The sequence below is a fragment of the Acinetobacter sp. SFB genome (assembly GCF_001647545.1).
Lineage (GTDB): Bacteria > Pseudomonadota > Gammaproteobacteria > Pseudomonadales > Moraxellaceae > Acinetobacter.
Genome location: NZ_LSZH01000015.1, coordinates 173,015 through 222,007 on the forward strand (window position 1 = coordinate 173,015; position 48,993 = coordinate 222,007).

Sequence of the window (48,993 nt, forward strand, 5' to 3'; positions counted from 1 at the left end):
GGAAATTTCCGTTAAGTTTAAATAGCTATCTAATAAATGCTTCGATTTATCATATCCAACTTCAAAATGATCCCATTGATCATCGGGAATATTTTTATAGTCTTGAAACTTTTCTTTATGCTGTTTAAAACTGAATTTTGAGCCATTTTCTACACTTCTTCGAATTGTGAGAAACGTTCCAGTTTGTAATTCAATTTCAAGAAAAAAAATAAACGATTCAAATTGTTTATTAGCAAACAAGAAGAAGTCTTTATCCTTTTTTGAAACTAAGCAAAAATTAATTAGGTCTCTAAGTGTCGATTTTCCTAAATTATGAGTATCTTTTTCAGTATTTGTTAATAGTCGAATTTCAGCTAAGACAACATTCAATCCACTATTAAAGTTAATGTCATCAAAATACTTTTGTTGATTACTGTATAATTTAGATAATTTCATGAATCAATGAACTCAATTGAGTCTGTTTTGATATGGTATTTAATTTTACCTAATAAAAACAAAATGCTAAGTGCTGGTATGAATAAAAATTCGCCGCCTTCAATGTTTTTCTCTATAAAAGATTTCAACTCATTAAAGTTACAAATTCTATTCTTTGCTAAATATTTAAGCATTAAAGTAGCTGCATAAATTGCAGTTTGGTCTGGGTTTGTGTGTTTAGTTGGTAATACATAGCTCATGATTCAACCAATCCGATATCACAATTCCAATACATATAAAATACTACAATATGAGTTAAAGACTGTGCTTCTTTTTGACGTAAAAATTTACTTCTGCTTTTAATAATATCTAAAAGTAAGTTGTATAGATCATCAAAGCGTTCGTACTGAGCAATTTTTGCGAGTACTTTAACTTGGAAGTCTTCAACTAAATTGGTATACATTTCCCTAATTTCATTATTAGCTGGGTTCTGTAAAAATTTATCAATTACAGAGGTATAACTTAAATACTTACCTAGTAAATAATTTGATGTAGCCTCTGAAAAATTATTTAGTTCATTCTTCTTTTTAAAAGTTGTTCTTTTTGTAGGATGGTCTTCTGGAATTTTTCCTGCTAATTCTTTACTTAGTTCTTCACATCCTTGGTGTAGATGTTGAATAAACTCACTCAAAGCAGATGGATTAATGTTGATTGGGAAATTTGATGGTTTTAAATCAACTTTGTCTGGGATATCAGAAAAATCTTCTAAGCAACTCTCTATATATTCTATTCCTGCTAAAAATATGTTCTCGCAAGGAATTCCTGTATGGATATTTATTAGGGCTCTAATTTTTTCTTCTGCAATTCCGCCTAGCTTTCTATTTGCAAAAAGCATGTAGTTCTGGAGTTCACCACGTTCAAATAATTTTTTTACTTTATCTAATTCTTTATAAATTGTGCATGATTCTACACCTTCCTTAAAGAAATCAGGGTCACTAAATGACGTATTATATCCTGCAGTAAACTTTGCTTGGATTACAGTTATACCTTCCCAGGGATTTGCGGTACTCGGAAATAGAGTTGCTTTTCCGTGAAATTTTGCATCCCTTCCACCATCTTTACCTGGTGCAAAACCCTGAATGCCAATCCCAAAAAGTTTTTTACAAATCTGGACAACCAACCTTTCAAAATTGTCATCACCAATTTCTTCATATCGATAATTTAAATACATAAGTTCTCTGGTCGCAAAATTTTTAAATGTTTACTGAGTGGTTTGGAGAAGACAAAAATAATTAGATCTAATTTTACTAGTTTTCTAATCAATCAGTAACTGTGTAGCTGGAGTGACTTCTATTTTTAGTGTAATTCATAGCAAAAAAATGTCGGAAAATCTATATTTTATAAAATACGTGTTAAAAAAATGGAGATAAAAGGGAAGTATATTTTATTAAAAAATTAGAGATTCCTCCTCAACTCATCAATAAAATCAGCCCAGTCCTGCATCATCTTTGTTCTGTATTCTAAGTGTTGAGCATGGTTATACGCTTGTGACACGGCGTTACCTACTCGATGCGCTAACTGAATTTCAATTGCATCATGCATGTAGCCTTTTTCATGCAACGTTGTTGATGCAAGCCCACGGAAGCCATGTCCAGTCATCTTGCCGTTATAGCCCATTGTACGAATCACACAGAGTAGGGCATTGCTGCTCATGGGTTTTGCCGTGCTGTGGTTATAAAAGACATGCTGCTTATTGCCTGTGAGAGGCCGTAGCCCTTCAATGAGTTCTATAGCCTGCCTAGATAATGGAACAATATGAGGCTGCGCCATTTTCATTTTATGTGCTGGAATTCTCCATAAATGATTATCAAAATCAATCTCATTCCACGCCATCATTCTCAGCTCAGCTGTACGTACAAAAGTTAACGTCATCAGCTGTATAGCTGTCTTAATCATTGGGTTGCCATGATAGCGATCCATACGCTCAAGGAAGGGCGGAAACTCAGAAATATCTAAGCGGGCCATATGCTTTGTTTTTCTCGGTTTTAAGGCTTCTCCTAAGTGCGGAGTCGGGTCATTCTCAATCAGGCCTTTACGGATAGCAAAACGAAATATACGACCAGTGAGAGGTATAGACCGCTTAGCCATTTCTAGTGCGCCGCGAGCTTCGATTTTTTTGGCGCAGGCGAGCACATCTTTGCCTTTGATTTGATCAATGGGCATATTGCCTAAGGCGGGGAACAGGTCTTTTTCAAATACAGAGAGATCACGTAAGTACGTGGTTTCTTTAATGACAGGTTTGCGGTCTTCCATCCACTCTGTTGCAAGCGCTTTAAAAAGCGTGTTTTCATCGGCATGCAATTTTTTTTGCTTCTTGGCCTCATTGGGATTGATCCCATCTTTAAGCCTTAAGCGCGCTTCGTCTCTGGCGCGGCGGGCTTGCGCAAGCGTGGTTTCTGGATATGAACCAATACTGAAGATATTTTCTTTACCATTGAAGCGAAACTTCATCCGCCAATGCATACCGCCAGAAGGTGTGACTTCCAAGTACATGCCTTTTTCATCAGCATATTTAGTTTTCTTTTCCGCTGGTTTGATTTTTCTAACAAAAGCATCTGTAAGCATTGCAATGGTTTCCGTAGAAATCTGGGGGTATAAAAATAGGGGTAAATTATTATACCCCCAGTTATACCCCCGACTAGATCGGGATTGCAACAGATAAAGTTGATACTATCAGACACAAAAAAAGCCTAAACCCTTTAGATTTAAGCTTTTTAAGACCTCGTGAATCATCATGAGAGTAAAATGTGGCGGTGAGAGAGGGATTCGAACCCTCGATACGCGCAAACGTATACACACTTTCCAGGCGTGCTCCTTAAGCCACTCGGACACCTCACCATTGCGCCGCGATAATAACGAAAAAAAGCCACGCTGCCAAGCTGAAACAATTGATTTAAAGCAAAAGTTTTATCTCGGTGATATCATGGCGAAAAAATAGTGGCACAAAACGAAGACAAAATATGCAAAGTACTGCAAAGAAAGCCGCCTTGCCTGTGATTACCCTCGCAGCGCTTGGGGTTGTATTCGGAGACATTGGTACCAGTCCACTGTATGCCCTTAGGCAATGTTTCCTCACCGCCCATCTCGCTATTAGTGAAGCATCGGTCCTTGGGATTTTATCGCTGATCTTCTGGTGCATGATGCTGACGATTAGTTTCAAATACGTGACCATCATTATGCGTGCCGACAATAATGGTGAAGGCGGGATTATGTCGTTATTGGCATTGAACCTGCGGACCTCACGTATTGCCGAGAACAAGAAGATTTACCTGATTGCTTTAGGGTTTATTGGCGCATCACTGTTTTTTGGTGACGGCATTATTACTCCGGCAATTTCCGTCTTGTCCGCTATTGAAGGCTTGAGTATTGCGACACCCATGTTTAACCAGTGGTTAATGCCTTTAGCCATTGGTATTTTGGCTGGATTATTTCTGGTACAGCGGCATGGCACCGCGACCATGGGAAAATTCTTTGGTCCGTTAACTCTGGTTTGGTTTTTATCCATTGGTGCGCTGGGGGTGTGGAGTATTATCCAAACCCCGTTCGTGTTGACCATGGTAAGTCCACATTGGGCTTTTAAATTTATTGTCCATCAACCCTATGTGGCATTCCTGACCATGGGGGCAGTTATTCTGACCATAACCGGTGGCGAAGCTCTATATGCCGATATGGGGCATTTTGGTCGCTTACCGATTCGTCTGGCTTGGTTCATTATTGTTTTACCATGTCTACTGTTTAACTATGCAGGACAGGGAGCTTTGTTACTGCGTAACCCAGATGCCATTGCCAATCCATTCTATATGCTGGTTCCAGATTGGGCTTTATTTCCCATGATTGGCCTGGCGACTGCTGCGGCAGTCATTGCATCACAAGCAGTGATTACTGGCGTATTCTCCATGACCAATCAGGCGATTCAACTACGCTATTTGCCGCGCTTAACCGTACATCACACTTCGGATGTGGAGCAAGGGCAAATCTATTTGCCGTTCATCAACTGGGTGTTATTCATTTCGGTAGTTATCCTGATTTTGCTGTTTGAAAGTAGTGCCAGTTTAGCCAGTGCTTATGGTGTAGCGGTCACTATGACCATGCTCTGCGGTACGATTTTAATTTCATTTCTTGCTTACGGTTTTTGGCGTTGGCCAGTCTGGAAAGTTATGTTATTTGCCGTACCATTCTTATTGATTGATTTAGTTTTTGTGGCCTCAACCTCATTAAAAATCATTTCTGGAGGATGGGTGCCAATTCTGATCGGCGCTGCGGTGTATACCCTTTTAATGACCTGGAAAGCGGGACGAGAAATTGTACTGGCACGTTTAGAAAAAGATGCTCTACCGATAGATCTGTTTATTAAAAGTATTAGCATGAGCGCGGAAACTCAATTTGTTCCTGGCTCAGCGGTCTTTCTAACCGGTACACCCAATATCGTGCCGCATGCCATGTTGCACAATATCAAGCATAACAAGGTACTGCATGAATTGAATATTATGGTGACAGTCATCACCCGTGATATTCCTTATGTATCCAAAGAAGAGCGCACCCAAGTTGAAAAACTGGACAATCGTTTTTATCGTATTTCACTATATTACGGTTTTAAAGATATACCCAATATTCCTGAGGCACTGGAACAGGCATATCAACACTTAGGTTTTGACTTCGACATGATGCAAATAAGCTTCTTTATTTCGCGTGACCGCCTGATTCATACAGTTGGAGAAGGTTTGTCTCCTTGGCGTGAAAAACTGTTTATTTCCATGCAGCGTAATACCAGTCCAGTCAGCGATTTTTATCAAATCCCCCCTAATCGGGTGGTTGAGCTGGGCAGTCAAATCGAAATCTGATGATTAGAAATGACAGACAATAAAAAAACCAAGGTGGAAAATCCTTGGTTTTTTTATCTGGAGGAGAGAAGCCCTGAAAAAGAGAGCGATTAGTTCTCTGTTTGTTCTACAGCAGGCGCTTCTGGAGAAGCATTTATTGGTGCATCGGTAAGATCAGTCTCTGGTGTAGCTTGTACTGCGTCATTATCAGTTTGCGCAGCTTCAGGTGTAGCGGCGAAAGCTTCATTTGTTTCTGCTGTATTCACTGGTGCTGCAGAAACAGCTTCATTGGTCACATCTGTTTGCGACATATCAGCCGCATTGACTGGTGTATCTGTAGAAGATGAAAGCATCGATGCAGCAGCCACATTTTCATTAGTTTCATTCACGGGCGCTTGAGCAGCAGCTTCTTGACTCATGACTTGTTCAGCTTGTTGTGCAGCCAATTCAGCATTCGGTTGCATTGGGTCTGCATTTTCAGATGCAGCTTGAGCTGTTTGCTCAACAGCAGGAGCATTTGCTTGTTCTGGAGATACTTCAGCAGCTTGAGCCGTAGTATTCATATCTTGTGTAGTTTGTGCTGCAGTTTGATCTGTAGTGACCATACTTTGAGATTCAGTCTCAGATCCAGCTTGAGCAGGTTCAGCAGTGATTTGACTTGCATCAACAAGACGGATTTGACCGCTTGCCACTAAGTCTTGAATTGAACCTGCTTGACCATTCACGGTAGTAGTCACTTTAACTTTAGATAAACTTTCTAAAGAATCGCCAGGTTGGATTGCGGGTTCTGCGAATGCAGTTGCACTCATTAATCCTGTTATGAGACTTAAACCTAAAAGCTTCGAATGCATAAAATACTCCGTAGAAATGATAATTCCGAATCTTGCATGCTTTCACCTTGTCATAATCAGGATCGGTTTTTCAATCAAACATACGTAAAGTCATTAAGAGTCTTTATAAAAACCTTAGAAAATAAGACATATTGTTACAACAACAGTGCTTTTGTTGAGCAGGTTTTGCCTAAATGTTAAACAAACAACTTTTGCTACATATACTTCATTTTCGCGGCTTGTTAAGCTCGTTAAAAATGAGTGTTTATCTAGAAATGGCCATTAGAAAACGTAAAACCAGTAAATCTTGGGTTCAACTTTTAAATCAAAATAGCTTAAAAATTATTTTGGGTTTGGTCGCGACCAGTAGTTTTGCGATTGCGTTTGGACAGGAAAAAATCCAGCAATTTGTTTCATTGCCATCTTCATCCAGTTCGGCGTGTTTAGATCAATTTTATCGTGATATTCCACCTTATTTAGTAAAAGAAAGCCTTAATAAAAATACTTATCCGCTGTGTTTTAATGGCTTTAATGTGATGTATTCAGGCGTATCGAAAACCCCTTTGTGGGTTGCTGAAGCCTTGACTCCGCAACGTTTAAGTCAAAAAATTCCGCGTGAAGACAGTTTTCATGAAGAATCCAAAGTCAAAGTAGAACATCAGGCGACATTATCGGATTATAAAGCGTCCGGTTATGATCGTGGACATATGGCACCCAATGCAGATATGCCTACCAAAGCTGCGCAAAATGACAGTTTTTCTTTAGCCAATATGGTGCCGCAAGCACCTAAAAATAATCAGCAAGTCTGGCGTGAGTTAGAGGAAGCGACGCGCGCGATTGTGACCAAGCAGAAACAAGAGGTTTATGTCGTTACTGGCCCCGTATTTACTGCTAAAAAACTCAAAACCATTGGTAAGGGGGTCATTGTTCCCACAGCGACCTATAAAGCCGTTTATATGCCAAAAACAGGGGCGGCAGGTGTGTATTATGCCGACAATACCCTAAAAAGTACTGCCCCAAAAGTGCAGGTGATTAGCATATGTGCTTTGGAGGATCTTACTGGAATCAATATTTTTCCTCAGCTAACAGAAGACCAAAAGCGTAATACTTACAATTTGCCATTAAGGGCAAGTGCGGTCAAAGCGACTCAGAAAATTGCCTATTCACATTGGGATGCAGAAAGTCAATGTGCCGAAGAAGTGAGTGCAGATGCACTGACTGCTTTGCAGAAACAGTTTAAATCATCCTCGGTAAAATCGTCTTCAATCGCGAAGACTGCACCATCGGGTGAGAACCAGAATGCAGCTCCAGCGCTTGATCCAAATACCCAAGATACGATTGTTAAACAATTGATTGAAGGACTTTTACAGTATATTTTACAGTTGTTGAAATAAGCAGTTTTTAGGTAGGATAAGAGGAGTTGTCCTACTTTTTAAATAACAACAAAGACAAGTGAGAATATAATGTTTAAGCCCTTTGAAAATGGTACCGAATCACATGCGATTCACGACCTCACTTTGGAAAACCAAGAAGATTGCGTCAGTATTTATGGCAACTTGCAGTTGACTAAAGATCGGGCTGGCTTACAGGCTGCCAAAGCTTTACAGGCATTTTTAAATGATGTCGTCAGTGCTCTAGAGAGTGAACCGAATTTGCCTGAAAAAATTGATCGGCAAGATGAACAGGAAATTGAAAATCCATTTTTATAAAATATAATCCCTCATTATGTTCCATGTGGAACATAAAAAAGCTCACATAATGTGAGCTTTTTTTATGGAGCTTGTTTTAGTCTTTTTCAGGAGTCACTACTTTATCAATAAACATTTCTCAATCACAACAGCATGAATAGAAATGACACTTGTATGACTGAAATCAGCTTTTATCAGTATTGCTGTTGTCGCCATTGTTGTGGTGTAAAGCCAGTCCATTGTTTGAAGGCACGCTGGAAGGCACTTTGTTCAGAATAGCTCAGCAATAAAGCAATTTCTTGCAGGCTCAAATGTGGATCTTTTAAATATTGTTCTGCCAATAGATGTCGAACTTCTTGCATGCGTTGCTGATAAGTAGTGCCTTGTTGTTGTAAATGACGTTGCAGCTGGCGTACCGACATGTTTAATTGCTGCGCAATAGCTTCGATTTGATACAGGTTTTTTTGTATGCCGGTTAGAATTGCCTGTTGTAGCCGTTGATCCATTTGGGTGGAATGAGGAAGCTTGTCTAAAAGAGACCGAGCTTGCTGCATCAGTAAATTTTGCAGAGTTTGATCACCCAGACGAAATGATTTGGCAAGCTCAGACACAGGTAAAATAATTTGTGCGACGGGTTGTGAAAAGCGAACTTTGCAATGGAAATATTGCTCATATAATGCAATATTTTTGGGTGCTGGATGGACAAAATGAACTTCATGTACGTGAATATCATCAAAGTCCATAAAGTATTTTAGAAACTGTAACATCAACGCGATCGCAAGTTCATGCGTGACTTGGGTGGTAAGATGAAAGGGAATATCTCCCCAGCCAATTGCTAAGTAGTCTCCAAGTATGTTGGCATGTAGGGGGCTGCCATCATAAATCAGGCGATGAAAATCATAATAACGTTGTAAAGCCTCAGCTAGGGTATTACAGGATAGGGCAATATAAGCAATGATGCCCAAATGTTTCGGTTGCACAGAGTCGGCAATATCTAAGCCCAGTGCCGGCATTTGAGTATGCTGTTGCATGTCTGTCAGCAAGTCACGAAAAATACTGAAGTCAAAGCGTTCCAGGTTTTGAACCTGTTGCAGTTTTTCAGAAATCACTAAGCCTTTGGCTTGGCTATAGGCATAAAGTAAATGCCCAAGTCCACCATAAACAGAGCCGGTATAATCTTTAAATTGCTGCATTATGATCTTTTTATTGTCGTAATTTATCAATGAATTTTTATGTTAAGGTCAATATTTAGCACAGTTCATTGTCTATATTCAATACAATTGATGGAGAAATGATATGTGGAAAGGTTTTTTATTTGGATTGGTTGTGGCCAATGGCTTTGAATGGGTGGCGCACAAATATATTTTGCATGGTACCCATCGTCATGGAAAGCCACGGTATAGTCCTGTACCTGAAAGCATGAAATCACATTGGGAACATCATCGTGAAGTTCGAAAAACGGCATTTCATGACTATGGCTATGTCGAAGGCATTTCAAACTGGCGCACCAAAAATGAAATCCTTTCTCTGGCAGTGGTGGCGACAACTACCAGTTTAATGTTTTATCCTGTCTCGAAAGGCATGGCTGTGGCCGCGGTCTACAGTGCCTGCAATTATTACTATATTCATCGTCGTGCCCATTTAGAGCCAGACTGGGCAATGAAAAAAATCCCCTGGCATTATGATCATCATATGAACTCAAATCAGGATGCCAACTGGTGTGTGACCAAACCCTGGTTTGATTATGTGCTCGGAACCCGGGTGATTTCATCAAAAGATTTGCAAGAACAGAATCCGCTGGGTATTACATTAGCGCAACCTATCTCAAAGGTATTGAATTTTATCTCGGCCACTTACTTTCCTGCAAAATGGATAGAAAAGTGATGCAATGATCAGTGGAGATATAAAAATATAGCGCTTAGACGTTTTTAGTTTTATTGAGTTTAAATTAATTTTTTGATTTTAAATAGACTATTGCTGTTGGTCTATTAAAGTAATGTCGTAAATTGTCAACGTTATTGGCATTAATGGTCAATATTCCAAGGCTTTTTTATTCTATATTTGCCGCATCGTTAAGTTGTAAGCAAACTTGACCTAGTTAGTGTATCTAGTCTGGTGTTTTATCTTGCAAGAAACCACGCGCTGTAGTTTTCTTGGGTTTATAGGGAGTCTCTAAGACTCCCTTTTTTTATCTAAAATTTTTATTAATACTTCATTAAAATAAAAAAGAGTATTTTAAAAACACTCTTTTTGATAAGAAGGTATTAAAGTTTTACAGGCGCATTTCGATGCCTTGTGCAGCTAGATATTGTTTTGCTTCAGGAATGGTATGTTGACCAAAGTGGAAAATAGAAGCGGCCAGAACTGCATCTGCTCCACCTTGCAAAATACCATCTGCTAAATGTTGTAAACAGCCGACACCGCCCGAAGCAATGGTCGGAATGTTCACGCGATTATTGATTTGACGCATGAGTTTGAGGTCATAACCAGATTTGGTGCCATCAGCATCCATAGAGGTAATCAGCAGTTCTCCGGCACCATATTCTGCCATTTTGACGGCCCATTCCAAGGCATCAATCCCGGTTGCTTTACGGCCACCATGGGTGAAGATTTCCCATTTATTGTGAGCCGTTTTTTTCGCATCAATGGCAACCACAATACACTGTGCGCCAAAGCGTTGTGATGCTTCTTGGACAAATTCCGGATTAAACACCGCAGCCGAGTTAATGCTGACTTTATCTGCGCCGGCATTGAGTAATGAGCGAATATCCTCAACTTTACGCACACCGCCACCTACGGTTAATGGAACGAATACACTTTCGGCCATACGTTCAACAGTACGGTAAGTGGTGTCACGGCCGCTCGAGGTTGCAGTAATGTCTAGGAAGGTAATTTCATCGGCACCTTGTTCGTTATAGCGACGTGCCACTTCAACCGGGTCGCCTGCGTCACGAATATCAAGGAATTGCACACCTTTCACCACTCGACCATTATCTACGTCAAGGCAAGGAATAATACGTTTAGCAAGCATAATTTTTTCCAAAAATAACAGCCGATTATGAAACTTCGCCACGAAGGTGCTACACCTTGGTAGTGGGAGCAGGTATTCTATCAAAATTATGTAAGTTTTTTTGCAGGTTTTCTATGTCGGTTTATACCCCTTTGACTTTACAGGAAGTTCAGGCTTTTGCAGCACCTTATGGATTAGACGTGGTTGACCTGATTCCCATTCAAGGAGGTATTCAAAACACAAACTATTTTTTAGTTTGTGAAAACGCCAAACATTATGTGCTGACTATATTCGAAGAGATGGATGAGCAAGGTGCAGGAGAATTGGTTCCGGTACTTGAGCATTTGGGTAAACAGGGTTTAGCGGTACCAGTGCCCTTAAATTATGCGGGTAAAGCTATTCATACGCTAAAAAATAAGCCTGCTCAAATTGCGCCGCGCATGATGGGTCAACATCCGATACCATCGACTGTGGAACAAGCACAAGCGATTGCCATTGCACAGGCGAAGATGCATATCGCATTACAAGATTTTCCTTTAGAACGGGCAGAATATCGTAATCATGATTATTGGTTACAAGTCGCCAAAGAATTAAAACCGACTTTAAATCCTGCGGATGCTATTTTATTGAGTGAAGTTCTGGGGCTATATGAGGCTTTAACCGCAGTCTATCCTGACCGCCCTAAAGGCTTTATTCATTCAGATTTGTTCCGTGACAACACCTTGTTTGAAGGGAATGAATTGAAGGGTATTCTAGATTTTTACGAACTGAATAAAGATGAATTCCTGTTTGATCTCGCGATAACTTTAAATGACTTCTGTAGCGAATATCCAGAGGTGCATTTAAATGAAGTTAAGGCACAAGCATTCTTGGAAGCGTATGAAACCGTACGTCCATTAACCGCTGATGAAAAAGCCTGTTTAGAGATATATTTGGCGATGGCAGCAGCTCGATTTTGGCTGATGCGTTTACAAGTGGCACAAAAAAATGCACAACAGGGACGTACTGGCGATGATATTTTGCAAAAAAATCCACAAGAGATGCGTAATATGCTGGTAGAAAGACTAAAATTTGTCACTGCTTAAAATAAATAGGAAATAAAAATGCGCGATCAGGGGCGATTAGTCGAATGGTTTGATGACAAAGGCTATGGTTTCATTCAACCGAATGATGCCTCGAAAGATCGCGTGTTTTTACACATCAAGGATTTTGCTCGTCAAGGCCCACGTCCTATTGTCGGCTGTGCACTGGAATATACGGTATTACTGGATGGGGAAGGGCGTTTCCGTGCGCAACAGGTAATGTATCTCAAAGCCTCGCAAACACAAAAAATACTGGCTAAACCGAAAAACCTAAATGGACAAACACAAAAATTAAAGCCGATGCAAATTGCCTGTGTAGCTTATATCTTGGCTTTGGCTGTTTTTACCATAGCCGGCTTGTTAAGTGGAATGGTGTTGTTATTTATCAGCATCATGAATGCCATGACCTATTGGATGTATGCGCAAGATAAAGAGGCGGCATTACTGGGTAATCGCCGTGTACCTGAACAGACTTTACATATTTTATCCTTTCTTGGAGGCTGGCCTACAGCATGGCTGGCACAGGAAAAATTGCGTCATAAAACACAAAAACAACCGTTTAGAAAGATTTATTTTTGTACTATAGGCTTAAACATTCTTTTGATTTTATGGCTAATTTCTCCTTTAAACTTCCTTAAGTTTTAAAGAAGAACAATTACTTTAGAAGGTCTTACAATGAATTATTCTATAGATAAAGACTCTAATCGTACTCTGACTTTAATTCTTTATGTCCTTTATATTATTGCTATTTTTTCAGCTGGTTTACTGGCAGTTATTGCATTAATCATTAACTATGTTAAACGTAGCGATGTACGCGGCTCTATTTTTGAAAGCCATTTTACCTGGCAAATCCGCACTTTTTGGTGGTATTTATTCTGGAATATTATTGCTTTTATTCCGTTCTTTTTCCTGTTTTTTACCGGTGAAAATACCGATCTTTTCGCAGGTGTTGCACTCATTGCAACTACATTCTGTCTTACGGTGATTGGTATTTCCTGGATCTGGATTGTCTATCGTGCTATTCGCGGTATTATTCGCTTGAATGATAATCAACCGATGTATCAATAATAACGACTGATAAATAAAAATAAAAAGGCAGCTTTAAGCTGCCTTTTTTAATAGCATCGTTCTGGCAATTGGTGGAGTACCTCTCCCTCGCAGAACATATTTTTTATTGCCTGATTTAGTTTATTCCTTCTTCCTATGCGAGAGAGCCAGGGTCAGGGAATAGAAAGCAATTAAACTCTTAAGAGCTTACTTGCTTATTTTTCTTGAAAAATCTCGGCTTCCATTCACTGACAATCACAGCCATCACCACCAATGCACCGCCTAAAATGGCAAGTATGGGTAAGCGTTCACCAGCCAGTCGTCCAATCAGGGCGGCCCAGACCGGTTCACCCGAATAGATAATAGCAGCTTGTGAAGGATCAACTTCGCGCTGCGCCCAGTTCATTACCAGCTGAATGGCTGCACTGGCCAAACCCAGTCCAGAGAGAATGATCAGAAGTGGCCAAGAAAATGCCGGATTCCACGCTTCACCCGTCACAGGCATCATGCAAAAAGCAAAAAGAGAAGCAAAGCCAAGCTGAATCACTGTTACTCGGTGGACATTGACTTTACCGGCAAAAAAACCAATCAGGATAATTTCAAGGGCGATGGCGATTGAACCGAGAAGGGTAATCAGCTGCCCAAAGTTCAGTTGTAGGTGTCCAAAGCCGTTGCCGGTCAAGAATACGAGACCGAGAAAAGCCAGTCCTGCACCGCACCAAGTCATAAATTGTGGCGTTTTAGCAAACAATAGCCACAACAGAAGCGGTACTAAGGGCACATACAGCGCGGTTAGAAAAGCTGATTCACTACTACTGATACTTTGTAGCCCAATGGTTTGAGTACCATAGCCAATCGCGATTACCAACCCAATCAATGCACCCGCAGCAATTTCTTTAAAGTTAATGCCACTTAGATCTTTCCAGGAAAAAAGACTGACAAACAGCATGGCTACAGCAAAACGACAGCCGACAAAAAACATCGGGCTAGCAAAATTTAAACCGTATTGCACGGTCAGGAATGATCCACCCCAAATGATGGTAATCAGAATTAAGGCAAGTTGTGGGGCTTTGGTTTTAAACCGAGAAGGAGCGTTTGACATGTCTATACAGCGAAGAAATTCATGGAAATAAAAAAGAGGTCCGAAGACCCCTTAAGGATGAATCAATACTTAGATGGATTGATCATCCCAAAGTGATTGCGCTTCACGAAGGTTTAATGTGCCTTCATAAATTGCACGACCGGTGATCGCACCTAAAATGCCTGGTTGGCCTTTTAAATTGCGCACGTCGTCAAGATTGGTTACACCGCCAGATGCAATTACAGGCAAACCTGAATAAGTTGCCAGGTTCACGGTCTGTTCGATATTGACACCTTGCATCATGCCGTCACGTGCGATGTCGGTATAAACAATGCTGGATACACCGGCATCGGCAAAGCATTTTGCCAGATCAGTCGCTTTTACGTCAGTGACATTTGCCCAGCCATCCGTTGCCACCATGCCATTCATGGCATCGATACCGACAATGATGTGACCGGCGAATTTTCTGCAGGCTTCTTCAACAAATTCAGGATCCTGAACTGCTTTAGTCCCGATAATGACAAAAGATACGCCAGCTTGTAGGTAATGCTCGATGGTTTCCAGCGAACGGATACCACCGCCAATCTGGATTGGTAAATCCGGCTGAGATCTAGCAATGGCTTCAACCACTGGCTTATGGATGGGCGTGCCGGCAAAAGCACCGTTTAAATCAACCAAATGTAAGCGGCGCGCGCCTTCATTTACCCAATGCTGTGCAGTTGCAACTGGATCGTCAGAAAATACGGTATCGTCTTCCATGCGGCCTTGTTTTAAACGAACACATTTGCCATCTTTCAGGTCAATTGCAGGGATGATCAGCATGCTTTCGCTCCTTGCCTAATCTCGTTAAAGTTATTGTTTGTCATCTTAACAAAGTATTGCTAAATCTCTAAGCCTCAGTTTCAGCTTTTGTTTTGTTCGGGCGAATGCGTAATTTTAATGACGTGTTGGGAATATGTTCAGGCAGTAAGCCCAAACGATGCAACTCTTCAAACACCAGCACAGGTGCATAAGCATCGGCAGCCGCATATTGGATTTGGGCTGGAGTCAGTATTTTACGCGCCCAGTTGGAGGTGCTAATTTTTTTACTTTTAGGGAAATTCACCTGAAATAAAAGTGCCATGGCATTTTTCAGCCCCATGGGATTGGGGAAGCCAAAGGTGGAGAAGCATTTCGACAGTTCAATCACACTATTCAGCTCAATGCCTTTTTTCCGAAACAGATGCGCATCATTTTTTAAACCAAAGCCGACTTTGATTTGATCCCGATTTTCAAAAACAGGTTTTAGAAATTCTAATATTTGAGGGTTAATTTGAAATAAATAGGCGCTATCATGACTGGCCAACTGGATCAGATGTGGCCCGGTTGACACTTCACCTTTGGCAAAGGTCGGTTTGGATTCGGTATCGAAACCCAGTAATGCAAAGCTTTTCAATTCTTCTTCAATAGCAAGACATTGTTCAATGCTGTGAATGAGATGAATCTGTTGCATGGGAAGATTCTCAAAGACAGGCAACTCCTGAATTTGTTCTTTGCTCGGCAGCGTTTGAAACAGAAATTCTTCCATAATGAATCGAGATAGTGATTTATTTTAAATTCAGCTTAATCGCTTTTCAGATTTTACGCAAAAATAAAGCCCACCAGTCATGGGCTTTATCCAGAATTTAAACGTATTCATTGGCGTGATGGATACTTTATTCCATCTGCACCTGTTGAGCACGAGTCACATAATCTTGATAAGCTGGAACTGCAATTGCCGCTACAAGAGCGAGTGGAAAAATCAGCACATAGAACCATGCCAAGACTTTTTCCCAGGTTTTTGTGGTGCGCGGTAGACCAAACTGGTTTTCATGTTCATTGCCTTTGGCAAAAGCTAAATACACGGTTAAACCCAAATTGATCAATGGGATCAGCATCAGTAAGGACAGCCATCCGCTGTGATTGCAGTCATGGAGGCGTCGGATGGCGAAGATGAAAGAAAAATACAGCGCACACATATATACAAAACTTAAAAATAGTATTGCTGATGTAGGCAGTCTTTGATCTGGTGTTTGCAGTCCTGGAAGTCCAATAGCGATGAGGATGATGATAAGCATCATGGAGATACACAGCAGTCCATTCCAGCCCAGATAGGATAATCGACCAAAACGACCACTTGGGTTTAAGGCTGACTCATTGTATTGAGAGGTTGGATTCATTTTTTTATTCCCCATTGATTTAATTATTGTTTAAATATAATGATTTGCACAAATATAATAACAATTAAAATGCATAAAAAACAGTCAACCCGATATCGGCTACTCAATTTGAGCCCATAAAAAAGCCCAACCAGAGTTGAGCTTTTAAAATACCAAACAGTGAAAGTCTAGATTTTCCATTCCACAAAATTTTTCAACAGTTGCAAACCTGCGGTATGACTTTTTTCCGGATGGAACTGGGTGGCAAACAGGTTTTCTTTATGCAGCGCAGTACAAAATTCTAAACCGTAATCACACGTCGCAGCGATCAGAGCGGTATCTTTCGGTTCAACATAGAAACTATGCACAAAATAGAAACGGGCATCCTGTTCAATGTCTTTCCACATCGGATGGCTTGGGTCTGCCTGATGCACTTGATTCCAGCCCATATGGGGAACTTTTAAACCGGCCATCTCAGGAAAATGCTTCACTTCACCTGCAAAAATACCCAGCGCATCTGTACCGCCATTTTCTTCAGAGCGTTGCATCAACGCTTGCATGCCGACACAAATCGCCAGTACAGGTTTGTTGAATACCGCATGGCGTACAACTTCATCAATACCGGCTTCATGCATACCTTGCATGCAGTCACGCATTGCACCTACACCCGGAAATACAATTTTATCAGCTTGGGCAATTAATTTAGGATCATTGGTCACATCGACAGTTGCGCCGACATGCTCTAAGGCTTTGGCTGCAGAATGTAAATTTCCCATGCCATAGTCAAGAAGGGCAATACGGGTCATTACAAACTACCTTTGGTTGAAGCAACAGTATTTTCTGCACGTGGATCAATTTCACAGGCCATACGCAGTGCGCGCGCAAAGGCTTTAAATGTACATTCGATCTGGTGATGGCTGTTTTTGCCTTTCAGGTTGTCAATATGCAGCGTCATTAACGCATGATTCACAAAGCCTTGAAAAAATTCAGAGAATAGATCAACATCAAAGCTACCAATACGGGCGCGAGTGAATGGAATATCCATCCACAAGCCAGGGCGACCAGATAAATCAACCACTACACGGCTTAAAGCTTCATCCAATGGTGCATAAAAATGACCATAACGACGTAAGCCTTTTTTATCACCCAATGCTTGTGCGAAAGCCTGACCCAGTGTGATACCACAGTCTTCGACCGTATGGTGATCATCGATATCCAGGTCACCATCACAGTGAATATCGATATCGAATAAGCCGTGTCGCTTGATTTGATCAATCATATGATCTAAAAATGGAATACCTGTGTTGAGGGTGCCTTGACCCGTACCATCAAGATTCACCCGAACTCGAATTTTGGTTTCGTTAGTGTTTCTTACCACTTCACTGATACGTTGCGTCATAGACACGTTCCTCAAAAAACGTCAAAAATGATGATGTAAAAATTTTTCGCGATGACGAAATCATCGCATATTAGATTGCTCAGGAGGGTTAATCAATGCCTATTACCGTACATGCTTATACTTCACTAGAAAATGACGAAGTGCGCAGCCAGCTTGAGCGACTGTATGACACCAGCCCGGAATTTGGAGATGGGCAGGATGCCATTGAACAACTAGAGCAAAACTTGGCTCAGTATACCTTAGTTTATACAGCAGAATTTAATACTAAACTGATTGGGGCAATTTGGTGTACCGGGCAAGGGGAAAGCAAGATCCTGGAAAATATTGTAGTGCATCCGGCTAACCGTGGACGCGGGGTTGCAGAACGACTGGTGAGCGAAGTCTGCCGAATTGAAGAAGATAAAGGGGTGAAGACCTTTGAGCCGGGCTGTGGCGCCATTCATCGTTGTCTGGCGCATTTGGAAAAAATTTAAGCTTAAACAGAGTGTAAAAAAGCAGCCTTGAGGCTAATGCCAGTCAGTGAAGAAATTGACTGGCATTTTTTATTGTGAATTCATCATGTTATTTGATACGTGAAAATGTCATTCGCAATGGTTTGAGCTATGAGATGCCTTGCACTGCAAGATACTTTTCTTGCCAACCCAAAATATATTTTCAGGCTTCTCATTGGGTAGATGAAAAACACGGTTTTGCAGGAAACAAACCAGCTGCCAATATTTGATCTAAAAAGCCAGCAAGTTAATTAAACACCTTTTAACTGATCGGAACTTAAGCCTTGAGGCTGTTTTTTATACCTAAAAATAGTGCTGGATTAAATAATGAATTGAGTTTTAAATAAAAAATAATCAAATAACGTGAAATCTGCTGTAAAAATAAACGTTTGTTTAAAAAAGCATAAAACCTGCTTGACTGAAAAACACTTAAATTGTTTAATACGCTCCATTGGCGTGATAGCTCAGTCGGTAGAGCAACGGATTGAAAATCCGTGTGTCCCCAGTTCGAACCTGGGTCTCGCCACCATATTCAAAATCTATTTCAAGATTTCAATCCCTGATCTCATCAGGGATTTTTTTTGGGCAAAAAATATTCGATCAAATAAAAATGTCATGAATTATATTGACTATTGATGCCAGATACGGCTTAATACACCGCATCGGCGTGATAGCTCAGTCGGTAGAGCAACGGATTGAAAATCCGTGTGTCCCCAGTTCGAACCTGGGTCTCGCCACCATATTCGAAAAAAACCTCAAACATTGTTTGAGGTTTTTTTTTGTCAGCTTTTTTGGGGTCTGAACTTTTTTGGTATAAAATAACCGCAATAACAATTCGAGCATAAAAAATGAAAACAATCGGATGTTCAATATTCACTTTACTCTCTGTGCTGCTGACTGCCTGTGGTGGTAGTGGAAGCGGAGATTACTTCAACTCTTCCTTTGAGAAAACTTTTACTTTTGGTTCACAAACCTATGTTTGTCGCAGTGAAAGAGCAGCCAATGCCTGTGGCGGTCCGAGTCAGGACTGTTCCGCATGTGACTTACAGTCATCATCATCCCCGGTTATTACTCAGATATGTGCTCAACCCGTAGCGAATACACATAGAGTTACAACGGATGGTTGCATACTAAGACTCACGAATGACACCCAGACAGGAATCTGTACTTCAGAAGGATTGAGATTGCTTTCAGGAACCAATTTCACCAGACAGCAAGTGAGTAAGGGCACATTATTTTCGCGTGGAAGTTTAAGTGTCACTGTGGGAAATCTGACTGAAACCATCACCTGTAATTCATAGTTTTTAACCGCTATGAAATTTTTTATGCCGTTGCTTATTGGCATCCTGTGTTTTGGATTGGGCTATTTTTTTGCCTCATCCAAGTCTGAATCTGTACCGCCTGTTGCTGAACCACGTCAGGATATTGCTGTGGAAAATTTTATTCAGCGGATTCAGCAAAAAGTGCTGATTCAACCTGAAAATCAACTTGCATTACAACAGCAGTTAAAAAATCAGAAAGTACAGATCAACTCAGTTATAGAGAGCGCGACTCCTGAACAGATCAATACGTATCTTGATCAGACATTTCCGGGCTATGACTTATCCAGTATTCAAAATAAGCACGCGTTTGCCAAACGTCTGGTCAGTGAATTTGTCGATGTAAAAAATGATGCGAATGAAGTCTTGGCAGGTCAAGCCCAGGTGACGAGCCAACAACAATATTCAGCAGGAGATGTGTTGCCGAGGCAGATTTATGCCGGACAACAGTTATTTGCCCATTTTGATACTTTGGGCAAAGTACCCAATAACGAGCAGGTTTTTATCCGCTGGAGTAACCAGTCTACAGGTGAAGTGCTATTTTTTATGCCACAGCGGATCAGCGCTAATCGGGAGCAAAACTGGGTCAGTTTTAATCCGGTGCAAGGATGGAAAGCCGGTACGTACGATGTTAAATATTATCAGTTGAATGATCAGCTCAATCCGATTGCCCAAGTCAGTTTTACAATTGATCAGGTGATTGATTAAATTAAGCAATATTTTGAGAATAGTTCAATGAAAGACCTCTTTTCCAATCATAGTCTTTGTTATAAAAAAGCCCGTCCAAATTATTCCATTCAAATTGTGAAAGAAATTTTAAAGCATGTGCCGCAACGGAATGTCGCCTGGGATTGTGGAGCAGGGTCTGGACAGTTCACCCAATTATTAGCCCCGTATTTTGATCATGTGGTGGCAACCGATATTAGTGAAGCCCAGTTGCAGCAAGCACCTTATTTTGAAAATGTCAGCTATCAGCTGCAAGCGGCAGAGCAGAGTAATCTTCCGGCACAATCTATTGATCTGGTCACGGTGGCTCAAGCCATTCACTGGTTTGACTTTGATGCCTTTTATAAAGAAGTCAAACGGGTGCTTAAACCGCAAGGAGTGTTCGCTGCCATTGGTTATGGCTTAGTTGAAGTGCAGGATGCTGCGGTTAACAGTTTGGTTCAACAGCTGTACTTTGAAACACTAAACGGTTATTGGGACAGTGAGCGCCGTTATATTGATGAGTTGTATCAAACCATTCCGTTTCCTTTTAATGAGCAGGCTGTAGCAGAGATGCATTTGCAATATCAATGGTCACCACAGCAATTGTTGAGCTATCTAACAACCTGGTCAGCGCTCAAGCATTATCAAGATAAAAATGAGCATGATCCACTTGAGTCGATTTCAAATGCTTTAAAAGTTGCGCCTGAAAAATTAGATGTAACATTTCCTGTCATGCTACGTATAGGAACGGTCTAAAAATAAAAAATTAAGCCAGCGGGATATTGGGTTGTTTTAGAGTAATAATTCAAAGCTAAAAAGATGATTTTTAGAAAATTAATATAATAAAAATGGAATTTTTTAATATAAATTTCATGTATATAAAGATACTAAATCAAATGATTTTTGAATAAAAATTAAAATTCAATTCAGACCGCCTATCGGGGCAAAGGCTGTCAAATAAAGGGTTTATTATAGAATTATGAGTGTTAAAGGTTGTTTATTTACTTTTATTTTTTTTGAGTAGGACTGCCATGAAGCTCCCAAAATATATGTTTTTTGCTGGCATGTTGATGCTTGGACATTTCTCCCTATCTGCTGCTTTTGCCGATACTGCTGAAATGCCTGTATTAAGAATGATGGCAGAACCGGAATTAAGAGCTGAAACTACAAGCATCATTCAATATCAGCAAGATCCGCAAAAAGTAAGAGCTTTGCAGCATCGGATTATGCAGATCCAGCTGGATACTCAAAATTTTGTGGTTAATCCGACCATTTTAGCGAGCATCGATCTTGTGCCTGATGGGCCAATGCCCGATATAAACAGCTTGCCATTGGAACAGCAGCAATATGTTCTGGCGGTTGCACAAGGTTTGCAGTCACCTGATCCAAGAGAAGGCTTATATATTATCCTCGAACCTTTTGGGATAGACCGCAGCGCAACCAATGTACAAATTGCTCGAGAGCAAATTTCGATGGGTATTTTGGAAAATACTACGCAAAATGAATCTATCAGACAGTTGCAACAACAGCAGGGCTCTATTCAAAATAATGCTATGCGCTAGTTTTAAAATATTGATAGAAAAATAAATGTTTTCTGTAGAAAGAAAAAGGATGCTCAAAGGCATCCTTTTTTTGAGCTAAAATGCGTTAAAGCAAATTAAGCTGCAGATTTTTTAAACCAAGAGAAGAAACCTTTTTTCTCAGCTTTAGCAGCATCCGCTTTTTCAGCAGTTGCTTCTTGTACCTCAGCAGTTTTTTCAACAGTCGCGTCTTTTACTTCAGTTGCTTGTGCAACAGTTGCGTCTTTCACTTCGGCAGTTTTTTCTACTACCGCATCTTTTGCTTCAGTTGCTTTGGCAGCAGTTGCATCTTTGGCTGCTACAGTATTGTGTACAGCAGTATCAGTTGCTACAACAGCTTTTTCTTGAGTTGCCGCAGCTGCTGATTTAACTGTGTTTGCAGTCTGAATGCTCTCTGCTTTTACTTGAGCTTTTAACGCATCAACTTTAGCAGCTGGAGTCGCTTCTACAGTTGCAGTTGCCATAGCAGAGGTTGTTGCTGCAACTAAAGCCATAGCCATAGCAGTTTTAATAGTATTCATAGTCATCACTCTATAAAAAGGTTTGAAAAATAATGTGTTGCCAATACTATGCTTTCTATGGAATGGTTTGGTTACACGGCGCTTGGCTGGTATTTTAATTGCGTGATTATTCAACTAAAATTACAAAGAAATAACATGATGTTGCGAATTAGTTACATAAGGTATGATCTGTAGATTTTAAGAAATATATTTATTAGAGGGAAGCTATGGGTGAAAAGTTCGAATTCAATGTTAATGAATCATTGGAGGTCATTAATAGTATTCTCCAGATGGCTGAAAATTTAAAAGAGCAGAATAATTTTGTAGGAGAGTTAGCAAAACAACTGTCGGCATTAGGATTTGAAATCAATAAAGAAACTTTCATTAATAATTTGAATGAGAAATTAATTACGTGCAGAAATTTTAAAGGATTGGAATTAGTAAGAGCATGGGATGGGGGATTCCAAAATTTCACTGATGAAGACAATACTTATCGATTACATAGGCTAGCTCTTTATTTAGTAATTTACGTTAGAGAAATAAATTTTCGAAATAATTATCGAATAGATCAGGGAAGTAATTTTTATTTTCTAAATGAATTAGTACGTGATAATAGGCATGAATTTGTAGAAAGGTCGAAATGGTGTGTAGATTTATTTGATGATCTGCCTACTTTAATCATGCAAGAGGAGTTTCATTCTGAACATGCGATAGCTTTATCAAGGGCTATTCAAAGTACGGATTTATCGAAGGTTGAAGAATTTATTCGTACTAGAGATGAAACAGTTTCTAAAATTGATACTTGGAGTAGTGAATTTGATAAGAAGATAGTTGCTGTAGAAACGCTTAAGAATAAACTCGATACTTATGAAACAGGCTTTAATTTTGTAGGGTTATACCAAGGATTTACTCAACTAAGCATGACTAAAGGAAAAGAATTAACAGATTTAAAATGGCAATATTATATTTTGGGAGTGATACTTCTAATTCTACCAATTGCTGAATTGATTTATGTATTTTGTAATCTAGAAACTTTAGAACTTAATAAACTCATTTTCCTTGTAATTCCTACAATCACTTTACTGATAATTTTATTTTGGTTTTTTAGAATTATTTTAAATGAAATTAAGTCTATCAAATCCCAAATTATGCAACTTGAATTAAGAATGACCTTATGTCAATTTATACAGAGCTATGCTGACAGTTCTAAAGATTTAAAAGAAAAAAATCCTGATGGATTTGAGAAATTTGAAAATCTGATTTTTTCTTCAATAGTTTCTTCGGATGATAAAATTCCAGCTACCTTTGATGGTTTGGATTCTTTATCAACCTTCATAAAAGCATTCAAAAAACCATAAAAAACCCCGCACTAAGCGGGGTTCTTTTTGTCAAAGTATTTAAGAATTAAACACGTTCGATAATCGTTGCGATACCTTGACCCAAACCGATACACATGGTCGCAAGACCGATTTGTGTATCTTGCTGTTCCATCACGTTCAGTAAAGTCGTTGTGATACGCGCGCCAGAACAACCGAGTGGGTGACCCAAGGCAATTGCACCACCGTTCAAGTTCACACGGTCTTGCTGGTCGTAAATGCCTAAGCCTTTAAGAACAGACAAACCTTGTGCAGCAAATGCTTCATTCAATTCAAATGTTTGAATATCAGCAATTGACAAGCCAGCACGTTTAAGCGCTTTTTGTGTTGCAGGAACAGGACCGTAACCCATGATTGCTGCGTCACAACCTGCAACCGCCATAGAGCGAATCACAGCACGTGGTTTAAGACCTAAAGCTTGCGCACGTTCAGCAGACATAAGCAACATTGCAGAAGCACCATCAGACAACGCTGAAGATGTAGCCGCAGTGACCGTACCGCCTTTTGGATCGAACACAGGACGTAAGCTTGCAAATGCTTCAAGATTTGAGTCAGGACGAATCACTTCGTCAATATCGCACAAAATTTTGAAACCGTTTGCGTCGTGACCTTCAACACCAATAATTTCGTTTTTGAAACGACCTTCTTGTGTTGCGGCCCAAGCGCGGCGGTGAGATTCCACACCAAACGCATCCTGTTCTTCACGGGTAATGCCGTTCATGCGACCCAACATTTCAGCGGTTAAGCCCATCATGTTAGACGCTTTGGCATAATGCTTAGAGGCTTCAGGGTTTAGGTCGATGCCGTGCATCATACCGACGTGACCCATATGCTCTACACCACCAATAATGAAGATATCACCTTGGTTGGTTGCAATTTGTGCCGCGGCAGTATGAATCGACTGCATAGATGAACCACAAAGACGGTTAACAGTTTGACCTGCAACAGTTTTTGGAAGGTCAGCAAGCAATGCGATGTTACGGGCAATGTTCATACCTTGTTCAAGGGTCTGGTTTACACAGCCCCAGATCACGTCTTCAACTTCGTTGACATCAAACTGGTTACGAGCAACCAAGGCACGAACTAATTCAGCAGATAAGCTGTCAGCACGTACATTGCGGAACATACCGTTTTTGGTTTTACCCATTGCTGAACGTACGCCATCAACGATGACAACGTCACGTGGATTTAAAGTAGCCATTCACGTTGCTCCTTAACCGTAGAATTTTTTGTTGTTAGCAGCCATGTCACGCAACATTTGTGGCGCTTCATAAGCTTTACCTAAGTGTGCATACTTGTCGCAAAGCGCAACGTATTCAGCAACACCTGTTTGGTCGATGTAACGTGCTGGACCGCCACGGAATGGAGGGAAACCTACACCCATGATCATCGCCATGTCTGCTTCTGACGCAGTCGCGACAATGTTGTCTTCTAAGCAACGGACAGTTTCGTTACAGAAAGCCAGCATCATACGGTCAATGATTTCTTGTGCATCAAATTCACGTTTTTCGCCAGTCACTACAGATGCAATCAATTCATACGCTGTAGGATCAACTTTTTTCGCTTTTTTGCCTTTACGGTCTAACTCGTATTTGTAGAAACCAACGTCATTCTTTTGACCCAAACGTTTTGCTTCATACATGGTTTGAATCGAACCTTTGAAGTCCGGTTTCATACGGTCAGGGAAGCCTTCCGCCATTACTTCTGCACCGTGAACGCCCGTGTCGATACCGACAACGTCCATTAAGTAAGCAGGGCCCATTGGCCAGCCGAAGCGTTCCATTACTTTATCGATTTGCTGGAAGTCAGCGCCATCTTTAAGCAACAGGTCGAACGCACCGAAGTAAGGGAACAATACACGGTTCACAAGGAAGCCCGGACAGTCGTTCACTACGATTGGTGTTTTACCCATTTTCTGAGCAAGCACTACAGTCGTTGCAATCGCTTCATCAGAAGTCTTTGCACCACGGATCACTTCAACCAACGGCATCATGTGAACTGGGTTAAAGAAGTGCATACCGACGAAGTTTTCAGGACGTTGCAGGCTTTCTGCCAAACGCGTAATTGAAATCGTAGAAGTATTTGATGCAATGATGGTGTTTTCGCGTACTGATTTTTCAGTGTCCGCAAGCACAGCAGCTTTGATTTTTGGATTTTCAGTTACCGCTTCGATCACGATATCCACATCTTTAAACTCATCCAAGCTTAAAGTTGGGCGGATGCGAGCAAGCGTTTCACCCATTTTCGCTGGGGTCATCTTTTTGCGTTCAACTTGTTTGGTCAACAGTTTGGTCGCTTCAGACATACCCAAGGCAAGTTGCGGGTTACCAATGTCTTTCATGATAATTGGTGTGCCTTTGCTTGCCGCTTGGTAAGCAATACCGCCACCCATGATACCCGCGCCTAGAACAGCCGCCTGGTTTACCGGGTGTGCACCTTTTTCATGTTTTTTCGAAGTTTTCTTCACCAATTGGTCATTGAGGAATAAACCAATCAACGCGCCTGCTTGAGGCGTAATTGCAGCTTTAGCGAAACCTTCAGCTTCAACTTTTAATGCTTCGTTACGTGGAAGGCTTGCACCTGCCTGTAATGAGTCAAGAAGAAGTTTTGGCGCAGGGTATTGAGCAGGGTTTGCTTTGGCTAAAACCATGCCTTTAGATGAGTTAAACGCCATCATCTGTTCGATTGGGCTCAGTTTAACTGGATCCAGTTTTTCCTGACGTTTTGTTTTCCAGTCTAGGCGACCAGCAATGGCCTGTTTAACCAGGTCAATTGCAGCGGCTTGCAGTTTGTCCGCAGCAACCACCGCATCAACAGCACCGTCTTTTAGTGCAGCATCAGGGCGTTTAGGATTCGCCATCGCCATCCATTCAACCGCGTTGTCGATACCAATCACGCGGCTTAAACGAACCGTACCACCAAAGCCCGGGAAAATGCCGAGTTTGATTTCAGGCAAGCCCACTTGAGCTGCTTCTGACATGACACGGTAGTCACAGACCAAACACATCTCAAAACCACCGCCCAATGCCATACCATTGATTGCAGCAACTTTAGGAATCTCTAAATCTTCAAAGCTGTTGAAAATTTCGTGAACAGGCATTGCCCAATCCACAATTGCTTTTTCGCCTTGAGCAAAGTTATCACCAAATTCAGTGATGTCTGCACCCACGATAAATGTTGATTTACCAGAGGTAACGATTAAACCTTTAACGTCACTATTGGCTTTAACAGCGTCAATGGCCGCTTTAAAGTCTTCAATCGTTGCACGGTTAAATTTGTTGACCGACTCATCTTGTAAGTCAAAGCGGAATTCTGCAATTCCGTCCGAAAGCATTTGGACGGTAATGGCATTGCCAGCGTGGATCATGCCTGATCTCCTTTATTTTGGAGGACTTATTAAGTTGATGTTTTGAAGCATGTACGCATTTCCCGCGCACATCGAACTTCGCTAATCTTACGATAACTATATCCAAAAAGAACATAACAAGTTGTATCAAGCGGTGACGCAAGGGTCATCAATTTTTTTTCAACAAACCCTTGTGATGAATAGCTTTAGTTTTACTGTACCTGGTAAAAATGTGATGAACTTTTTGTTTAAATTAAGGTTTTTTAATCATTTCGTGGTTATTTATATCGGGGGTAAGTTCTGGATTGCAAGTTTTTTATGAGTTTGTTTTGGTCAAAAAGGTCAATTAAGCTAAATTACCCACTTAATAAAGCCAGTTCTGTAGCCAAGATTTAAGCAGAAAATTGCAAATCAGTAGCGTTAATAGGTATTTCGTTGGGATAAAACTGAACACATTTAAAGTTAAATATGCTGCTAAATATTTGGCTGTCACAACGATTATTGGTGCGCTTATTTAGAGCGTTATTCTGGCTGAATCATTAACTGTCCATTATCGAAATTCACCGTGAGCTGATTTTTTCCCGGATAATTTAAAAAGTAAATTGCCAGAATCGGTTCCAGTTCCGTTCGCATTTTTCGCGCCAAATGGCGTGCGCCAAAACGAATATCATGATCCTTATAGAAGTGTGCTTTGGCAGCATCGGTTAAAACCACAACACGCTTTTGATGTTGCAGGCGCTGATTGAGTTTTTCCAGTTCAATGTCCACCAGCTTTGGTAACGCATTATCCTGAACTGCCTGATAATGCAAAGTACGATCAATCCGGTTTAAAAATTCAGGATCAAATTTTTTCAACATCACTTTTTCAATAATGGTTTTGGTCGGTATTTTTTTAAGGCAAATATCCTGCATTTTCTGGGGCAGAAAATTCAGTTTATTCAGGTATTGCTGTGCAGCTTGTGCACCGACATTACTGGTCATAAAGATCATGCAGTTGCGAAAATCAATGGTCTTGGTGCCGGAGGTTAAAGTCAGCTTGCCAGTGTCCAGTATATTCATTAAACCGCGAATCACTTCAGTCGATGCTTTCTCTAGCTCATCAAACAGCACAATCCCTGGACGGGTATGTGAACCTGCAATGGCGGTTTCATCAAACAGGCTATGACCTTCTTTCGAGCCAACGTAGCCCGGAGGTGCACCGGTAATGGCGGCGGCATAATGTTCTTGCGCCAATGTATTCATATCAATCCGGCAAAAAGCATCCGGACGGCCATAAATCGCCTCGCTAATTAAACGCACAGTTTCAGTTTTACCGACACCGGTTGGACCAAGCATGAGCATTACCGAGAGAGGGCGTTCCGGACTGGAAAAATCGGCTTTGACCACATGTAGCATTTTTTCGATTTCTTTTAATGCGGCATCCTGTCCAATAATTCGGGTATGCAATAATTGCATTACATCTTTGGGTTCAAAATGAAAACGAGGTTTACCCATCAATCTATCTTTTTCAGATGCGCTATGCGTTGCAGTTACAGGCTTAACGATATGCATGGCAGGATTATGGTTCGTCATTCAGTTTGATCCAAATTCTTCAGATGACTTGAGCATAGCAAAATAAGCATGAGTCACTTATAGCTTTTAGCACTTAAATGATTGTTAGAACTTTGTCTGATTATGGGAAAAATCCCGAATTGTCTTGAAAATGGCGTGAAAACCATCACATCATGTAGCAAAGCAGACATCATTGTAAATAAGGCTGAATGTGAACGAAAACGCACGTGACAATATTGAAAAGATTTTAGCCCATATGACGACTTTGCCTGGTGTTTACCGGATGTTGGGTAAAGACGGAGAATTACTGTATGTCGGTAAAGCCAAGAATCTGAAAAACCGTGTGTCGAGCTATTTCGTTAAAACCATCGATCATCCTAAAACACAGGCTTTGGTGGCACGGATTTATGATATTGAAACGCTGATTGTCCGTTCTGAAACCGAAGCCTTATTGCTGGAACAAAACCTGATTAAGCTGCATCGTCCGCCGTACAACATCATGTTGCGCGATGATAAATCTTATGTCTATATCTTTGTCTCCAGCGACAAGCCTTATCCGCGTATTGCCGCAGGTCGCGGCAAAGGCAAGCATCAGGTCGGCAAGTTCTTTGGCCCTTATCCCAGTGCCTATAATGCCCGTGACACTTTGGTGGTGCTGCAAAAACTGTTCAATGTGCGCCAGTGTGAAAACAGTTATTTTTCCCAGCGTAAACGCCCGTGTTTGCAGTATCAGATCAAGCGCTGTACCGCGCCTTGTGTCGGTTTAATTTCGCCTGAAGATTATCAGGAAGATGTTAAAAATTCGATTCGCTTTTTACAGGGTGATACTAAAGAATTAAATCAGGAACTGATTGCTAAAATGGAAGCGGCGGCGGAAGCGCTGGAATTTGAAAAAGCGGTATTTTACCGTGACCGGATGGCATTGCTGCGTGATGTGCAATCGCAACAGGCGATTTATAAACTTAAAGGTGAAGCTGATATTTTGGCAATTGCCTATCATGCCGGCGTGACCTGTGTGCAGATTATGCATGTGCGTAATGGCAAAATGCTCGGCGGGAAAAGCTATTTCCCCGATATGCTGGGCGATGATCTGGGGCAAATGTTATCTGATTTCATGGCAAACTTTTATTTTCAGGTTGCAGATGAAGTCCCTGCCGAGCTGATTATTAATACCGAATTACCCGATCGCAAAGAATTGGAACAGGCGCTGCAACAGGAATTTGGCAAGAAAGTTCAGATTAAGTCTAATGTTCGGGAAACCCGTGCCGAGTGGTTAGAGCTGGCCAATATGAATGTGCAGCATGCCATTAAAGGGCAGCTGGCCAATCATTTTGAACTGAATGAACGTTTCCATCAGCTGGAACAAGTGGTCGGTCGTCCGATTGACCGGATTGAATGTTTTGATATCTCGCATACCATGGGTGAAGCCACCATTGCTTCCTGTGTAGTATTCGATTCAGGCGGTGCGCGCAAACGTGATTATCGCCAGTTTTCCATTGAAGATATTACTGGTGGTGATGACTATGCAGCCATGCGTCAAGCGCTGACCCGTCGTTATAAGAAAGCCATGTTGCCCGATTTACTGCTGATTGATGGCGGTAAAGGTCAGTTGCATATGGCAATGCAAGTGATGCAGGATCTGGGACTGGATGCCTTTATGGTCGGGGTATCCAAAGGTGAAGGGCGTAAACCCGGTCTGGAAACTTTGCATTTTACCGATGGCAGCAAAATCCAGTTGCCTGAAGACCATAAAGCGCTACATTTAATTCAGCAGGTACGTGATGAAGCGCATCGGTTTGCCATTACCAAACATCGTGCCAAACGCGATAAACGCCGCGGTGGTTCAGTGCTGGAAGTCATTCCTGGATTAGGGCCAAAACGCCGCCGTGATTTGCTGACCCACTTTGGCGGAATTCAAGGCGTATTGAAAGCCTCAGAAAATGACTTGAAACTGGTTCCCGGTCTGGGCGATGTCATGGCAAGAACCATTTATAAGGTACTGCATGAATAAAGACAGACCGATTGGCCAAAGTGCTCATTGACGCTGCAGTCATTGAGCATTCACAACACTTCAAAATAAGTCAAAAATAGAGCAAATCAAAAACTTCAAAGGACAGAGGATGTCACTCCGCCAATTATTTACCGACATTGAACAAAATGAATGGGTGGATATGCCGCCAGGATGGTTACAAGGCCGCACCATTTATGGGGGCTTGGTTGCAGGGATGATGATGCAAAAAGCAGTGGTGGCAATTGCTGATCCCCTAAAACGTTTATTAAGCACCAGTGTGACTTTTGTCGGTCCAGTACAAATGGCACCCGTTCAATTAACTGCGGAAATCTTACGGCAAGGTAAGTCTGTAACTACAGTTGAAGTGCGACTGTTACAAGATAATGCAGTGCAAAGTATTTTGATTGCCAGTTTCGGCACCCAGCGTCCCTCGGCAATTTCGGTACAACAGGAACGTGTTGCACCAGCGTTTCCAGCACCGGAGCAATTAAACATTGCCGAGCATCATCCTCTAGCCCCTGAATGTTTTGGACAGATGGATTTGGTCTGGGTAGATGGACAGTATCCATGTACTGCAAGTGTCAAACCCGATTTTAGTGGCTGGATGCGTTTTAATCCTGCGCGGCATGAAAATCGGGAAATGACCGTGGCGGATTTGATGGTGGCATTTGACATGTGGCCTCCCGGTGTCTTGCCAATGTTTAACAGCATGGCACCAGCCAGTTCATTGACCTGGCATGTGACCTATGTTCATCCTTTACACAATCAGCTGCAGGATTGGTTTAAATATAAAGTATTTACCGATTATGCAGCAGAAGGGTATTCCACTGAATATGCCCATCTTTGGGATGCTGAAAACAGACTGATTGCGATTTCCAGACAGACAGTTACCGTGTTTGCCTAGTGACACTTTATAGCAATTCGTATAAAGTGAGTCTGAATTAACGATGAATCCATCCCAAAATATGTGTGGTTTTTCATTGTACATACAGGGGAAAAATTGGCGGTGTCTATGACTACAGGTCGCATCCTGAATATTCCAAATATCTTGACTTTGGCGCGTATAGCTTTAATACCTGTTTTTTTGTTGGTGGCTTATTGGCCGCCTACAATTGGTGTTGCGGAACACGACACTAACATGACTCGTCACATTATTTTAACGGCGATTTTTGTGGTTGCTGCGGTAACTGACTGGTTCGATGGTTATTTGGCACGTTCACTGAATCAAACATCAGCCTTTGGCCGCTTTCTCGATCCGGTTGCAGATAAACTGATGGTTGCAGCTGCGTTGATTGTTCTGGTGCAATGGCAACCGAGCATTTCCATGGCATTTGCAGCGATTGTGATTATTTCACGTGAAATTACCGTATCGGCTTTGCGTGAATGGATGGCTGAATTGGGCGCACGGACCAATGTTGCCGTATCTACCGTGGGTAAATATAAAACGGCTTTTCAAATGATTGCGATTTCAGTGTTTTTACTGAATTGGCAACCGCTTGATACTCTGGCTTATCTTTTACTTTATACTGCGGTGATTCTGACCTTATGGTCTATGTTTATTTATTTGAAAGCTGCATGGCCGTATTTAAAACAGCCTTAAACTAGATTTAAACATTCATTAAAGACACCCGCTTCAGGGTGTTTTTTTTTGACTTTGATATTTGTTTAAAATTTATAAACAAAAAAAATCCTAGATTTTGGGGGAAACCTAGGATTGAAATCGGGTATTTGTTATATCTTTTATAAGATGTTTAACCATCTTCTTGAAACCAAGTATAGGAGAATCAACTCCATAACTCATGTAGGTTATTGTATTGTAATGTAGAGTTTTATTTAGAAATGTAGCTTTGGTTTACAGTTATTTCTAGATGTAAAAATATATTGAATAGAAAACGGCTGATAATGAAAAAGAGCCTCCTGAGAGACTCCTTTTTGACATTTGAAACTACGCACTTCGCTTGTCTTGGGTAAAATTTAAGGCAGCTTAAAAAAGAAATCCCCAATAATGGAGATTTCTTTTTAGATTAAAGTCTGCGCGAGCAAAGCTCTTGCCTTGCATAGGATTCAAAGCAACGCTTTAAATATTACTCAGGCTTTAGTCCTTCAGCTTTTTCCAGTGACTGATCGTTACTAAAGAACTTTTCACGTTGCTCTTCTAGAAATTTCTTTGCATCTGCTTCAAACACGTTTAAACGCTTTTCATTGATCAGCGTGGTTTGATGCTTTAGCCATTCTTGCCAAGCCTGTTTAGACACGCTATCAAACAATTCTTGACCTTTTGCACCCGGAAAGGGGGAAAAATCTAAACCTTCCATATCGGCTTGATACTTACGGCAAAATACTTGTCGAGACATATCATTATTCCTTAAGCGTAAAGTTTTTCTAAGCGTGTATAGGCGCGCGAAATTGCAGCTTCAACTTGAGCGGGTGCAGTACCGCCAATATGGTTACGTGCATTGACTGATGCTTCAAGTGTTAATGCTTTTTCAAATACATCTTCAGAAATCAAATCAGAGAACTGTTGCAATTGTTCAAGTGTCAATTCAGACAGGTCTTTCGATTCTTGAACACCAAGCGCAACTGCTTTACCGACAATTTCATGTGCATCACGGAACGCAACGCCATTTTTTACCAGATAATCGGCAAGATCAGTTGCGGTTGAGAAACCGCGTAGTGCTGCTTCACGCATGATTTCAATATTAGGTACAAGTGCAGGAATCATGTCGGCAAATGCCATTAATGAGCCACGAACGGTATCAATGGCATCAAATAATGGTTCTTTGTCTTCCTGGTTGTCTTTGTTATACGCCAACGGTTGACCTTTCATCAGTGTAAGCAGACTCATTAGGTCGCCATAAACACGTCCGGTTTTACCACGGATCAATTCAGGGACATCCGGATTTTTTTTCTGCGGCATAATTGAAGAACCCGTACAGAAACGATCCGGAATGTTCACAAACTTGAACTGAGCAGATGTCCACAGAATCATTTCTTCAGACATACGTGATAAATGCATCATAATGAGGGATGCAGCCGCATTGAATTCAATCGCGAAATCACGGTCAGAAACCGCATCCAGCGAGTTTTCACAAACGGCTTCAAAACCTAAAAGCTGTGCTGTGTATTCACGTTCAATTGGATAGGTTGTACCAGCCAATGCAGCAGAGCCAAGTGGCAAACGATTGACACGTTTACGGCAGTCAATTAGACGTTCAGAGTCACGTACCAGCATTTCAAACCAAGCCATCAAGTGGTGACCGAAAGTCACAGGTTGTGCAGTTTGTAGATGAGTGAACCCAGGCATAATGGTTTGGGTGTTTTTAGCAGCCAAGCCCAAAATACCTTTTTGTAATTTTTCCAGCAATTTTAAAATCGCATCAATTTCGTCACGCACGTATAAACGAATATCGGTTGCAACCTGGTCATTACGGCTACGGCCAGTATGGAGTTTTTTACCTGTAATACCAATACGCTGAGTCAGACGAGACTCAATATTCATGTGGACATCTTCCAGGTCAACACGCCATTCAAAATTACCCGCTTCAATGTCCGCTTGAATTGCGGTTAAGCCAGTGATGATGTCGTCACGTTCTTGTTCGGTAAGTACGCCAACTTTTGCCAGCATGGTTGCATGTGCAATAGAACCTGCAATATCTTGTTTATAAAAGCGTTGGTCAAATTGTACAGATGCTGTAAATTCAGCAACAAAAGCGTCAGTAGCTTCGGAGAAACGACCGCCCCACATACCCGAAGTTTGGGTTTGTGACGGATTTGAGGAATTAGAAGATGTGGTCATGTCGGCTCAATAAGATAAAAAGCATTAGAACTAAAAACAGTATAACAAATTCAGGTTCACTTGCCGAAGGACAAGACGAGCAAAGTTTTGCTGATACACATGGAAATAAACCATACGCTTATTTTTTTACGAAAATAGGGCGTTGGCAACATTTAATCGAATTATTTATTGCCAGTAATATTTTGGCGATGATTTTAGCTTTGGCAGAGGCGCAATCATGGGCAGGCTTAAGTGTAGGGCGTTTATTGCAGTATATGTTGTTCATTAACTGGGTATTGCTGGCTTTTGTTGCATTGGTTGAGCTGTTTCAAAAAAAAATACAGCATTTAGGTTTTGGGCAAGCTTTAGTGGTCGGCTTCATTCTATTGCAGATTATTGTTTTATCGACCACCGTGATGCTAAATGCTGTGATTTATTTCGGACAGAATTTTCAAATATACAATTTAAACAGCGACGTTTTATTCGATGGGGTGATGTTGCATCTGAGCTATGGCGTACTAATTGGAACATTCTGTTTTCGCTATCTGTATTTGCGTGAACAATGGGCACGCCAGCAAAACAGTGAGCTACATGCACGTATTCAGGCCATGCAGGCACGAATTCATCCACATTTTCTATTTAACAGTTTAAATACCGTGATCAGTTTAATTAGCATTGATCCAGATAAAGCAGAACAAATGTTACTGAATTTATCACGACTATTTCGTGCAAGTTTTAAAGAACTTAAACTGGTACGCTTAAAAGATGAAATTGAACTGTGTCAGCATTATTTAGCCATTGAACAGATTCGTTTAGGTGATCGTTTACGCGTAGAGTGGAAATATGACGATGAAGTACTCTTTTCTCAGATACAAATTCCATTATTAACTTTACAACCTTTAGTGGAAAATAGTATTTTTCATGGAGTTGAAAAATTTTTAACTAAGAGTACGATAAGCATATTGGTGGAAGTATTGCAAAATCAAGTCAATATCGTTATTACTAACCCTTATAAACAGGAAAAAATAAATTTAAGACAAGGAAATGGTATTGCAGTTGAGAATGTGAAACAGCGTCTAGAGGCTTATTATGGACGGACTGTGAGCTTTCAGACATACGCGGGAAAGGGAATGTTTACCACAGTTGTGCAATATCGATATAAATAAAAAATCATAGTTAACCTATAAAAAAAATCATGGTAACTGTGAAAGGAGGAAAAATGGACATCCTGATTTGTGATGATGAACCTCTCGCGGTAGAGCGATTATCACGTTTAGTCACCCAACTGGGACATCAAGTGATTGCAACTGCAACGCATGGTCAGCAGGCGATTGATATGGTTCAGTTTTATGAGCCAGATGTGGTACTTTTAGATATTCAAATGCCTGAAATGGATGGGTTAAGCTGTGCCCAGTATTTGCGCCAGCTAGAGCCTATGCCAGCGATTATTTTTTGTACTGCCTATGATGAACATGCTTTGGAGGCATTTAAGTCGCATGCAGAAGGCTATCTATTAAAACCAGTGATGCAACAAGAATTACAACAGGTTTTAGATCATTTAACCAAACTGACTCAAGCACAAATGAGCACTTTAAAACAAAAAGAAGATATGAACGAACTCAATATAAAACGCCATCAAATTGTGGCAAAAACCTACCGTGGGGTAGAGTTGGTGCCTGTAGAAAATATTTATTATTTTTTAGCAGACCAGAAATATGTCACGGTACGCCATAAAAATGGCAGCGTACTGATTGATGAAACCTTAAAAGACCTGGAAAATGAATTTGGCGATCAATTCGTTAGAATTCATCGTAATGCATTGGTTTCAGTGAACTTTCTGGATGGTCTCGAGGTGATTAGTTCGGGGCAGTATCAGGTACGTTGTCGTGAATTGGAGGAACGTCTGGCCGTCAGCCGACGTCATTTGCCCAATTTAAGAGAACGAATACAAAAAATATAAATCTCTTTTGATGATTGTGATGAAAACAACTGTGCAAATTCACTTGCATTTTCAAGTCAGCGCGTTAAGTTTACAATAACGCACTTACATTGACTGTTTCTAAAATTTATGAAGATTTTGAAGATTGCAACTCGACAAAGCCCGCTTGCATTATGGCAGGCTGAACATATTCGTGCCCGTTTAGAGGCATTGCATGCTGATCTTAAAGTTGAGTTGGTGACCTTCGTCACTCAAGGTGACAAAATCCTGGATACGCCTTTGGCAAAAATTGGCGGTAAAGGTTTATTTGTTAAAGAGTTAGAAGCAGCATTGCTAGATGGTCGTGCAGACTTGGCCGTTCATTCCATGAAAGATGTACCTATGGCTTTACCTGAAGGTTTAAGCTTGGCCGTAATTTGTGAACGTGAGGATCCTATGGATGCTTTTGTCTCCAATACCTATCACAGTTTTGATGAATTACCGCAGGGTGCAAAAGTAGGCACGTCAAGCCTGCGCCGTAAAACCCAGATTTTAAAACAGCGTCCTGATTTGAATATTATTGATTTGCGGGGTAATGTTGGTACACGTTTATCTAAGCTGGATTCAGGTTTATACGATGCGATTATTTTGGCGAGTGCGGGTTTAAAACGCCTAGGCTTGGCTGAGCGTATACGGCATAACCTGAAACCTGAAATTAGTTTACCTGCAGTTGGACAAGGTGCACTCGGTCTCGAATGTCGTGCGACAGATCAGGTGGTACTTGGTCTTATTTTACCGCTTTTACATGCTGAAACTGATGTTTGTGTTCGTGCAGAACGCGCTTTCAATGCCTATTTAGAAGGCGGTTGCCAAGTGCCAATTGCAGGATATGCAACTTTAAATCAAGGGCTACTCCATATAGAGGGTCGTGTGGGAAGTGTAGATGGTGTAACGCTATTGAAAGCCAATCTCAGCGGCACTCCAGAACAAGCTGAGCAGCTGGGGGTCAGTCTCGCGCAGAAATTGCTTGAACAAGGCGCGGGTGATTTGCTTAAAGCACTTTATTAACATGTTGTTTATTAATACCCGCCCTCAAGACCGTGCAGAAAAATTGAGCCATGCCTTGCGTATGGCTCATGTACCCGTTTTGGATTTGCCTTTACTGGAATTGGTCGCTCGACCTTGGTCAGAGCCATTGTCTAAGTTATATCCGCAATTATTTTCTGCACAGGTGATTGTGGTGGTCAGTCCTACTGCCGTTCAAGTGGGGATGGATTATTTAAAACAGGCAGGGATGCGTCTTGATCAACTGCAGCATATCCAGTGGATTGCGGTAGGTGAAACAACGGAGCAAGCTTTAGCAAACTATGGAATTGCTGCTAAAGTTCCTTTGGTTGAAACATCGGAAGGAATGTTGCAACTTCCAATACTTAAAAGCATGAATGCTGGCACCTGCATTGCTTTTTGGCGCGGGGAAGGTGGTCGTCCATTAATGATGGAGCAGTTAAAACAGCAAGGCATGCATATTCTAAATTTTATTTTATATGAGCGCCGCTGTCCTGTCCTTACTCAGCAGAAGCTTCCAGATATATTGCCTTTATTAGAACAACAGCACCAGTATGCTATGGTGGTGAGCAGTGAAGCGAGCTGGCTAAACTGGATTAAGTTGATGCAGGGGCAAGATGCGATTATTGCAAAAGGCTATTATTTTGTTTTGGGCGAGCGCTTGTATCAAGTTGTTTCAGATTATAAAAAAAACCAACAGGCATGTTTTAATATCGCGCGATTACCCGATTTAAAAACAGATTCAATTTTGCAGCAGCTTATTGTTGTGCAAGGGAACACATGAAGAAAATTCTCATTTTATTACTTATTTTAAGTTTGCTCTGGATTATAAAATTAAGTTATGACGTATTTAATGTCTCTGCACAACAAACAGAATTAATCAGCAGTTTGCATCGTATGGAACAAAACAATGCAAATTTAAATGACCAACTGGTGGCTTTACAGCGTCAGGTAAATGTTGAAGTTGGGACAGTAGCGCAAGGTGCTCAAACAGAGCATGATTTAAAAACCATTGAAGCAGCAAGCCTTGATCCGGTTGTAGTGATTAAACAGCAGCTGGATTTGATTGAATTTATGCTCAAGCAGCAAAAACTGGATGAAGCTTTAGATAAATTAATGTATTTAGATCGCAATTTAGAACAATATGCTTTAGCACCTTCACTAAAACAGAGTTTGCATCAGGTCATTGCGAAAGATCAGCAAGTGATTCAGCAATTTGCCAGTGCGCGTGTGGCACAGCAGACAAAAGTAGATGGATTAATACATCAGCTGGATCAGGCCTTAACTCAAGAAATAAATATGCCACAATTAAGTTCAAGCCCACCGCAAAGTAAGCATTTTTGGCAACGTTGGCTGGTGATTGAACCGGCAAAACAACCTGCTATAGCTTTAATGCAACGTCCATTGATTTTAAAAGAGGCGCAGCTCCGATTATTATTGGCGCATCAGGCTTTACAGCAAGGTCAATATTTAGAATACCAAGAATCGCTGACTGAAATTATCCAATTGTTAAATCAAATCCCGGATGAGAAATCACGCCAACTGATTCAGAATATCCAAAAAATAAAAGGATTTACTATTATTCCTACGCCAATTTTAAATACACGTGCATTATTGGGGTGATGAATCAATGAAACAGGTTTTACTTGCTTATGCTTTTATCAGCTTGATTGTCATTGCCGCACTGAGTGTATTAAGTTACGGTTATGGCGCAGGATATGTGTATTTATATTGGCGAGAATGGCAAATTCAAACTAATATCTGGGTGGTTTTTGTTTTTCTGGCCTGCTTGAGTTTAAGCATTCAATTGTTGTGGTTATTAATCAAGCGTTATTTAAAAAGACAACAAAGAAAGTTAGAAACTGTTTTTAATTTTAAAAATTTACATCCTTATGAACAGCTGGCTGTAGTGTGGTTATTAGAAGCGGCTCAAGATCAACATGAATTTATTCAAGGGGTATTTTCCCAATCGGGTTTATTAAAAGGCATTATTGGTTCCCGATTGTATTGGATGCAGCAGCAATATCCCCAGGCTCTTGCGATATTAAATCAAAGCAATGCCATGGCATTTGAATTGGCTGAAATACAACGCATTGAAATTTATCTGGCGCAAAACGAGGGTGAGCAGGCATTAACCCATCTTGAGTTTTTAAATCAGCATGAACTTTCGCCGTGGTTAAACGATGTAAAAAGTGCTTATGATTTACGCTTGACAGCGTTATGGGGTAAGTTTGCTATTCAATTTCCATGGATGTATTTGCGTTCAACTAAATATGGTCATTTAGGCGCCGAAACCAAACAGGAATGGTTGCAACAGTTATTATTTGATTTTGATCAAGCTGATGTTGAAGATTTACAAAATTTACAACAACGTTATTTAGACTTGCAAGATCAAATTTATAGTCGTAATTATGAGATAAAAACTTTATGGTTGAAGGTATTATCTCGTATGCCAGAAATGAGTCAGCAACATGAAGACTTGGCATTACATTTGTTAGATGAGCAATTTAATCAAGACATTTTTTATTTATGGTTCCAGCAGCAATTGTTGAAACAAAACCCCGATTATTTAGGGGTTGAGCAACGAATTGACTATTGGGAAAATAAATATCCTTCTTTGCCAGTGTTTACTTTTGCAAAATGGCACATATACGATGCGACCGCACGTTATGCGGAAGCTGAAAAATTGCTGGAATTATATCCAGATAATGTGATGATGAACTATTTAAGAATTAAATCTACTTTAAAAGGTCAGGATGATTTAATTAAACAATTAAATTTAATATTTGAAAATAATGCAAATTTTGTTGAAATAAAAATATGAGGCTCAGCTAATGTTAACCCTATCGGATTATCCTGTTATTCATGAACAGCCAGTCGCCTGGGGAGATATGGATGCCTTTGGCCATGTAAATAATGTCATGTACTATCGCTATATCGAAAGTGCCCGCATTCGTTATCTGGATGAGCTTAATATTTTCCAACATTATGTTTATACAGTAGTTGCATCAAATCAGTGCAAATATATTCGTCCGGTATTTTATCCAGACCAGCTTAAAATAGGGGTACGTGTTGAGGAAATGCGTAATAGTGCTTTACGGATGAGTTATTTATTATGGAGTGAGGCACAACAAACTGTAGTGGCATGGGGCGAAGCGGTTATTGTGTGTGTAAATAAAGAAAATATGAATAAAACAGAAATACCTGCGGTGATTCGGAAAAAAGTAACTGAAATTGAATTAAATGTGCATCATTTGATTTAAAAATATTTAAAGCAGATACTCTATAAACATTAAAGAAATGTATGATCTGTTTTAAAGATTATTGTTATCTAAAAAATTATATTGAATGTTTTAGATAATAAAAATATTATGATCGAGTTTTGAATAAATAAAATATAAAATCTATTTAGGAGTTATTATGATGCCAGATATTAGTAATTTATCTGTTGAACAGTTAAAACGCTTACAAGTTGAAGCAGAAGCATTAATTGTTTCTAAAAAAGATCAAGCCGTTGAAGATGCCTATCAGCAAATTTTAGATATTGCAGAGAATGTAGGTTTGTCGATTGAGCAAATTTTAGAATTTGGCACAACAAAACGTAAAAAAAGCACCCGTAAATCTGTAGAGCCGCGCTACCGTAGTAAACAGAATCCAACTGATACTTGGACGGGTCGCGGTAAACAACCACGCTGGTTAGTGGCTGAACTGGAAAGTGGTGCGAAACTGGAAGACTTCCTTATCTAATTATAAAGTTCATGAGATTGTCATGCAATTGGATTAGGCTAAAAAAACCAAGCAGATATGCTTGGTTTTTTTATATCTTTGAATTGGCGTTGTGGAAAAAGTATGCATAATATGCATATAAAGATAATATCGTGGCTCAGGGAAGAAGAATAGATATGTTGGTCGTGGTGGGATGATAAAGAAACCCAAATACATCAAGTGGTGGATCTTTGCCATAATCGTTTTTTTTATGTTTGTATTACTCCAAATTCCAGCGGCTTGGCTCATTTCAAAATTTTATAAAAACAACCAGGTCTTGCAAAATGTAAGCGGTAATATTTGGCAAGGGCAAGCAGATTGGCATAAAGGAAATCTAAGAGGATCGTTAAGTTGGAAAACACGGCCATTGGATCTGTTTTTGCTGCGTTTAGGGGCGCATATTGAAGTCCATAGTGGGCACACCCAGCTTGATGGGGTCATAGGATATGGCTTGGGCAAGAAAGTCACGCTTCATGATTGGAATGGACAAATTGCACCTGAGACCTTAAAAAATATGGTGGATTGGCAATGGCCTGCAAATGCCATTCAACTCCAGGATATTGATTTTAATTATAAAAAAGAGCAGGGCTTTTCCCAGGCAGACGGTCAGTTACAGTGGGCAGGTGGTGAGTTGATTTATACCTATGCCCAGCGACAGGATCGAATGAATATGCCGTCATTGAAAGGAAAGCTTTCAGATGAAAATAACAAGTTGATGTTCGATTTTCGTGACCAGCGTGATCAAAAGCTGATTGCTTTAGAGCTGGATCAAAGCTTGATGCTTAATGTGCAATTGACCCAACGTTTATTGATGAATATTGCTTCCTATGACGGTAAAGCAGGTTTAGACACCTATGTCATTAGTTCACGCCAACCTTTATTTAAAGGTGGTTTCTAATGAATGAGTGGATTGAGAAAATTCAACAATTGAATTGGAAGCAAGCTGATCGTGCTGCACCGATATTACTTGCATTATTAATTTTATATTTATGCTGGAAGTTGGCGAGCATTTTCTGGTTATTGATGGCTCCCCCTCAAGTGATCCAGTTAGAACGGGTCGAATTAGGTTCACAACAACCACAAGTCCCTAATATAACTTCATTTGCATTATTTGAAGAAGTTGGAAAGAGCACTGCTACAGACGAGAACTTAAACCTGGTATTGCAAGGTGTAGTGATGGGTTCTCCAAGCCAATTTTCATCTGCGGTTATTAAAGTCAATGATGTGGCAGATCGCTACCGGGTAGGAGAAAGTATTGATACTACCTCTTACCAGTTGGCTGAAGTATATTGGGATCGCGTGGTACTCCGTCAAAATAATGGTACCACCCGAGAGTTAGCGTTTAAAAGGATTGAAAATGGATTGGATCAATCGATTGTTCAGCCTGTAGTGAATGCGCCAAACTCAAATAATCAATCGAGTCAAACCAATCAAGCGGTGCCGAGTCAGGAAAATAATGCTTTGGGGCAAGCAGTACAAAAAATACAGGAAGACCGGGAACAATATTTAAAAGATATGGGGGTAAATGCGGCTAGTGGGGGATATGAAGTGACCTCAAGAACTCCGGCCGCATTACGCAGCAAGCTGGGTTTGCAACCGGGTGACCGAATTATGTCGTTGAATGGACAGACTGTGGGGCAAGGGCAAAACGATGCTCAGTTGCTGGAACAGGCGAGACGCGAAGGTCAGGTTAAGCTGGAAATAAAGCGTGGTGATCAGGTGATGACCATACAACAGAATTTTTAAGTGATGCATTGTCACATTTTAGGATTAGGAAGCACGAAATTTTATGGCTTTATTTAATCATCATCGTTCAGTTTGGACCTTATTTGCAGCTGCACCACTGATTGCTATGGTGAGCACTGCAAGCCATGCACAGACATGGAAAATTAATTTACGTGACGCTGATTTAACTGCATTTATTAATGAAGTTGCCGATATTACAGGGAAAAATTTTGCTGTAGATCCACGTGTACGTGGCAATGTCACGGTCATTTCCAATAAACCCTTAAATAAAACTGAAGTTTACGATTTATTTCTGGGTGTATTGAATGTGAATGGCGTGGTGGCTATTCCTTCCGGCAATACCATTAAACTGGTTCCTGACAGTAATGTTAAAAGCTCGGGTGTGCCTTTCGATAGCAAGCACCGTGCTACCGGTGATCAAATTGTGACGCGGGTGATTTGGCTTGAAAATACCAATCCCAATGACTTGATTCCTGCGATTCGTCCTTTGATGCCACAGTTCGCGCATTTATCCGCGGTCGCTGGAACCAATGCACTGATTGTTTCAGACCGTGCAAACAATATTTATCAGCTTGAAACCCTTATTCGTAATCTGGATGGTACCGGACAAAACGATATTGAAGCGGTAACGCTGCAATCCAGTCAAGCGGAAGAAATGATTGGTTTACTTGAGTCGATGAGTTCCACCGGCGCAGCTAGAGATCTAAAAGGCTCGCGTATCCGTATCATTGCTGATACTCGGACCAATCGGATTGTGCTGAAAGGGGATACTGCAACGCGTAAGCGTATCCGTCAAATGATTGAAATGCTGGATGTACCTGCAGCAGATCGTTTGGGTGGACTTAAAGTCTTTCGATTAAAATATGCCAGTGCTAAAAATCTGGCGGAAATTTTACAAGGATTGGTCACTGGTCAGGCGGTTTCAAGTTCATCAAATTCGAACAATTCATCATCGAACCCCAATAGTGCGATGAATAATCTCGGTAATAGCAACTCGAATAATTCAAGCAGTGGTTCATCGAATATATCGACCCCCAGTATTAATTTAGGCGGTGGGTCGAACAGTAATAATCAAAAGAGCATCACCAGTTTTAATGGTAATGGTGTCAGTATTATTGCCGATGACAGCCAAAATGCGTTGGTAGTGAAAGCTGATCCGCAATTGATGCGTGAAATTGAATCGGCCATTCAGCAGCTCGATATCCGTCGTCAGCAAGTACTCATCGAGGCGGCCATCATTGAGGTTGAAGGGAATGATGCCGATCAACTCGGTGTTCAATGGGCTTTGGGTGACTTAAGCAGTGGTATTGGCTTGATTAACTTTGATAATGCAGGGGCAAGTCTGGCCAATCTGGCAGGTGGCTATTTAACCGGAGGCGCGGCAGGATTAGGTGCTGCGGCGGCTGGCCTAAAAGGAACTTCACTGATTCTTGGCGATTACAAAGAAGGCAGTGATGGATCTCGCCGGCTTTATGGTGCGCTGATTCAGGCACTCAAAAGTAATACAAAATCTAATTTGCTCTCTACCCCTTCTATTGTGACCATGGATAATGAAGAAGCCTATATTGTGGTAGGACAGAACGTCCCCTTTGTTACCGGTTCTGTGGCCACGACTACCGCCGGCATTAATCCATATACCACGGTTGAACGTAAAGATGTCGGTGTGACTTTAAAAGTGGTGCCGCATATTGGTGAAGGCGGCTCGGTTCGGTTGGAAGTCGAACAGGAAGTTTCCGCAGTACAGGCAAAAGGTGAAGCGCAGGATCTGGTCACCAGTAAGCGTGCCATCAAAACCTCAATTTTGGCTGAGCATGGTCAGACCATCGTGTTGGGCGGTTTGATTTCCGATAACTCGATTCATGGTCGTCAATCTGTACCAGGATTGGGCGCTCTTCCGGGAATTGGACGTTTGTTCAGATCGGATGTTAAATCGAATGAAAAACGCAATTTACTGGTCTTTATCCATCCCACCATTGTCGGTGATGCTAAAGATGTGAAGCGCTTATCGCAGCAGCGTTACAGTCAGTTGTACAGTTTACAGTTAGCCATGGATCAGGATGGGACGTTTGCCAAGTTGCCGGAGAACGTTGAAGATATTTATCAGCAAAGACTGCCAGTTACGCCTTCAGCTCCTAAAGTGTCGGATTATCAAACGGTACCATCAGGTGCACAGAGCCAGTCCAATGCCACTACGATTAGCACTCCTGTAGCGATTGAGCCTGTGGTGCAACGGCAAGTCATTCAGGCCCCTCAATCTGAGGTTGAACGAACTAAAAATACCGTAACCACGACCACGATTCGATCAGGTTCTTAACAGAGGATGTAAAGACTTGCAGATTTGCCGTGATATGATGAAAAAAAATCGCAAAGAGAAGTGCATTTCATGACTTGGAAAATACAAGCAATTACCGGTGAATTGACGGGACAAGAAATTAGCATCGACCGTGATATGGTGGTCGGTCGTCATCAGAGCGCAGATATTGTATTGCAAGCAGCGGAAATTTCGCGCAAGCATGCGGCTTTCTTGCTAAAAGACCAAGCCTTGTGGGTACAGGATTTAAACTCATCTAACGGCACATTCCTCAATGACTTACAGATTGAACATGAAACCTTGTTAAAACAAGGCGATATTATTCAGTTTGCCAGTTTAAAATTTTCAGTTCTTGAGCCAGCTAAAGATATTGCGCCTCTTGTGATTGAACCCGTTGAAGTTGCAGCTGAATCTGTAGTAGCAGAAACAGAAGTGATTCCTGCTACTGAACAGCCTTCGGAAGCTGTTGCAGTTTCTGAAACAGCAGCCGCAGAAGCGGAGGAAGCATCGAAAACAGTTGCTCAACAAATGAATGAGCAAGGTATGCCTGAGCTGAAAGAGCGCGATAGTAATGTTCAGGTCAGTCGTGATGGTATGCCGCAAGGCGTTGCAATCCCGAAACCTGCGCCTATTCCGGAAGGAATTGATATCACAAAAGCACAGCCTGAACCCCAGCCTGTTGCAATTGAAGAGCCAGTATCCCGTGTTGAGCTGGAAAAAAACGAGCAGAAAAATGCATCGGTTGGCTTAATGACCATTATTGCCTTGATTATCCTTGCAATTATCGCATGGTTATTATTTAAATAAGGGTGCGCTCGACCTACAATGAAGGCATGCAATCGCATGCCTTCATTGTATGACTGGATGTTGTTGTGTGAGATGAATCAAGAGAGGAACAAGATGTCTGTAGCAAACTTGGCAAGTCGTGAACTTATTTTATTTGACTTGGATGGCACATTGGTGGATTCAGCATCTGATTTATATCGCGCCATGAATATGAGCCTGAATGTTTTGCAATTACCAAGAGTAACTGAAGAGCAGGTTCGCACCTGGATAGGTAAGGGAACCTCCCTTTTTTGTCATAGCACGTTGCAGTATTTAACCGGACAGGTCGATCCGGCTCAACATCAACAATTATTAAAAACCTTTTTAGAGATTTATAATGCTGAACCCTGTGTGGATACCCAACCTTTTACTGGGGTGGTGGACTTCCTGGACTGGGGTTTAAGTCAGAACAAGAAAATGATCTGTGTGACCAACAAACCAGAGCAACCTGCGCGCATCATTGTCGAAGATTTGGGCTTAAGCAAATATTTTGTCGATGTGATTGGCGGTGACCGCTTTGAAGAACGCAAACCGCATCCACGCCAGTTACTGTTCTGTGTCGACCAATATGAGGTCACTGCGGCAGAAACTTTAATGATTGGTGACTCGAGCAATGATGTAGAGGCCGCACGACGCGCAGGAGTGGATTGTATTGTGGTTAGCTATGGCTATAATCATGGGGAAGATATTCGGGATTGCCAGCCACAACAAGTGGTCGATGATTTAACAGAATTACTCGCGTAAAATTTAAAAGTAAGGATATTGGAATGAGAAATTGTATGGTTTTTCGATGGCGACATGAAGTCAGATAATACCAAAACCAACTTAAACCCGCCCATCTCGAAAACATAGAGCATACTCATGACCACTCAAACTCAATTCGACAGCTTAAAATCTGCTGGTTATAACCTGATTCCTGTTTACCGTCAGCGTTTAGCGGATACCGAAACACCGCTTTCCGTGTTTGCACGTTTTAAAGATCATAGCCAGGCTTATTTATTTGAATCGGTTGAAGGTGGTGAAAACTGGGCGCGTTATTCCATTATTGGCTTAGGTGAATCCACAGTTTTTTCATGTAATGAAAGTGTTTTAACCATACAGCAAGCCGATGGTTCAATTGAAACCCAAGCCTGTAGTGATCCATTTCAATACATTCGCAACTTTCAAGCTCAGTTCCATGTGCCCACGCAACAGGACTTACCCGCCTTGCCGAGCTTCACTGGCGGTCTGGTGGGTTATTTTGGCTATGATGCAGTGCGTTATATCGAACCGCGTTTAACCAATGTTCCAGCAGCCGATCCAGTCGGATTGCCTGATATCTGGATGATGCTGTCTAAAACAGTGATTGTATTTGATAACTTAAAAGACACGTTGTTCTTGATTGTGCATGCAGATGTGAATGATCCAGATGTCTACACCAAGGCCCAACAGCAATTGGATGACTTGGAAGCCGTGCTGGCTCAACCGATTAGCCTTCAAGCGAAAAAGCATACCGCGCCGCATTTTGAATCGCTTACCGGTAAAGAGAAATACCTTGAGACGATTGAAACTGTGAAAGAGTACATCCGTGCAGGCGATGTGATGCAAGTCGTACCCGGACATCGTATGGTGTCTGATTTTGATGGTGAGCCATTGCAGGTTTATCGTGCGCTTCGACATCTCAATCCATCTCCATACTTATTCTTGGTACAAGGTCAAACCCTGGGCAATAAAGAACCGTTTCATATTGTCGGGTCTTCCCCGGAAATTTTGTCACGTCTGGAAAATGGTATTGCCACCGTTCGTCCACTGGCAGGTACACGTCCGCGTGGCAAGACCAAAGAAGAAGATTTGGCCTTAGAGAAAGATCTGCTTTCAGATGAAAAAGAGATTGCAGAGCATGTAATGCTGATTGATTTGGGCCGAAACGATGTCGGGCGCGTATCAAAAATTGGCAAAGTGAAAGTCACCGATCAAATGGTGATTGAGCGTTATTCACATGTCATGCACATTGTCTCCAATGTACAAGGTGAAGTTCGCGATGATGTCGATGCCCTGGATGTTTTTAAAGCCACTTTCCCGGCAGGTACATTGTCGGGTGCACCGAAAATCCGTGCCATGGAAATTATTGACCAAGTCGAGCCAGTCAAACGTGGAGTTTTTGGTGGCGCTGTTGGTTATTTAGGCTGGCATGGGGAAATGGACATGTCGATTGCCATTCGAACCTGTGTCATTCGTGAAAATAAGGTCTATGTACAGGCAGGTGCAGGTCTTGTGGTGGACTCAAACCCTGAATCTGAATGGAGTGAAACGCAAATAAAAGCTCGCGCAGTGATCAAAGCGGTTGAATTATCATCAAACGGGTTGATTTTATGAGTTTTTGATATATTTTTTGAAAAAAACACTTGCACGGATTCTAAGTTTTGCTAAACTGCACACCGTTCCGATACGAAACGTACGAAACACTAAGAAACGCCGGCATAGCTCAGTTGGTAGAGCAACTGACTTGTAATCAGTAGGTCCACAGTTCGAATCCGTGTGCCGGCACCATCTTAGAGGTTTGAGTTGTTAAGTTGAAGACTGACACTGAAATAAGTGTATGTGGTGAGGTTCCCGAGCGGTCAAAGGGGGCGGACTGTAACTCCGCTACGAAAGTTTCGAAGGTTCGAATCCTTCCCTCACCACCAATTTAAGAAATTCGATACAGTGTGGTTGTGCCAATAATGCGGGAGTAGCTCAGTTGGTAGAGCGGCAGCCTTCCAAGCTGCATGTCGCGAGTTCGACCCTCGTCTCCCGCTCCATCGAATATTTTATTGCTCTTATAGCTCAGTGGTAGAGCACTCCCTTGGTAAGGGAGAGGTCTCCAGTTCAAATCTGGATAAGAGCTCCAGATATACAGTTTAGTGACTTGTTCACAACGTTTTAAAAAAAGCAGGCTTATTAGTCTGCTTTTCAAGTATTGGGTATTTGTTTTTTTTAGGCGACCTGTCGAAGCTGCGTTGTTTAAGACCGTGTTCGACGTAAACGAGGAAGATCATCATGGCTAAGGCTAAGTTTGAACGTAATAAGCCACACGTAAACGTGGGTACAATTGGTCACGTCGACCATGGTAAAACAAC

At 41.2% G+C, this 48,993-nt stretch carries 49 protein-coding genes, 7 tRNA genes and 1 pseudogene (1 of these 57 running past the window's edge); 36 read left to right on the top strand and 21 right to left on the bottom strand.

What is annotated here, in order from left to right:
* The 5 genes from AY606_RS13075 to AY606_RS13095 form a co-directional block, all read right to left on the bottom strand.
* Positions 1–435, bottom strand: the beginning of a protein-coding gene (locus tag AY606_RS13075) for a DUF2326 domain-containing protein (protein WP_067869454.1). 1,353 nt of this gene lie to the left of the window's left edge; only the first 435 of its 1,788 coding nucleotides appear in the window; the start codon lies at positions 433–435; its stop codon lies off the left edge, out of view.
* The gene (locus AY606_RS13080) at positions 432–674 is read right to left on the bottom strand and encodes an ABC-three component system middle component 8 (protein WP_067869457.1); all 243 of its coding nucleotides are present in this window, start codon (positions 672–674) and stop codon (positions 432–434) included. The genes AY606_RS13075 and AY606_RS13080 overlap by 4 nt, the downstream gene beginning before the upstream one ends.
* Complete coding sequence (locus tag AY606_RS13085) at positions 671–1,645, bottom strand: ABC-three component system protein (RefSeq protein ID WP_067869460.1); 975 nt, start codon at positions 1,643–1,645, stop codon at positions 671–673. Before AY606_RS13085 ends, AY606_RS13080 begins: the two co-directional genes overlap by 4 nt.
* A 224-nt stretch (positions 1,646–1,869) precedes the next feature.
* Positions 1,870–3,039 carry a tyrosine-type recombinase/integrase gene (locus AY606_RS13090; RefSeq protein WP_067869463.1) on the bottom strand — a complete coding sequence of 390 codons (1,170 nt, stop codon included), beginning with the start codon at positions 3,037–3,039 and terminating at the stop codon, positions 1,870–1,872.
* A 183-nt stretch (positions 3,040–3,222) separates the two neighbouring features.
* Positions 3,223–3,312 (bottom strand) — tRNA-Ser (locus AY606_RS13095).
* Between the two features lie 122 nt (positions 3,313–3,434).
* On the opposite strand from AY606_RS13095, the gene AY606_RS13100 reads away from it, so the two are divergent.
* Complete coding sequence (locus tag AY606_RS13100; protein ID WP_067869466.1) at positions 3,435–5,315, top strand: potassium transporter Kup; 1,881 nt, start codon at positions 3,435–3,437, stop codon at positions 5,313–5,315.
* A gap of 89 nt (positions 5,316–5,404) precedes the next feature.
* Here the strand turns inward: AY606_RS13100 and AY606_RS13105 are convergent, their stop codons facing one another.
* Positions 5,405–6,145 (bottom strand): hypothetical protein, encoded by a 741-nt coding sequence (locus AY606_RS13105; RefSeq protein WP_067869469.1) that lies wholly within the window; start codon positions 6,143–6,145, stop codon positions 5,405–5,407.
* A gap of 254 nt (positions 6,146–6,399) precedes the next feature.
* On the opposite strand from AY606_RS13105, the gene AY606_RS13110 reads away from it, so the two are divergent.
* A complete protein-coding gene (locus tag AY606_RS13110) occupies positions 6,400–7,518 on the top strand; it encodes a DNA/RNA non-specific endonuclease (RefSeq protein ID WP_067869472.1) in 1,119 nt (372 codons plus the stop codon).
* 69 nt (positions 7,519–7,587) lie between these two features.
* A complete protein-coding gene (locus AY606_RS13115; RefSeq protein WP_067869475.1) occupies positions 7,588–7,833 on the top strand; it encodes a hypothetical protein in 246 nt (81 codons plus the stop codon).
* Between the two features lie 173 nt (positions 7,834–8,006).
* On the opposite strand, the gene AY606_RS13120 is transcribed toward AY606_RS13115, so the two are convergent.
* The gene (locus tag AY606_RS13120; RefSeq protein ID WP_067869477.1) at positions 8,007–9,005 is read right to left on the bottom strand and encodes an AraC family transcriptional regulator; all 999 of its coding nucleotides are present in this window, start codon (positions 9,003–9,005) and stop codon (positions 8,007–8,009) included.
* A 103-nt stretch (positions 9,006–9,108) separates the two neighbouring features.
* On the opposite strand from AY606_RS13120, the gene AY606_RS13125 reads away from it, so the two are divergent.
* The gene (locus AY606_RS13125; protein WP_067869480.1) at positions 9,109–9,696 is read left to right on the top strand and encodes a hypothetical protein; all 588 of its coding nucleotides are present in this window, start codon (positions 9,109–9,111) and stop codon (positions 9,694–9,696) included.
* A gap of 388 nt (positions 9,697–10,084) precedes the next feature.
* On the opposite strand, the gene hisF is transcribed toward AY606_RS13125, so the two are convergent.
* Positions 10,085–10,843, bottom strand: a complete 759-nt coding sequence (gene hisF / locus AY606_RS13130; protein WP_067869483.1) for an imidazole glycerol phosphate synthase subunit HisF — start codon at positions 10,841–10,843, stop codon at positions 10,085–10,087.
* 113 nt (positions 10,844–10,956) lie between these two features.
* Here hisF and AY606_RS13135 point away from each other — a divergent pair, with 113 nt between their 5' ends.
* From AY606_RS13135 to AY606_RS13145, 3 genes are read left to right on the top strand one after another with little or no spacing between them, the layout of a single operon-like run.
* Complete coding sequence (locus AY606_RS13135; protein ID WP_067869487.1) at positions 10,957–11,907, top strand: homoserine kinase; 951 nt, start codon at positions 10,957–10,959, stop codon at positions 11,905–11,907.
* Between the two features lie 18 nt (positions 11,908–11,925).
* Positions 11,926–12,549, top strand: a complete 624-nt coding sequence (locus AY606_RS13140) for a DUF1294 domain-containing protein (RefSeq protein WP_067869490.1) — start codon at positions 11,926–11,928, stop codon at positions 12,547–12,549.
* Positions 12,550–12,579: 30 nt separating this feature from the next.
* Entirely contained in the window at positions 12,580–12,972 is a 393-nt protein-coding gene (locus tag AY606_RS13145) for a DUF4870 family protein (RefSeq protein WP_067869494.1), read from the top strand.
* A gap of 178 nt (positions 12,973–13,150) precedes the next feature.
* Here the strand turns inward: AY606_RS13145 and AY606_RS13150 are convergent, their stop codons facing one another.
* The 6 genes from AY606_RS13150 to hisB form a co-directional block, all read right to left on the bottom strand.
* A complete protein-coding gene (locus AY606_RS13150; protein ID WP_067869497.1) occupies positions 13,151–14,053 on the bottom strand; it encodes a DMT family transporter in 903 nt (300 codons plus the stop codon).
* 69 nt (positions 14,054–14,122) lie between these two features.
* Entirely contained in the window at positions 14,123–14,854 is a 732-nt protein-coding gene (hisA, locus tag AY606_RS13155) for a 1-(5-phosphoribosyl)-5-[(5-phosphoribosylamino)methylideneamino]imidazole-4-carboxamide isomerase (RefSeq protein WP_067869500.1), read from the bottom strand.
* 67 nt (positions 14,855–14,921) lie between these two features.
* A complete protein-coding gene (locus AY606_RS13160) occupies positions 14,922–15,599 on the bottom strand; it encodes a 3'-5' exonuclease (protein WP_067869504.1) in 678 nt (225 codons plus the stop codon).
* Between the two features lie 127 nt (positions 15,600–15,726).
* A complete protein-coding gene (locus tag AY606_RS13165) occupies positions 15,727–16,230 on the bottom strand; it encodes a DUF805 domain-containing protein (protein ID WP_067869507.1) in 504 nt (167 codons plus the stop codon).
* A 167-nt stretch (positions 16,231–16,397) separates the two neighbouring features.
* Positions 16,398–17,015: an imidazole glycerol phosphate synthase subunit HisH gene (hisH, locus tag AY606_RS13170; protein ID WP_067869510.1), complete on the bottom strand. Its 618-nt coding sequence runs from the start codon at positions 17,013–17,015 to the stop codon at positions 16,398–16,400.
* On the bottom strand, positions 17,015–17,608 hold the full coding sequence (gene hisB / locus AY606_RS13175) for an imidazoleglycerol-phosphate dehydratase HisB (protein WP_067869512.1): 594 nt from the start codon (positions 17,606–17,608) through the stop codon (positions 17,015–17,017). Before hisB ends, hisH begins: the two co-directional genes overlap by 1 nt.
* Before the next feature lie 95 nt (positions 17,609–17,703).
* Here hisB and AY606_RS13180 point away from each other — a divergent pair, with 95 nt between their 5' ends.
* The 3 genes from AY606_RS13180 to AY606_RS13190 all read left to right on the top strand — a co-directional run bounded on the left by AY606_RS13180 (position 17,704) and on the right by AY606_RS13190 (position 18,839).
* Positions 17,704–18,081: an acetyl-CoA sensor PanZ family protein gene (locus AY606_RS13180; protein ID WP_067869514.1), complete on the top strand. Its 378-nt coding sequence runs from the start codon at positions 17,704–17,706 to the stop codon at positions 18,079–18,081.
* A gap of 471 nt (positions 18,082–18,552) precedes the next feature.
* Positions 18,553–18,628 (top strand) — tRNA-Phe (locus tag AY606_RS13185).
* Between the two features lie 135 nt (positions 18,629–18,763).
* Positions 18,764–18,839: transfer RNA gene (locus AY606_RS13190), tRNA-Phe, on the top strand.
* A 344-nt stretch (positions 18,840–19,183) separates the two neighbouring features.
* Here the strand turns inward: AY606_RS13190 and AY606_RS16175 are convergent.
* Complete coding sequence (locus AY606_RS16175) at positions 19,184–19,360, bottom strand: hypothetical protein (protein WP_212838743.1); 177 nt, start codon at positions 19,358–19,360, stop codon at positions 19,184–19,186.
* A gap of 64 nt (positions 19,361–19,424) precedes the next feature.
* On the opposite strand from AY606_RS16175, the gene AY606_RS13195 reads away from it, so the two are divergent.
* The 3 genes from AY606_RS13195 to AY606_RS13205 all read left to right on the top strand — a co-directional run bounded on the left by AY606_RS13195 (position 19,425) and on the right by AY606_RS13205 (position 21,688).
* Complete coding sequence (locus AY606_RS13195; RefSeq protein ID WP_155858210.1) at positions 19,425–20,126, top strand: hypothetical protein; 702 nt, start codon at positions 19,425–19,427, stop codon at positions 20,124–20,126.
* Positions 20,127–20,153: 27 nt separating this feature from the next.
* Positions 20,154–20,882, top strand: a complete 729-nt coding sequence (locus AY606_RS13200; RefSeq protein ID WP_067869520.1) for a class I SAM-dependent methyltransferase — start codon at positions 20,154–20,156, stop codon at positions 20,880–20,882.
* A 275-nt stretch (positions 20,883–21,157) separates the two neighbouring features.
* The gene (locus AY606_RS13205) at positions 21,158–21,688 is read left to right on the top strand and encodes a hypothetical protein (RefSeq protein ID WP_081408411.1); all 531 of its coding nucleotides are present in this window, start codon (positions 21,158–21,160) and stop codon (positions 21,686–21,688) included.
* A 95-nt stretch (positions 21,689–21,783) separates the two neighbouring features.
* Here the strand turns inward: AY606_RS13205 and AY606_RS13210 are convergent, their stop codons facing one another.
* Positions 21,784–22,227 carry a hypothetical protein gene (locus AY606_RS13210; RefSeq protein ID WP_067869522.1) on the bottom strand — a complete coding sequence of 148 codons (444 nt, stop codon included), beginning with the start codon at positions 22,225–22,227 and terminating at the stop codon, positions 21,784–21,786.
* 269 nt (positions 22,228–22,496) lie between these two features.
* On the opposite strand from AY606_RS13210, the gene AY606_RS16660 reads away from it, so the two are divergent.
* On the top strand, positions 22,497–23,564 hold the full coding sequence (locus AY606_RS16660; protein ID WP_249409255.1) for a hypothetical protein: 1,068 nt from the start codon (positions 22,497–22,499) through the stop codon (positions 23,562–23,564).
* Between the two features lie 46 nt (positions 23,565–23,610).
* Here AY606_RS16660 and fadA read toward each other — a convergent pair whose 3' ends face one another.
* From fadA to AY606_RS13235, 3 genes are all read right to left on the bottom strand, one after another.
* Positions 23,611–24,783, bottom strand: a complete 1,173-nt coding sequence (gene fadA / locus AY606_RS13220; protein ID WP_067869528.1) for an acetyl-CoA C-acyltransferase FadA — start codon at positions 24,781–24,783, stop codon at positions 23,611–23,613.
* A 12-nt stretch (positions 24,784–24,795) separates the two neighbouring features.
* On the bottom strand, positions 24,796–26,949 hold the full coding sequence (fadB, locus tag AY606_RS13225; protein WP_067869531.1) for a fatty acid oxidation complex subunit alpha FadB: 2,154 nt from the start codon (positions 26,947–26,949) through the stop codon (positions 24,796–24,798).
* A 501-nt stretch (positions 26,950–27,450) separates the two neighbouring features.
* Entirely contained in the window at positions 27,451–28,500 is a 1,050-nt protein-coding gene (locus tag AY606_RS13235; protein WP_067869537.1) for an AAA family ATPase, read from the bottom strand.
* A 190-nt stretch (positions 28,501–28,690) separates the two neighbouring features.
* Here AY606_RS13235 and uvrC point away from each other — a divergent pair, with 190 nt between their 5' ends.
* The 3 genes from uvrC to pgsA all read left to right on the top strand — a co-directional run bounded on the left by uvrC (position 28,691) and on the right by pgsA (position 32,090).
* On the top strand, positions 28,691–30,490 hold the full coding sequence (uvrC, locus tag AY606_RS13240; RefSeq protein WP_067869540.1) for an excinuclease ABC subunit UvrC: 1,800 nt from the start codon (positions 28,691–28,693) through the stop codon (positions 30,488–30,490).
* 109 nt (positions 30,491–30,599) lie between these two features.
* Positions 30,600–31,394, top strand: a complete 795-nt coding sequence (locus AY606_RS13245) for a thioesterase family protein (RefSeq protein WP_067869544.1) — start codon at positions 30,600–30,602, stop codon at positions 31,392–31,394.
* 108 nt (positions 31,395–31,502) lie between these two features.
* Positions 31,503–32,090, top strand: coding sequence for a CDP-diacylglycerol--glycerol-3-phosphate 3-phosphatidyltransferase (gene pgsA / locus AY606_RS13250; RefSeq protein WP_067869548.1), 588 nt, complete (start codon positions 31,503–31,505; stop codon positions 32,088–32,090).
* A 484-nt stretch (positions 32,091–32,574) separates the two neighbouring features.
* Here the strand turns inward: pgsA and AY606_RS13255 are convergent, their stop codons facing one another.
* Complete coding sequence (locus AY606_RS13255; RefSeq protein ID WP_067869551.1) at positions 32,575–32,844, bottom strand: oxidative damage protection protein; 270 nt, start codon at positions 32,842–32,844, stop codon at positions 32,575–32,577.
* An 11-nt stretch (positions 32,845–32,855) separates the two neighbouring features.
* Positions 32,856–34,286, bottom strand: a complete 1,431-nt coding sequence (argH, locus tag AY606_RS13260) for an argininosuccinate lyase (protein WP_067869554.1) — start codon at positions 34,284–34,286, stop codon at positions 32,856–32,858.
* On the opposite strand from argH, the gene AY606_RS13265 reads away from it, so the two are divergent.
* The 19 genes and pseudogenes from AY606_RS13265 to AY606_RS15880 all read left to right on the top strand — a co-directional run.
* Positions 34,277–35,431: a sensor histidine kinase gene (locus AY606_RS13265; RefSeq protein ID WP_067869557.1), complete on the top strand. Its 1,155-nt coding sequence runs from the start codon at positions 34,277–34,279 to the stop codon at positions 35,429–35,431. The genes argH and AY606_RS13265 overlap by 10 nt on opposite strands.
* Before the next feature lie 53 nt (positions 35,432–35,484).
* On the top strand, positions 35,485–36,225 hold the full coding sequence (locus AY606_RS13270) for a LytR/AlgR family response regulator transcription factor (protein ID WP_067869559.1): 741 nt from the start codon (positions 35,485–35,487) through the stop codon (positions 36,223–36,225).
* Between the two features lie 108 nt (positions 36,226–36,333).
* The gene (gene hemC / locus AY606_RS13275) at positions 36,334–37,251 is read left to right on the top strand and encodes a hydroxymethylbilane synthase (RefSeq protein ID WP_067869561.1); all 918 of its coding nucleotides are present in this window, start codon (positions 36,334–36,336) and stop codon (positions 37,249–37,251) included.
* Between the two features lies 1 nt (position 37,252).
* The gene (locus AY606_RS13280) at positions 37,253–38,032 is read left to right on the top strand and encodes a uroporphyrinogen-III synthase (protein ID WP_067869564.1); all 780 of its coding nucleotides are present in this window, start codon (positions 37,253–37,255) and stop codon (positions 38,030–38,032) included.
* Positions 38,029–38,871 carry a hypothetical protein gene (locus AY606_RS13285; RefSeq protein ID WP_067869567.1) on the top strand — a complete coding sequence of 281 codons (843 nt, stop codon included), beginning with the start codon at positions 38,029–38,031 and terminating at the stop codon, positions 38,869–38,871. The genes AY606_RS13280 and AY606_RS13285 overlap by 4 nt, the downstream gene beginning before the upstream one ends.
* Before the next feature lie 7 nt (positions 38,872–38,878).
* Positions 38,879–40,072 carry a hypothetical protein gene (locus tag AY606_RS13290; protein WP_067869617.1) on the top strand — a complete coding sequence of 398 codons (1,194 nt, stop codon included), beginning with the start codon at positions 38,879–38,881 and terminating at the stop codon, positions 40,070–40,072.
* A 10-nt stretch (positions 40,073–40,082) separates the two neighbouring features.
* Positions 40,083–40,511, top strand: coding sequence for an acyl-CoA thioesterase (locus AY606_RS13295; protein WP_067869569.1), 429 nt, complete (start codon positions 40,083–40,085; stop codon positions 40,509–40,511).
* A gap of 157 nt (positions 40,512–40,668) precedes the next feature.
* Entirely contained in the window at positions 40,669–40,995 is a 327-nt protein-coding gene (locus AY606_RS13300) for an H-NS histone family protein (protein ID WP_067869572.1), read from the top strand.
* Between the two features lie 172 nt (positions 40,996–41,167).
* A complete protein-coding gene (gene gspN, locus AY606_RS13305) occupies positions 41,168–41,911 on the top strand; it encodes a type II secretion system protein N (RefSeq protein ID WP_067869575.1) in 744 nt (247 codons plus the stop codon).
* Complete coding sequence (locus AY606_RS13310; RefSeq protein ID WP_067869578.1) at positions 41,911–42,759, top strand: type II secretion system protein N; 849 nt, start codon at positions 41,911–41,913, stop codon at positions 42,757–42,759. The genes gspN and AY606_RS13310 overlap by 1 nt, the downstream gene beginning before the upstream one ends.
* A 43-nt stretch (positions 42,760–42,802) precedes the next feature.
* Positions 42,803–45,073 carry a type II secretion system secretin GspD gene (gspD, locus tag AY606_RS13315; protein ID WP_067869581.1) on the top strand — a complete coding sequence of 757 codons (2,271 nt, stop codon included), beginning with the start codon at positions 42,803–42,805 and terminating at the stop codon, positions 45,071–45,073.
* A gap of 69 nt (positions 45,074–45,142) precedes the next feature.
* The gene (locus AY606_RS13320) at positions 45,143–45,877 is read left to right on the top strand and encodes an FHA domain-containing protein (RefSeq protein WP_067869584.1); all 735 of its coding nucleotides are present in this window, start codon (positions 45,143–45,145) and stop codon (positions 45,875–45,877) included.
* 93 nt (positions 45,878–45,970) lie between these two features.
* On the top strand, positions 45,971–46,639 hold the full coding sequence (locus AY606_RS13325; RefSeq protein WP_067869587.1) for a phosphoglycolate phosphatase: 669 nt from the start codon (positions 45,971–45,973) through the stop codon (positions 46,637–46,639).
* Positions 46,640–46,756: 117 nt separating this feature from the next.
* Complete coding sequence (gene trpE / locus AY606_RS13330) at positions 46,757–48,250, top strand: anthranilate synthase component I (RefSeq protein WP_067869590.1); 1,494 nt, start codon at positions 46,757–46,759, stop codon at positions 48,248–48,250.
* A 98-nt stretch (positions 48,251–48,348) separates the two neighbouring features.
* Positions 48,349–48,424 (top strand) — tRNA-Thr (locus tag AY606_RS13335).
* 53 nt (positions 48,425–48,477) lie between these two features.
* Positions 48,478–48,561, top strand: a tRNA-Tyr gene (locus AY606_RS13340).
* A 38-nt stretch (positions 48,562–48,599) separates the two neighbouring features.
* Positions 48,600–48,675, top strand: a tRNA-Gly gene (locus AY606_RS13345).
* 14 nt (positions 48,676–48,689) lie between these two features.
* Positions 48,690–48,764 (top strand) — tRNA-Thr (locus tag AY606_RS13350).
* Positions 48,765–48,913: 149 nt separating this feature from the next.
* A pseudogene (locus tag AY606_RS15880) lies at positions 48,914–48,993 on the top strand (hypothetical protein); the annotation flags it as partial.

Coding starts and splice junctions, on each gene's coding strand:
- AY606_RS13080 (WP_067869457.1), bottom strand. CDS start 674: ATGAGCTATGTATTACCAACTAAACACACAAACCCAGACCAAACTGCA.
- AY606_RS13085 (WP_067869460.1), bottom strand. CDS start 1,645: ATGTATTTAAATTATCGATATGAAGAAATTGGTGATGACAATTTTGAA.
- AY606_RS13090 (WP_067869463.1), bottom strand. CDS start 3,039: ATGCTTACAGATGCTTTTGTTAGAAAAATCAAACCAGCGGAAAAGAAA.
- AY606_RS13100 (WP_067869466.1), top strand. CDS start 3,435: ATGCAAAGTACTGCAAAGAAAGCCGCCTTGCCTGTGATTACCCTCGCA.
- AY606_RS13105 (WP_067869469.1), bottom strand. CDS start 6,145: ATGCATTCGAAGCTTTTAGGTTTAAGTCTCATAACAGGATTAATGAGT.
- AY606_RS13110 (WP_067869472.1), top strand. CDS start 6,400: ATGGCCATTAGAAAACGTAAAACCAGTAAATCTTGGGTTCAACTTTTA.
- AY606_RS13115 (WP_067869475.1), top strand. CDS start 7,588: ATGTTTAAGCCCTTTGAAAATGGTACCGAATCACATGCGATTCACGAC.
- AY606_RS13120 (WP_067869477.1), bottom strand. CDS start 9,005: ATGCAGCAATTTAAAGATTATACCGGCTCTGTTTATGGTGGACTTGGG.
- AY606_RS13125 (WP_067869480.1), top strand. CDS start 9,109: ATGTGGAAAGGTTTTTTATTTGGATTGGTTGTGGCCAATGGCTTTGAA.
- hisF (WP_067869483.1), bottom strand. CDS start 10,843: ATGCTTGCTAAACGTATTATTCCTTGCCTTGACGTAGATAATGGTCGA.
- AY606_RS13135 (WP_067869487.1), top strand. CDS start 10,957: ATGTCGGTTTATACCCCTTTGACTTTACAGGAAGTTCAGGCTTTTGCA.
- AY606_RS13140 (WP_067869490.1), top strand. CDS start 11,926: ATGCGCGATCAGGGGCGATTAGTCGAATGGTTTGATGACAAAGGCTAT.
- AY606_RS13145 (WP_067869494.1), top strand. CDS start 12,580: ATGAATTATTCTATAGATAAAGACTCTAATCGTACTCTGACTTTAATT.
- AY606_RS13150 (WP_067869497.1), bottom strand. CDS start 14,053: ATGTCAAACGCTCCTTCTCGGTTTAAAACCAAAGCCCCACAACTTGCC.
- hisA (WP_067869500.1), bottom strand. CDS start 14,854: ATGCTGATCATCCCTGCAATTGACCTGAAAGATGGCAAATGTGTTCGT.
- AY606_RS13160 (WP_067869504.1), bottom strand. CDS start 15,599: ATGGAAGAATTTCTGTTTCAAACGCTGCCGAGCAAAGAACAAATTCAG.
- AY606_RS13165 (WP_067869507.1), bottom strand. CDS start 16,230: ATGAATCCAACCTCTCAATACAATGAGTCAGCCTTAAACCCAAGTGGT.
- hisH (WP_067869510.1), bottom strand. CDS start 17,015: ATGACCCGTATTGCCCTTCTTGACTATGGCATGGGAAATTTACATTCT.
- hisB (WP_067869512.1), bottom strand. CDS start 17,608: ATGACGCAACGTATCAGTGAAGTGGTAAGAAACACTAACGAAACCAAA.
- AY606_RS13180 (WP_067869514.1), top strand. CDS start 17,704: ATGCCTATTACCGTACATGCTTATACTTCACTAGAAAATGACGAAGTG.
- AY606_RS13195 (WP_155858210.1), top strand. CDS start 19,425: ATGCCGTTGCTTATTGGCATCCTGTGTTTTGGATTGGGCTATTTTTTT.
- AY606_RS13200 (WP_067869520.1), top strand. CDS start 20,154: ATGAAAGACCTCTTTTCCAATCATAGTCTTTGTTATAAAAAAGCCCGT.
- AY606_RS13205 (WP_081408411.1), top strand. CDS start 21,158: ATGAAGCTCCCAAAATATATGTTTTTTGCTGGCATGTTGATGCTTGGA.
- AY606_RS13210 (WP_067869522.1), bottom strand. CDS start 22,227: ATGAATACTATTAAAACTGCTATGGCTATGGCTTTAGTTGCAGCAACA.
- AY606_RS16660 (WP_249409255.1), top strand. CDS start 22,497: ATGGCTGAAAATTTAAAAGAGCAGAATAATTTTGTAGGAGAGTTAGCA.
- fadA (WP_067869528.1), bottom strand. CDS start 24,783: ATGGCTACTTTAAATCCACGTGACGTTGTCATCGTTGATGGCGTACGT.
- fadB (WP_067869531.1), bottom strand. CDS start 26,949: ATGATCCACGCTGGCAATGCCATTACCGTCCAAATGCTTTCGGACGGA.
- AY606_RS13235 (WP_067869537.1), bottom strand. CDS start 28,500: ATGACGAACCATAATCCTGCCATGCATATCGTTAAGCCTGTAACTGCA.
- AY606_RS13245 (WP_067869544.1), top strand. CDS start 30,600: ATGTCACTCCGCCAATTATTTACCGACATTGAACAAAATGAATGGGTG.
- pgsA (WP_067869548.1), top strand. CDS start 31,503: ATGACTACAGGTCGCATCCTGAATATTCCAAATATCTTGACTTTGGCG.
- AY606_RS13255 (WP_067869551.1), bottom strand. CDS start 32,844: ATGTCTCGACAAGTATTTTGCCGTAAGTATCAAGCCGATATGGAAGGT.
- AY606_RS13265 (WP_067869557.1), top strand. CDS start 34,277: ATGTGGTCATGTCGGCTCAATAAGATAAAAAGCATTAGAACTAAAAAC.
- argH (WP_067869554.1), bottom strand. CDS start 34,286: ATGACCACATCTTCTAATTCCTCAAATCCGTCACAAACCCAAACTTCG.
- AY606_RS13270 (WP_067869559.1), top strand. CDS start 35,485: ATGGACATCCTGATTTGTGATGATGAACCTCTCGCGGTAGAGCGATTA.
- hemC (WP_067869561.1), top strand. CDS start 36,334: ATGAAGATTTTGAAGATTGCAACTCGACAAAGCCCGCTTGCATTATGG.
- AY606_RS13280 (WP_067869564.1), top strand. CDS start 37,253: ATGTTGTTTATTAATACCCGCCCTCAAGACCGTGCAGAAAAATTGAGC.
- AY606_RS13285 (WP_067869567.1), top strand. CDS start 38,029: ATGAAGAAAATTCTCATTTTATTACTTATTTTAAGTTTGCTCTGGATT.
- AY606_RS13290 (WP_067869617.1), top strand. CDS start 38,879: ATGAAACAGGTTTTACTTGCTTATGCTTTTATCAGCTTGATTGTCATT.
- AY606_RS13295 (WP_067869569.1), top strand. CDS start 40,083: ATGTTAACCCTATCGGATTATCCTGTTATTCATGAACAGCCAGTCGCC.
- AY606_RS13300 (WP_067869572.1), top strand. CDS start 40,669: ATGATGCCAGATATTAGTAATTTATCTGTTGAACAGTTAAAACGCTTA.
- gspN (WP_067869575.1), top strand. CDS start 41,168: ATGATAAAGAAACCCAAATACATCAAGTGGTGGATCTTTGCCATAATC.
- AY606_RS13310 (WP_067869578.1), top strand. CDS start 41,911: ATGAATGAGTGGATTGAGAAAATTCAACAATTGAATTGGAAGCAAGCT.
- gspD (WP_067869581.1), top strand. CDS start 42,803: ATGGCTTTATTTAATCATCATCGTTCAGTTTGGACCTTATTTGCAGCT.
- AY606_RS13320 (WP_067869584.1), top strand. CDS start 45,143: ATGACTTGGAAAATACAAGCAATTACCGGTGAATTGACGGGACAAGAA.
- AY606_RS13325 (WP_067869587.1), top strand. CDS start 45,971: ATGTCTGTAGCAAACTTGGCAAGTCGTGAACTTATTTTATTTGACTTG.
- trpE (WP_067869590.1), top strand. CDS start 46,757: ATGACCACTCAAACTCAATTCGACAGCTTAAAATCTGCTGGTTATAAC.